At 36.5% G+C, this 57,671-nt stretch carries 46 protein-coding genes (1 of these 46 running past the window's edge); 11 read left to right on the top strand and 35 right to left on the bottom strand.

The features are described 5' to 3' along the window. The 4 genes from ACSSV9_RS09255 to ACSSV9_RS09240 form a co-directional block, all read right to left on the bottom strand. On the bottom strand, positions 1-668 hold the 5' portion of the coding sequence (locus ACSSV9_RS09255; protein ID WP_437346970.1) for a hypothetical protein. The gene continues 175 nt to the left of window position 1, outside the view; the window shows 668 of its 843 coding nt (coding positions 1-668); it begins with the start codon at positions 666-668; its stop codon lies off the left edge, out of view. 114 nt (positions 669-782) lie between these two features. After that, entirely contained in the window at positions 783-1,775 is a 993-nt protein-coding gene (locus ACSSV9_RS09250) for a site-2 protease family protein (protein WP_437346969.1), read from the bottom strand. A 1-nt stretch (position 1,776) separates the two neighbouring features. After that, entirely contained in the window at positions 1,777-2,604 is an 828-nt protein-coding gene (locus tag ACSSV9_RS09245) for a DUF1207 domain-containing protein (protein ID WP_437346968.1), read from the bottom strand. A gap of 20 nt (positions 2,605-2,624) precedes the next feature. Continuing rightward, positions 2,625-3,716 (bottom strand): glycosyltransferase, encoded by a 1,092-nt coding sequence (locus ACSSV9_RS09240; protein ID WP_437346967.1) that lies wholly within the window; start codon positions 3,714-3,716, stop codon positions 2,625-2,627. Between the two features lie 76 nt (positions 3,717-3,792). Here ACSSV9_RS09240 and rsmA point away from each other — a divergent pair, with 76 nt between their 5' ends. Beyond that, the gene (gene rsmA, locus ACSSV9_RS09235) at positions 3,793-4,590 is read left to right on the top strand and encodes a 16S rRNA (adenine(1518)-N(6)/adenine(1519)-N(6))-dimethyltransferase RsmA (protein ID WP_437346966.1); all 798 of its coding nucleotides are present in this window, start codon (positions 3,793-3,795) and stop codon (positions 4,588-4,590) included. On the opposite strand, the gene ACSSV9_RS09230 is transcribed toward rsmA, so the two are convergent. Then, positions 4,560-4,889 carry a hypothetical protein gene (locus ACSSV9_RS09230; RefSeq protein WP_437346965.1) on the bottom strand — a complete coding sequence of 110 codons (330 nt, stop codon included), beginning with the start codon at positions 4,887-4,889 and terminating at the stop codon, positions 4,560-4,562. The genes rsmA and ACSSV9_RS09230 overlap by 31 nt on opposite strands. 47 nt (positions 4,890-4,936) lie before the next feature. On the opposite strand from ACSSV9_RS09230, the gene ubiE reads away from it, so the two are divergent. Continuing rightward, the gene (gene ubiE / locus ACSSV9_RS09225) at positions 4,937-5,629 is read left to right on the top strand and encodes a bifunctional demethylmenaquinone methyltransferase/2-methoxy-6-polyprenyl-1,4-benzoquinol methylase UbiE (protein WP_437346964.1); all 693 of its coding nucleotides are present in this window, start codon (positions 4,937-4,939) and stop codon (positions 5,627-5,629) included. On the opposite strand, the gene rdgB is transcribed toward ubiE, so the two are convergent. The 9 genes from rdgB to ACSSV9_RS09180 all read right to left on the bottom strand — a co-directional run bounded on the left by rdgB (position 5,630) and on the right by ACSSV9_RS09180 (position 18,485). Further along, complete coding sequence (rdgB, locus tag ACSSV9_RS09220) at positions 5,630-6,217, bottom strand: RdgB/HAM1 family non-canonical purine NTP pyrophosphatase (protein ID WP_437346963.1); 588 nt, start codon at positions 6,215-6,217, stop codon at positions 5,630-5,632. Position 6,218: 1 nt separating this feature from the next. Beyond that, the gene (locus tag ACSSV9_RS09215; RefSeq protein ID WP_437346962.1) at positions 6,219-6,584 is read right to left on the bottom strand and encodes a carboxymuconolactone decarboxylase family protein; all 366 of its coding nucleotides are present in this window, start codon (positions 6,582-6,584) and stop codon (positions 6,219-6,221) included. A 69-nt stretch (positions 6,585-6,653) separates the two neighbouring features. Then, entirely contained in the window at positions 6,654-11,801 is a 5,148-nt protein-coding gene (locus tag ACSSV9_RS09210) for a C25 family cysteine peptidase (RefSeq protein ID WP_437346961.1), read from the bottom strand. Between the two features lie 14 nt (positions 11,802-11,815). Then, positions 11,816-12,526, bottom strand: coding sequence for a WecB/TagA/CpsF family glycosyltransferase (locus tag ACSSV9_RS09205; RefSeq protein ID WP_437346960.1), 711 nt, complete (start codon positions 12,524-12,526; stop codon positions 11,816-11,818). 18 nt (positions 12,527-12,544) lie between these two features. After that, the gene (locus ACSSV9_RS09200; protein WP_437346959.1) at positions 12,545-13,606 is read right to left on the bottom strand and encodes a glycosyltransferase family 4 protein; all 1,062 of its coding nucleotides are present in this window, start codon (positions 13,604-13,606) and stop codon (positions 12,545-12,547) included. Further along, entirely contained in the window at positions 13,603-14,676 is a 1,074-nt protein-coding gene (locus ACSSV9_RS09195; protein ID WP_437346958.1) for a glycosyltransferase family 4 protein, read from the bottom strand. Before ACSSV9_RS09195 ends, ACSSV9_RS09200 begins: the two co-directional genes overlap by 4 nt. Before the next feature lie 46 nt (positions 14,677-14,722). Further along, positions 14,723-15,931 carry a murein hydrolase activator EnvC family protein gene (locus tag ACSSV9_RS09190; protein ID WP_437346957.1) on the bottom strand — a complete coding sequence of 403 codons (1,209 nt, stop codon included), beginning with the start codon at positions 15,929-15,931 and terminating at the stop codon, positions 14,723-14,725. Continuing rightward, entirely contained in the window at positions 15,928-16,704 is a 777-nt protein-coding gene (lolB1, locus tag ACSSV9_RS09185) for a lipoprotein insertase outer membrane protein LolB1 (protein ID WP_437346956.1), read from the bottom strand. Before lolB1 ends, ACSSV9_RS09190 begins: the two co-directional genes overlap by 4 nt. Then, positions 16,701-18,485, bottom strand: coding sequence for a tetratricopeptide repeat protein (locus ACSSV9_RS09180; protein ID WP_437346955.1), 1,785 nt, complete (start codon positions 18,483-18,485; stop codon positions 16,701-16,703). The genes lolB1 and ACSSV9_RS09180 overlap by 4 nt, the downstream gene beginning before the upstream one ends. A gap of 99 nt (positions 18,486-18,584) precedes the next feature. Here ACSSV9_RS09180 and ACSSV9_RS09175 point away from each other — a divergent pair, with 99 nt between their 5' ends. Then, entirely contained in the window at positions 18,585-19,490 is a 906-nt protein-coding gene (locus ACSSV9_RS09175) for an ATP-grasp domain-containing protein (protein WP_437346954.1), read from the top strand. Here ACSSV9_RS09175 and rsgA read toward each other — a convergent pair. The 5 genes from rsgA to cysS all read right to left on the bottom strand — a co-directional run bounded on the left by rsgA (position 19,479) and on the right by cysS (position 25,312). After that, positions 19,479-20,387 carry a ribosome small subunit-dependent GTPase A gene (rsgA, locus tag ACSSV9_RS09170; RefSeq protein WP_437346953.1) on the bottom strand — a complete coding sequence of 303 codons (909 nt, stop codon included), beginning with the start codon at positions 20,385-20,387 and terminating at the stop codon, positions 19,479-19,481. The genes ACSSV9_RS09175 and rsgA overlap by 12 nt on opposite strands. A 155-nt stretch (positions 20,388-20,542) precedes the next feature. Next, positions 20,543-21,991: an OmpP1/FadL family transporter gene (locus ACSSV9_RS09165; RefSeq protein ID WP_437346952.1), complete on the bottom strand. Its 1,449-nt coding sequence runs from the start codon at positions 21,989-21,991 to the stop codon at positions 20,543-20,545. A 31-nt stretch (positions 21,992-22,022) separates the two neighbouring features. Further along, positions 22,023-22,952 carry a hypothetical protein gene (locus ACSSV9_RS09160; RefSeq protein WP_437346951.1) on the bottom strand — a complete coding sequence of 310 codons (930 nt, stop codon included), beginning with the start codon at positions 22,950-22,952 and terminating at the stop codon, positions 22,023-22,025. A gap of 127 nt (positions 22,953-23,079) precedes the next feature. After that, positions 23,080-23,847, bottom strand: a complete 768-nt coding sequence (locus tag ACSSV9_RS09155) for a hypothetical protein (protein WP_437346950.1) — start codon at positions 23,845-23,847, stop codon at positions 23,080-23,082. Positions 23,848-23,902: 55 nt separating this feature from the next. Further along, positions 23,903-25,312: a cysteine--tRNA ligase gene (gene cysS, locus ACSSV9_RS09150; protein WP_437346949.1), complete on the bottom strand. Its 1,410-nt coding sequence runs from the start codon at positions 25,310-25,312 to the stop codon at positions 23,903-23,905. 230 nt (positions 25,313-25,542) lie between these two features. Between cysS and ACSSV9_RS09145 the strand changes: the two genes are divergently transcribed. From ACSSV9_RS09145 to hydF, 3 genes are all read left to right on the top strand, one after another. Continuing rightward, on the top strand, positions 25,543-27,549 hold the full coding sequence (locus ACSSV9_RS09145; RefSeq protein WP_437346948.1) for a multiheme c-type cytochrome: 2,007 nt from the start codon (positions 25,543-25,545) through the stop codon (positions 27,547-27,549). A gap of 109 nt (positions 27,550-27,658) precedes the next feature. Beyond that, positions 27,659-29,068: an aspartate ammonia-lyase gene (locus ACSSV9_RS09140; RefSeq protein ID WP_437346947.1), complete on the top strand. Its 1,410-nt coding sequence runs from the start codon at positions 27,659-27,661 to the stop codon at positions 29,066-29,068. Further along, a complete protein-coding gene (hydF, locus tag ACSSV9_RS09135) occupies positions 29,061-30,290 on the top strand; it encodes a [FeFe] hydrogenase H-cluster maturation GTPase HydF (RefSeq protein WP_437346946.1) in 1,230 nt (409 codons plus the stop codon). The genes ACSSV9_RS09140 and hydF overlap by 8 nt, the downstream gene beginning before the upstream one ends. Here the strand turns inward: hydF and ACSSV9_RS09130 are convergent. The 8 genes from ACSSV9_RS09130 to ACSSV9_RS09095 all read right to left on the bottom strand — a co-directional run bounded on the left by ACSSV9_RS09130 (position 30,282) and on the right by ACSSV9_RS09095 (position 39,691). Continuing rightward, positions 30,282-30,980 (bottom strand): pirin family protein, encoded by a 699-nt coding sequence (locus tag ACSSV9_RS09130; RefSeq protein WP_437346945.1) that lies wholly within the window; start codon positions 30,978-30,980, stop codon positions 30,282-30,284. The genes hydF and ACSSV9_RS09130 overlap by 9 nt on opposite strands. 8 nt (positions 30,981-30,988) lie before the next feature. Then, positions 30,989-32,038 (bottom strand): peptide-methionine (R)-S-oxide reductase MsrB, encoded by a 1,050-nt coding sequence (gene msrB / locus ACSSV9_RS09125; RefSeq protein WP_437346944.1) that lies wholly within the window; start codon positions 32,036-32,038, stop codon positions 30,989-30,991. Between the two features lie 526 nt (positions 32,039-32,564). Next, a complete protein-coding gene (locus ACSSV9_RS09120; protein ID WP_437347126.1) occupies positions 32,565-33,236 on the bottom strand; it encodes a transporter in 672 nt (223 codons plus the stop codon). 258 nt (positions 33,237-33,494) lie between these two features. Next, the gene (locus ACSSV9_RS09115; RefSeq protein ID WP_437346943.1) at positions 33,495-35,033 is read right to left on the bottom strand and encodes a YifB family Mg chelatase-like AAA ATPase; all 1,539 of its coding nucleotides are present in this window, start codon (positions 35,031-35,033) and stop codon (positions 33,495-33,497) included. 126 nt (positions 35,034-35,159) lie between these two features. Continuing rightward, positions 35,160-35,654, bottom strand: coding sequence for an NADH-quinone oxidoreductase subunit NuoI (gene nuoI / locus ACSSV9_RS09110; protein WP_437346942.1), 495 nt, complete (start codon positions 35,652-35,654; stop codon positions 35,160-35,162). 14 nt (positions 35,655-35,668) lie between these two features. After that, positions 35,669-36,700, bottom strand: coding sequence for an NADH-quinone oxidoreductase subunit NuoH (gene nuoH / locus ACSSV9_RS09105; RefSeq protein ID WP_437346941.1), 1,032 nt, complete (start codon positions 36,698-36,700; stop codon positions 35,669-35,671). A gap of 56 nt (positions 36,701-36,756) precedes the next feature. Next, positions 36,757-38,409, bottom strand: coding sequence for an NADH-quinone oxidoreductase subunit G (locus ACSSV9_RS09100; protein ID WP_437346940.1), 1,653 nt, complete (start codon positions 38,407-38,409; stop codon positions 36,757-36,759). Between the two features lie 13 nt (positions 38,410-38,422). Beyond that, positions 38,423-39,691 (bottom strand): M16 family metallopeptidase, encoded by a 1,269-nt coding sequence (locus tag ACSSV9_RS09095; RefSeq protein ID WP_437346939.1) that lies wholly within the window; start codon positions 39,689-39,691, stop codon positions 38,423-38,425. 236 nt (positions 39,692-39,927) lie between these two features. On the opposite strand from ACSSV9_RS09095, the gene ACSSV9_RS09090 reads away from it, so the two are divergent. Continuing rightward, on the top strand, positions 39,928-40,098 hold the full coding sequence (locus ACSSV9_RS09090; protein ID WP_437346938.1) for a hypothetical protein: 171 nt from the start codon (positions 39,928-39,930) through the stop codon (positions 40,096-40,098). Between the two features lie 200 nt (positions 40,099-40,298). Here ACSSV9_RS09090 and ACSSV9_RS09085 read toward each other — a convergent pair whose 3' ends face one another. Beyond that, complete coding sequence (locus tag ACSSV9_RS09085) at positions 40,299-40,988, bottom strand: NUDIX hydrolase (RefSeq protein WP_437346937.1); 690 nt, start codon at positions 40,986-40,988, stop codon at positions 40,299-40,301. 174 nt (positions 40,989-41,162) lie between these two features. On the opposite strand from ACSSV9_RS09085, the gene ACSSV9_RS09080 reads away from it, so the two are divergent. Both ACSSV9_RS09080 and xylA read left to right on the top strand, forming a co-directional pair. After that, a complete protein-coding gene (locus ACSSV9_RS09080) occupies positions 41,163-42,644 on the top strand; it encodes a xylulokinase (protein ID WP_437346936.1) in 1,482 nt (493 codons plus the stop codon). 21 nt (positions 42,645-42,665) lie between these two features. Next, complete coding sequence (gene xylA / locus ACSSV9_RS09075) at positions 42,666-43,994, top strand: xylose isomerase (RefSeq protein WP_437346935.1); 1,329 nt, start codon at positions 42,666-42,668, stop codon at positions 43,992-43,994. A gap of 38 nt (positions 43,995-44,032) precedes the next feature. Here the strand turns inward: xylA and ACSSV9_RS09070 are convergent, their stop codons facing one another. The 6 genes from ACSSV9_RS09070 to ACSSV9_RS09045 form a co-directional block, all read right to left on the bottom strand. Further along, entirely contained in the window at positions 44,033-45,232 is a 1,200-nt protein-coding gene (locus ACSSV9_RS09070; protein ID WP_437346934.1) for an aminotransferase class I/II-fold pyridoxal phosphate-dependent enzyme, read from the bottom strand. A 57-nt stretch (positions 45,233-45,289) separates the two neighbouring features. Beyond that, positions 45,290-48,274, bottom strand: a complete 2,985-nt coding sequence (locus ACSSV9_RS09065) for a PEP/pyruvate-binding domain-containing protein (protein ID WP_437346933.1) — start codon at positions 48,272-48,274, stop codon at positions 45,290-45,292. Between the two features lie 27 nt (positions 48,275-48,301). Then, positions 48,302-49,663 carry an NADP-specific glutamate dehydrogenase gene (gene gdhA / locus ACSSV9_RS09060; protein WP_437346932.1) on the bottom strand — a complete coding sequence of 454 codons (1,362 nt, stop codon included), beginning with the start codon at positions 49,661-49,663 and terminating at the stop codon, positions 48,302-48,304. 211 nt (positions 49,664-49,874) lie between these two features. After that, positions 49,875-50,642 carry an MlaE family ABC transporter permease gene (locus ACSSV9_RS09055; RefSeq protein ID WP_437346931.1) on the bottom strand — a complete coding sequence of 256 codons (768 nt, stop codon included), beginning with the start codon at positions 50,640-50,642 and terminating at the stop codon, positions 49,875-49,877. Beyond that, positions 50,639-52,330 (bottom strand): cation:proton antiporter domain-containing protein, encoded by a 1,692-nt coding sequence (locus ACSSV9_RS09050; protein ID WP_437346930.1) that lies wholly within the window; start codon positions 52,328-52,330, stop codon positions 50,639-50,641. The genes ACSSV9_RS09055 and ACSSV9_RS09050 overlap by 4 nt, the downstream gene beginning before the upstream one ends. A gap of 22 nt (positions 52,331-52,352) precedes the next feature. Further along, positions 52,353-53,183, bottom strand: coding sequence for a universal stress protein (locus ACSSV9_RS09045; protein WP_437346929.1), 831 nt, complete (start codon positions 53,181-53,183; stop codon positions 52,353-52,355). 121 nt (positions 53,184-53,304) lie between these two features. Between ACSSV9_RS09045 and ACSSV9_RS09040 the strand changes: the two genes are divergently transcribed. Together ACSSV9_RS09040 and ACSSV9_RS09035 are read left to right on the top strand one after the other, a co-directional pair. Next, a complete protein-coding gene (locus ACSSV9_RS09040) occupies positions 53,305-54,375 on the top strand; it encodes a branched-chain amino acid aminotransferase (RefSeq protein WP_437346928.1) in 1,071 nt (356 codons plus the stop codon). A gap of 360 nt (positions 54,376-54,735) precedes the next feature. Beyond that, complete coding sequence (locus ACSSV9_RS09035; protein WP_437346927.1) at positions 54,736-56,982, top strand: methyl-accepting chemotaxis protein; 2,247 nt, start codon at positions 54,736-54,738, stop codon at positions 56,980-56,982. A 294-nt stretch (positions 56,983-57,276) separates the two neighbouring features. Here ACSSV9_RS09035 and ACSSV9_RS09030 read toward each other — a convergent pair. Next, positions 57,277-57,671, bottom strand: a 395-nt coding sequence (locus ACSSV9_RS09030) for a hypothetical protein (protein ID WP_437346926.1), incomplete at its 5' end; no start/stop codon positions are given.

Genomic DNA, 57,671 nt, shown 5'->3' with positions numbered 1-57,671 from the left:
AACATCGGAAATTTTGAAATACCCTGACTGTTTTTTACTTGAGTTTCATCCGGACGATACAACTCGTAGTAAACTTCAATAATATCATTCAATCCATTCGGATCGGAAACCTTTACAGATAAAGTGATACGTTGATTCACGCTTCCAGATGAAGGGACAATAACTTCGGTAATCTCAGGAGAATAATTTTCGCTTTCACTGTTATAGTCGAGGTAGAAGGCAAAGACTTTTTTTGCATCAAGAGACGCCTCGTTTTTCTCTAATACAAATCCTTCAATAACATATTTCCCTGAGGGAAACTGTTTACTCATGGGCAATAATACCGAAAAAATATTGTCACCCGCAGAAATATCTCCTGAACCTGTAAGGTCGCCATCGTCTTTTAAAGCCATATACTCAATTAAGGTTTCTGAACCGTCAGCCAACCTTAATTGCACCCAGAATTCTTTTATAAAATCCGAATTGTTAATTTCGACTTGAAATTTAAAAAGCGAATCGTTTGGCGAGTAGGCAAACCAGTCAGATACTATAATTTTTTTTATGACTAAACTATTACGGGATGATTCAATTACTCCAGTAGGTATTTCGTCTTCACAGGCAGTAAATAATGAAAGTACAAGAATAATTAAAAGAGGATACAACTTAATGTGAAAAAAAGAAAAGGTCATAGAAATTACCTCTTAAGTATCTATTTACGAAATTTAGAGTAACAGTTTTTCTATAACCTTTTCTCTCTTTTTTGAACCAAAAATAGAATACTTCTCTCTAATAGTCAAGTAGAGTTAAAAACTAATAATAAACGGAGTTGGTGAAAAAGAAAGTATGAATATCAAAATTGCGATATAGCCGAGTATCATCCTGCCCTTGCCAAGCCTGGTAAAATAAGGAACGGGAGGATGTTTAACTTTTATTATAAAATAAAGAATCAAGGCCCAAAAAAGCCAGCCTGACCAGCCAATCTTAAGATTCAGGGCAAGCGTCGAGTCCAATATTCCTAAGACACCTAAAATAATCAGTAACGACATCGAAATGCTGGCAATAGCTTCATGTATTCTGGTGCCAAACATTGAATAAATGATATGTCCCCCATCGAGTTGCCCGACAGGAATCAGATTCATTGCTGTTACGAATAAACCGAACCAACCTACGCACAGGTAAGGATAATGATAAATTTCGCTCATCGGTGGAATAAAATTTCCCGGTTTGGCAAAAATTGCTTTCAGTAACTCGAACAACAAAGTCGAACCGAATTCTAGATTGACTGCATCCTTCCCATAATCAGGCGAAAAATAGTCTGGGTGTATTGATAAAAGATATTCGACAGGAGGCAGGTGCGTATAACCATAGATCAGCACAATCAGACACGCCACAAAACCGGCAAGAGGTCCAGCCACGCCGATATCAAACATTGCTTTGTTATCGGGAATTGGCGACTTTGTTTTAATAACTGCACCCATTGTCCCGAAATTGAAGAAACCTGGGACCGGCGGAAATGGAATAAAAAACGGAAGGGTTGCTTTTACATTGTGATAGACAGAGGCAAAATAGTGCCCGAATTCATGTGACGCCAAAATGAAAAGAATCGAAGCCGCATAAGGAAGTCCCTTCGATATTTCGGTCATCTCATAAGGTCCCATTGAACCCGTTGTCCATTCCATACCAGCAATTAGAGTTGTAAGAAATGTAACAACAAATAATCCAATATGTACGATATAATTGTTCTTTTCTTTATTAATTTTGCGCGGTTCGTAAATGTCGTAAATTTCGTCTTCCATTTTATAAATCCAGATTAAATCCTAAAGAAAAATAATTTTCTCTGCTATCAAAGTATTCTCCGTGGAAATTATTACCCGAAAAATAATTGAGATATAAACTTATCCCTCTTCCGTTACTTTTTCCAAATTTTAATCCTGCCATTAAATTATGTGTAGCCGAATATTTATTGATATGTTGCAATCTGAAATCATACGCAATGAAAGGATATAAATTCGTTTTGAAAAAACCGTCATAAAAATAATCGAAACCGAATTGATAATTATCTTTCCCAATATAACTTGGGTCAACGTGAAAAAGATAAGTAAAACCTGCATATAGTCTCAGTGAATTAATATTATAGAACGGGATGAATTCAATAAATTCTCTACTGTATACACGAGGCCTCCTACCTTCGCGCCAATCATTCGTTTGCCAATCATAATGACCATCTACGAAATGGGCACTTATATGACTGAGTCGGAATCGGACTCCATATCCGTCGTATCCACTACGAACGTTCCACGCAGCATTTAAACCGAAGAGATAATCCACAGCATCAACTGGAAAATGGAAATCGGATTCACTTCTTAAAAGAGTAAAAGTAAAGAGGTCGGCTCCTACAGAAAAACTTTCCGTGCCGCTTCCCCATCTTACTAAATCGACTGAATTGCCAATATCAAGGCGTAGTTCGTTGTTTGTTGTATGAAAGAGAAATCCGAGTTTTGGTTCCAGGATATTTGCTGTAAAAGGTTGGACGTTCAGATCAGACGGAAACAGTTGAAAATTTCCTTGAGCTTTTAATGAAAGATTTATAAAAATTAATAGAAATGCGGTAATAATTTTCTTCATAATACTTTCATGAATAGTGATCAATAAGTTCTGCCTTTCCATTTGATTTTCCTGTTTGGTAATACCATCAAAGGGAGTAATACTACATATAAAGTTAGATAGATTTCAAAAGCGAGAAAGTGTGAAATTTTTAGCCTTAATTTGAGCTTTTTATAGACAGGGGAAATAAAAAAGTAATCGGTAATGACCTTGAACAAAATTAGATATAAAACGTTGGGGGTAAAGAAAAACGGAGAAAGTAGAATAGAAGCATGAGTTAAATACCCAAATACAAAAACAAGATAGCCGATAAGGTCGCTCTCCATGCCGCCGACGCCCCATCTCTTTTTCTGCCAGTAGATCGATCTCCAGTCAGGTAATGGTTTTGAAACAACCAGAGCCCCAGGGTCAAGAGGATATTTAATTTTGTACTTATTCAGCCGATCAATTGCTCGTAATAAATTGAAATCCTCAGTTATAGAAAAAGGAATTCCTTCGTATCCCCCGACATCGAGATATGCTTGCTTACGATACGACATATTATTACCGATACAACTCAAAGGTTTGCCCAGATTTTGTGCTCCTGAGGCTATTGTGAGAAGATATACAAAATCGATTGCCTGGATACCTTGAAAAATCGTATTATCCAATTGTGTAGTAATACCTCCGACAAAGCCAGTATCGGCGTCGTAATACCGTGCTATTGTTTCTGCCCACGTGGGCGAAACTATGCAATCGGCATCGGTTGTAAGGATTACTTCCCCTTTGGCAATTTTTACACCATTAGCCAGAGCATTTGTTTTACCCTTGAGATGCCCAATCTGCTTCTCGGGTACAATTAACTTGAATTTACTCTTCCCTTCAATAAACTCAGCAATCAGTTTTTCTGTGTTGTCTGTTGAATTATCGTTAACGAGAATAATTTCGATTTTATCTTCTGGATATTCCAATTTATCGAGCGCTTCCAGACATGGTATAATGTTATCTTCTTCATTTCTTGCCGCGACGATAATGCTTATCGAAGGAAGTTCACCTTTATTTATCTTATAATAAACTTTCCTTGCTCCTATAGCAAAGATTACCAATTCGGCAAAATAAAACGACAGCGATACTAAGAATATTATTTCGAACATATTTTGTTAAATTTTGATATCAAATATAAACCGAATATTTGTCTATTGAAAATTATTAAATAAATCGGAAGTTAGGATGGAACAAAATCCACGTCCTTTAAAAAGGTTTGGCCAGAACTACCTCAGGGATGAAAATATCATAGGAAAAATAATCGACGAGTTCGATATAAAAGAAGGCGATAATATCTTAGAAATAGGGCCAGGAAGAGGAGCTCTGACTGAAAAATTATACAATAAAACTAAAAGTCTAACTATAGTAGAAATTGATAAAAGAGTGATTGATGAGCTTAGAGAAAAATTCTCGCTGGCAAAAATAATCAACCGGGATTTTCTTACCCTTACTTTGCACGAATTAAAAGCGCCTGATAGCAAATTAAGAATAATAGGAAATATTCCTTACAATATTACCTCCCCAATTTTATTCAAATTAATTGAAGAAAGAGAATCGGTTTCCGACGCACTACTAATGGTTCAATATGAAGTTGCAAAACGGATTATTTCTTCTCCGGGTACTAAAGATTATGGCATTTTAAGCGTTATTATGAATTTTTTTTCAGAAGTAAAATTATGTTTCAAAATATCTCCGAATGTGTTCTATCCAAAACCGAAAGTATTTTCCGCAATCATCAAAATTATGTTCAATAAGAAAATACCAGAAAATTTTGACGATAGATTATTTATCGATATTGTTAAAGCAGCATTTGGAAAAAGAAGAAAGACACTGAAAAATTCACTTGGCAACAGTATGTTCAAAGATATTGACTTTAACAACCTCGATAGTCTTTTGCATAAAAGAGCCGAAGAGTTATCGACGGAAGAATTTTTGAAATTGTATAATTTTATTCAAAACATAAAACCTGCATCGACACGTTGAATGGTGTCAACTACCAGACTGAAATATCTATCCAATGAACAATTAGAATCTCTTCTCAAATAACAATTCCCGTTTTGTGTTCTGGCTTTACATTCTGAACACACTTTTTCTTGCAGTTCCTGGTAGAGCAAATTAATATTTTCTTTATTGTTTGATTGATGAATGATATTAACAATTTTTAGTAAAAATATTTCGATTGCACATTTTTCGTTATCAGTCAAAGTACAACGCCCATCTTCGTCTGAATCAGCACAAATTGAACAAACTCTTTTCTTTATGGCGTTTATATATTTATCCATATTTTATTCCTATTTTTGTTAATTAATTTAACGAGTAGCCAGTTGAAATGAAAGCAGATATTAAAAAGAAAGAAAAAGTAAAAAGAATATTCGATACGATTTCGCCGAAATATGATTTTTTGAATCATTTTTTGAGTGCGGGTACGGATTACTATTGGAGGCGAAAAGCTATAGAGTTGAGTTCGTTGAACAATGAAAGCATATTGCTGGATATGGCTTGTGGTACTGGCGATTTTGCAATAACTGCTTATAAAAAAGGCGTGCGCAATATTTTTGGCGGTGACTTATCTTTTAATATGCTTTCACATTTCAAAGAAAAGTCTGGATGGATTAAAGGACGTATAGTTCAGTGCATTGCTGAAGAACTTCCATTCAAAGACAATACTTTTACAAATATAACCGTGGCTTTCGGCGTACGAAATTTTTACGACATTCAAAAAGGATTTGATTCATTCAGACGGGTACTGAAAAACGGCGGGAAAGTAACCATACTCGAATTCCGCCTACCTGAAAACAAATTTATACGCAGCATCTATCTATTCTACTTTAACAAAATACTACCGACTATCGGCAAAATAATCTCGCGCGATTCTGAAGCTTACCATTATTTACCTGAATCAGTGGGTGAATTCGATAGAAATATCGACCTCGTTAAACTATTGAAGAATTCGGGCTTCGATAAAATATCAAAATACTCACTCACCTTCGGATTGGTACAGGTAGTAATAGCAGAAAAATAATTAATCGTTCAGTTTAAGGATTTTTTCTTTCAGTAACTTAAACGCCATAGAGCGATGGCTTATTTTATTTTTTTCATCTAATTCGAATTCTGCCAATGTCTTATTGTATCCATCGGGAATAAAGATGGGGTCGTATCCGAATCCGTGTTCACCAGCAGGAGTTTTTGTTATTATGCCTTTCAGTTCACCAATTGCTTCGATTGTATTTTTACCGTCGTAATAAATAGCATGGCAAATAAACCGCGCAATGTGAGGTTCAGGTTTATCTTCCAGTTCCTTCAATACTTTTTTATTATTGTCGTCATAAGTGCAATTTTCACCGGCATATCTGGCAGAATAAACTCCCGGCCGTCCATCGAGTTGTTCTATTTCAATTCCAGAATCGTCTGCTATTACAGGCACTTTATAAATGTCGTATACTGTTTTTGCCTTTATAAGAGCATTCTCCTTAAATGTGGTTCCCGTTTCTTCAATATCAATGTCGTTTCCCAAATCATACAGTGAATAAATTTCCAGCTTATCACCATTTAAAATATTTTTAACTTCTTTACTTTTTCCTTGATTCTGAGTAGCGAAGATAATTTTCATATTACTTTGATTCCTCTTTTTTGTTAGCTGCAAAAATTTCATCCATCTTTTCGACGGCAAAACGGAGATGTGGTATGACGATCGAGCCGCCTACAATCAAAGCGATATTAAATGTTTCGTAAAGTTCCTGTTCAGTAGCACCTTCTTCAATCGACCTGTCGATATGGTAGAGAATGCAATCGTTACATCTCAACACCATTGAAGCCACCAATCCCATTAACTCTTTTGTTTTGGTATCGAGTGCACCTTTATAATATGCCTTATTGTCGAGAGTAAAAAATTTATTAAAGTCTCTAAATCCCGAATTAAGGATTCTTTCGTTCATCTTGCTTCGATATTTCTTAAAATCTTCTAAAGAAGAATTCATAGCTTCTCCATTTTTTTGTTGCAAAAATAAGAATAAATGGAGTTATTAGAGAAGATTTGAGATGTTAAATTATCTTAATATCGCAAGTTTATTCAACGCAGAAACTATTTTATCGCCGTAATTCAAAATCATTTTATAGAGATAAATCCCGTTAGCTGGAATGTTGCCGTCGTTGTCGCGGCCATCCCAAAGGACTCTGTTTAAGTCGTATTTTAATGAACTTCTATCAATAACTATCTCTTTAATCAAGCGCCCGGCAACTGTAAATATTTTAATCTTTAGCTCGTCGGGAATTTGTGTTAAACGAAAAGTAAAGAATGTCTCGCTCTCGAATGGATTTGGATAATTATAAACATCCAGCACTCGCGGTTTCCTATCAATTCTGAAACGCAAAGATTTTATAAGTTTCGTTGTATCACTATAAAAATCATAAACAAATACTTCGAGAATATATTCACCATCAAACAAACGGGGATTATAAGCCACTTTAATTTTAGGGTTATTATCGCTGAAACTATATTGAACGTTTTCCCACGAATAACTTACACGTTGGCCATTTAAGAATATTTTCATATATGAAGTATCGCTTAGCTTTCGGTGTGAATAATCAAATAACTCTATATCTATTAGCGGCGTTTGAGATATATAATCTCCATCATAAATTTCATACCCGTCTATACGTATATATAAATCCTGTCTTGCAATCTCCTGTTTAACATAAAATGTACCCTTTGCGATGTTATTATCTTCATAGAATTCTTTAATTTTATTTTCAGTGTCAATAATAATCTCATATTCAACTGCTCCGTCATAATTCTCGGTGCCAATTGAGATAATATATTTTTTCGCTTCATACGATTCAATGCTGTCGACATTTATTATATATTCGTCGCTGCCATTTACTAAAATCTTAATATCAAAATCAGATGCGGTTTCTCCTCCTGCATTTAATACTTCAAAAGAGAGAATTATATTTTCGCCGACATAAACAGTATCTTTGTTTATATTAATAGTTTCATAACTGGTTACCAATTCTGGTGGCAATACTACATCTGCAGCAACATATTGAAACGCCTGCGCATGATTATCTCCTACATCTGCTTTTATTAGAAAATTTATGCTTCGGTAGTATTTATTGGTTAAACGATTGCGATAGTCTGATGATGTATCTACAATCAGAGTATCTATTAAATTATTATAATTTTCGCAAAGCGCATACAAATTATTACCTAAATTCGAACTGTAATAAATTTTTCTTATGCATGAATATTTACCGATACCAGGAGTTAAAATATATCCTGACTTAGCAAGTACTTTTTTATTTAAAGCTATCGATGCCAGTCCGTTATACTGGCTTTTATATGCTTCATAAATCTGCTTTTGACCTTCGCCTTTTTTACCTAACAAACACCAGGAATCACGATAACCGACACTGTCGATCAATTCGCTGCCCAATTTTTTTATTGCATCCCTTACGGGCTTACCACCCTTATAGCTGATAACCGATTGATAACCATCGTCGCAAATTGCCATTGCGACATAATAATTATCACTTAGAGTATCGACGAATCTTATCAGCTCTTCGGCAGAGCTCGACGATGGATAAAGAAAATATTTTGTATCTATCACATCCAGATCTGTAGTGTCAATTACAGCTGCAGCGATACCCCAGAAATATGTAGTTGGGAAACATTCTAAATTATCAATCTGCAAAGATGCTATACTACCCACAGTTTGTCCGGCCGATACAAGTTTTAATGTTTTTTCTTTTTTAATAAATGACCAGCTTTTCGTTTCGGAATCATAGGTCAATCCATGAATTTTAGTTCCTGTTGTGTCGAGAGGCTCTGAAAATATCCAGTCGTACTGTTGAGGTGCTATTGAATAAATTTCTGACCAGATCGTATCTTTTTCATTTTTATATTTTAGCCATATCCTTTTATTCATAAAACTTTTCGGAATAGAGAACTTAGTAGTAACCTTGCTAAAAGGAATAATAAATTTTTCCGCCCCCTGAAACTTTTGATTATCTGATAGCTGGATTTCTAATTTGTCGTTTTCAATATAAGGTGGATTTAAAAATATAATTGTATCTCGCCAGCCTGTATATAAGTTGCTTCCTAAAAGCAAACGTATATCTGAGGGAATCACGTTAAACTTAATTATCGTTTCATTATTTGAGTCGTCGTATTCATCAATTTCATCATAACAATCGAGAGTACAAATCAAAATATGTTCGCCCGGCCGATTTTGAATATCGATTTTGAGACTGAAATCATTTTTGTATTTGTATTTTGAGCATCTTATAATTTTAGTTTCCGGAACATTATTGTATATATGTTCAACTCTTACAGAGTATGAATCCTCTACACTTTTTCCAAAATTATAATACACTAAGTTAACTGTTATATTCTTTTGATTATCTTTTATAACCTCTTCAGGTACTGAGAGTAATTCTGATTTAAAAACGAGGTCAGGTTTTTGGGGCAATTTTATTTTGATAATCGGGTCGCCGAATAAGTGACTGCAATAACAAAATACTTTCACCACATCATTCAATCCGCTATTTTCAACCAGCTTTTGTTTAGCGTTGTTGAAAAGCTTACCAACGGAAATAAGAGAATCGTCGAGAAAATAATTGTAGAAAAGCGGTGGAAAATTTAATGAAGTTGAAAGATATCCCCAGCTCGAATTAGCAAAGTACACAATCGCCTGTCCATCTGAATTATTATTAATGAATTCTTCTGCAAACGAAACGATATCGGGTTCGGCAAATTTACCTGTAGAACAGCCGAAATCCGTAATCAGCGGATACCGGTTTTCGTACTTATTCATCAGGTCATTCACACTTAAAATTCCGTTATCCCATGTCTGTGTACCGCTGTGACCAATGTAAGAAATCAAAATTGCACCTTCATCGATTATATTGCGAACCGAATCCAATGACATATTACTGAAATTGGAAAATGGATTTATTGTTTTATAAAAGTGAGCTCCTTTCCCTTCAACTGGAGGATTATTAATAAACATACGAAATACTTTATAGTTTGCACTTTTCAATGCCTTAAGTTGCTCGGGTTTTGACGGATCTCCTCCACTAAAAAACATAAAACTTTTATTCCAGCTGTCATACGTCTTTAACAAATATCGACGATGTTTTTCGAGATAGAATCGCACCTGTTCATTATTTACAGCTGGAATTCTACCAACTGCAATTTGTGGAATCGGGATAGAATCGTTCCAAATTACGAACCAGTTATCGCTCACAGGGAAACCGTATGAAGGAAATATATTTTTCTTCTTGAAAGACATAGAGGATTTGAATTTGTTTTTGTAGTCATAATTTGCATCTCCAATTATCAATAAATATTCAGGGGAGCTACTAATACGATTAGAACAAGATTCTCTAAGAAATTCTTTTATGGCTTCAGGGAAAGGATAGCCGTACGAATAATTATCATAAATTTCTTCTGATAGAACCACTTTTACATTTATTCCATAGTTCTCCTCTAAAAAGGACTTATATTCTTCTGCGGATTCGAGTAAATCTTTTTGCGTAAGAATGAGATAATCAGCTACCGTTTCTTCAGATAAATTTCTGAATTTTCTTACGCCGCAGAAAGTTGGCTTTTGTATATTTGATTCCGCTGTAATTAAATAGATATTTCCGGGGAAAACTGAATCTACAAAATAATAACTGCCTTCACCGTTTTTTAATATTTCCATTTTTGAAAATCCCGGATCTATTTTATATGCTATAAGATTCTCAATTTTTGATATGGAATTAACCTTTATTGCTTTAACACCTCGACTGACGTTTTCATCTATTATTATTTTTTCCTGCTCTCTGATATAATTTCGTGAGTAATATTCAATGTCAATCCAGTCAATCAATGACTGATGAAACGAAGCCTGTGTTGGTAAGGTGGAAATGGTAAGCTTATTGTCTGATGCATTAATTCTATCAAACTTTGCTTTTAAGTTAACGGTCTGTTTATAGTTGAATGTTAGAGTGTCGCTATGTTCTGAATCATTCAGCGAAATATATGCTTTATGTGCTCCGGTTTTCACATCGGAAGAATTACTTATCAAGCGAACTTCAGCTTTCATTCCTCTTTCTTGAATAATATTATCCAAATTGAGATTTAAACTGAATCTACTATTGCTACCGAGTGCTCTCCACGTCCAGACTTTATGCTCCTGCCACAATGGAAGTTGAGTCCGAGGTTCAACAGCATCGTAGTACCAGAGTAAATTATCTTCTTCGTAATGTATTTTTTTCAATGAATAATCGATTGTATCGGTATTGTCAATACTTTTGATATAAACTGGTTTAATTCTCACAAAGTCTTCTGATTCAAATGTCAGCCAGATAATTGTAGTATCCGTATATCTGTTCATATAATCGATATAGTCTTTGCCCTCAGCTACTATCTTTTTATAGTCGTCGCGATTCCTGTTAATATCCGAATAAAATTCAATATAATCCCCTTCATCAAATTTGCCGTCGTTATTATCGTAGACATAAATTGGAATAGGCAATCCATAATTATAAATTTGTATTTTATTGGACTGAATCGATGTCGAATTTACTCCTATATTGAGCAGATCATCGTAGTATATTCTGTAAATTCCTTCCTGTCCAATTTTGAATTTCAGGTAATTAACACCGAAATTGTACCATCTATTTCCACTTGAAGTATTTGCGTCTTTAACTGTTCCTTGTATTTTTGTTTTCATTGTAATTTTAATCTTATTGAATGTTTTGATGGTATTGCTTTTCCATTCATACTGCTGCAGGCAGACCTTAAGAGCTGCATAATATTGTCCTGACAGATATACATTACCAATAAATTTTGCTATTGTTGAGGGATAAAAGTCAGAGCCGGAAATATATTCGTCATAAACACGCTTTAAATTATCATATGTAATTATGCTATCGTTAACCTGTTTGATTGCTGGATTAATATTAAAAAGATTAGTCCTACTAGATTCTAAAACTTGTGTATTAACTTCAGACACTGATTCATTGGGACCCTTTAATTCAATAAAAACAGTAATATACTTTAATGAAGGAGCGCCTGGCCTGGATTCATCTAAAGTTGTCAATAAATCATTATCTGAGAAAGTAATTGTGGTGTCGTAATAATTATAATATGTTTGTGAAAATATACTGAATGGTAGCAGGAAGATAAGGATTAACGAATACCGCTTCATCGACATCCTTTTATTTACTTTTCAACAATTACGCCTTTAGCCCTAAAAATAAATTTTGGAATTCCAATCAAATATCTTTTCCAGTACAATTGTGGGTTGTCATAAATTCTATAGAGCCATTCCATACCACAATTACGCAGCAGCGAAGGTGCTCTTCTTGTTACTCCGGTATAGTAATCCATGAATGCACCACAACAGATTATATGTTTTTCATTTAATAGACTCTTTAATTCAATTGCCATAATTTCCTGTCGAGGCTGTCCCATACCGATCATTATTAAATCAGCTTTGTTTAATTCCTCCACAATCGACGACCAGTCATATTTATTAGAATATCCATTTAAGTATCCCGATAATTTCAGCGGGTAAATTTTTTTATGCAGCAATTCAACATTATAGTTTCCCCCAATAAAATATAATTTCATTTTTCTTTTACATATAATTTTGAAGAAGTTTAACAGCACATCTGTAAACAATACTCTTTTAGTGCGTACATTTTTACATAATAAAGAGAGCCACATACCAGTACCCTCCACCATACAGAGACATTCTTTCGACATAAACCGGAGGTATTCATTGTTTTCGTAAAGCAAGTTAATCGTATTCATATTTATGTACGTGATGATTTTATCTTTTTGGTTATTCAATTCCTCCGCGAATATTTCTATGAAGTCACTCTCTTTCGTTATCAGGTTAATCGATTCGTTACCAATTATTAATTTCATATTACTTACCTGCTTCGTTCAGATTGATTCATATATTTTCATCAGTTCATTAACATATTTATCTGGCGAGGTAATTTTCTTAATATCATTTTGAAGATTGATACCCATACTACGGCAATCTTCAAGATTATCTGTAATATACCGCAATAACTTATCCAATGCTGATGCATCGCCCGCTTTAAATACTAAACCGTTTTCGTTGTTTTTAATAATCTCAGGTATTCCACCTGTATCGGTGGCTAAAACAATCTTCCCCCAGTATCCTGCTTCGAGCACTGCATACGGCAATACGTCACAATAAGAAGGATGTACCAGTACATCTGCCAATTTATAAAAAGCGTTAGGGTGTTTTGTATAACCTATAAAAAGCACAGAGCCAGAACTATACTTTAACAAAGATCTATTTTTAATATCTCCCATTAAAATTAATTTAATATTCTTCTTTTTCTTACTGAACTCATTGAAAACTTTACATAGGTAGTCAATTCCTTTTTCTTTACAAATTCTACCGGAATAAAGAAATACAATATCATCGGGTTTAATATTCAACATAGACCTTTCAATTTGATGGACGGGTATAGGATTGTTATACAACTCCGGTTCAATGCAATTATAAAGGACGTGAATTCTTCCTGAATTAATGTTGAAGTTTCTCATTAGATAATCTGCCAGAAATTTGCAAGGCACTATAATACTATCCGAACGAAATGATATTTTCTTAAACCCGTCAACCTTACTATGAATAGTAGTAACGGTTTTTTTGCATTGTTTTTTCAGTATACTGGAAATCAGCTCGGGATATCTGTGATGTGTATGAATGACATCAACATCAAGACTGGTTAGCTTGTAATAGAGATCTATCAAATTTTTAGGTAGGTAAAAAATATTTCTTATCCCTGTTTCGAAATGAATAATTTCAGTATCAATATTTTGCAAAGTAATGTCACTTAATACTGAACGGTTGTTTGTCAGCAAAGTTACATTTGTACAGTATTTTTCTAAGGCGATGAGTAGATTCCGCAGATAGGTATTCGTGCCACTGGCATAAGTAAAATATGGTGTAAAATGAACTACTCTCATCTTAGTAACTCTTCGTAAATATCTTTTGTATGTTCTGCCATTTTTTCCCATGTAAATTCTTTAGCCGTATTAAATGCATTTTTCGATAGTGTAGTCAAATCATAACCACCATCGACTATTTTTTGAATTATCTCCCGCAGTGCCTCAGGTTTTGTTGCATGATATTTCAATCCGTTTTTTCCGTTAGTTATGAATCTCGATGCACCAATAAAATCCGGTACGACAGGTACTACTCCATAAGACATCGATTCTATAACGATGGTCGAGAATGTTTCAAAAGAGGGCATTTTAATTATAAGGTGGGACTGGTTAAATAATTCAGATAATTCATCACCACTAAGAAATCCCGCATACCTTATTTTAAGATTACCAAATTTATGATTAATACATCCATCCGAGCTGCCAAGTACTGTTAAATTTAACTGTGTCCCTTTTATGCACATAAGCAGTTCTATTAATTTATTTAATCCCCTGTCATTTTTTCCAAAGCCTTTATAGAATACAATCATGAGTTTATTTTTGAATTCTGGTTTAGAATTCTTTTTTTCAAAAATGTCGATTCCGTTGTAAGTATATTTTAATTTAGAATGTTTGATGAAATATTTTTTTATTATCATTTCTGCTTGATACTGAGAATAGATTAACAAGAAATCAGAATGTTTTATTGCGGTACGTTCAAGCAGCAAGTCTTTTATTCTATTTGTTATTTTGTTAAAATTTTCTGTTTCTTTATAGAACAATCCATGCAACGTAGAGATTATTTTTATACCTAAGATTTTGCATACAATAAAAAGAGGGATTTCGAATCTTTCGAGAGTAGTGAAGTGAACTAATGCTGGTTTGTATTTAAGCAACCTGAAGATGATAATTAAAATGCCGCATTTATAAACACCCGAAGCTATAGTTTTGCTGCCTAAGAGTTTCTTGAATTTGTTACTGGAATCGAAGAAATAGGTAATAAAAATAGTTTGTCTATAGTCGGCATGGATATACCTGTAGAGAACTTTTGAATATTTAATTGGAGCAGTAACAAACTCGTGATAATATCTGCCAATAAAGCATACCCTCATCTTATCGATGCTTTAGTGAACGGATAATTATACGAAGAGCGAAATCTTATTTTTTAGACAACCAGATTTCGGGATTTTGATAATTACGAGAATTCCATATTTCGAAATGAAGTATATGCCCTTCCAAACTTTCGTTGACTTTTCCGAGAGTGCCCCCTTTATTTATCAATTGTCCCTCTTCGACATATATTTCTTTAATGTGACCGTAAACGGTTCTAAATTCATCTCGATGAGTTACGATAACAACACTACCGTATCCTGGTATCCATTCGATAGCAGAAACAACCCCTTCAGCTACGGCATAAACCTCAGCATCTTCCAAAGTCAATATATCAACGCCATAATTCAATGTAACAGTATTTAATTTTCTGTTGAGATTTTCGCCGAACTTTCTGACAATTTTACCTTTCCGAATAGGCCATAAAAGTTTTCCCTTGAGAAGGGAAAATTTTTCCATATTATTATAGTTATAATTTCTACTTAATTCCAGCTTTTTTTCATCCTCTTTTAACATCATTTCAGTTCTCTGTCGCTCCTCCTCGACCAATCGGGCAATGATATTTTTAATTACGATTTCTGCTTTTCTTTTCGATTCTATTTCTTCAGTCAGATGTTTTTTATCTTTTCTCAATTCGGCTATAAGTCTTTTCCGTTCGCTTTCCTTCTTTACGAGATTTTTCTGTTCGGTGCTTTTATCGACTCTTAGTAAAGCAAGTGCTCTTCTTTCTTCTGATATTTTGTTTTTTAATTTAACCAGATAATCCTTGCTGTCCTTCAATAATTTCAAGTCTTTTTTGTTTTGTTCAGTTATGCTTTTAAAGTATCGATAACGCTTCAATACTCGTAATGGAGACGATGTGTTAAGTAGGTATTTGAGGTAAGATTTGCCTCTGTATTTATAAATCCAGACGATATACTTCGAATATTTTTCTTTCAATAACTGGATTTTATTTTCGGTGTAAGCTATCTCTTCTTCGAATTGAGCAATTTGTCTTTCTTTGTTTTTTTCTTCTTTAACAATATTGTTGATTATTTTTTGGAGCAGTGTGTTCTGTCGTGTAAGATTTTCTAATGCCTGCAGCGATGCTTTTTCTTTTTCCGATTTTTGATTTAATTCTCTTTCCAGTTTTATGATTTCACTTTTCAGATTTTCCAGTTGCTCATTGCGGTATTTTATACTGTCGGCTACCTGACCAAAAATCGGATTAAACAATACAGCTGCTATCAACAAACATATTTTAATATAACGATTCACAATTCAACATACTTTGTATCGGACGGCAATTCAAATAAAATATTGAGCGGGTTATTTATCGACACATTTTTATAGTTGATTATCAACGACTGGTTATTTTCGGAAAAGTTCATCGATATTACAAGTGGTACAAGAACATCGCCAAATTGCTTATAATTATCATACTTTGCTTCCACAAGGTTTCCTTTAACCAGATTTCCTGTTTTAATTTTCTTGACGGTAAAGTTTTTTGTATTGATTTCATACTCATTAATCGAACCTGCAGTTGAGTCGACATATTTTATGTACGTATAATTTTCATCATAAGTATATTCATCCGGTTTAATTCTTAATTTGTCGGATAAATTGATACCGCCAGTAAATGCGTCAATCAGCATATCAAACGGTAAATCGATTTTTAATGCTTTCTTAATTGCCGACTTATCTGTCAATCCTTTATATGCAGTTTTATTAATTGAATCGTAGAATAAAAATTTATTGCGTGTAATTAAAATTTGTGCCAGCTCAATACCGAAAGGTCCAAATACATCAACCTTAATCGAATCGGGCTTTTTGACATTAACTTCAAAATTGCTCTCTATTGTTGTACTTCCGTTTTTAATATTGATTGTACCGTTTGCTGAAAATGTCCTAACTTTAAGTCGATTAGCTTCGAGTTTTGTAATTAATCTTTCGGGGGAAAGAATTCTTTCACTGGAAATCTCTTTTGATGTGCTACAGCTGGCGATAATAGTTACCAGCAAAATTGCAGTGATAAATTTTATTACTTTCAAATTTCACCTTTCTCGATTTTTTCTTTTATTTTTTTGTTATTGCCGTTGATGTCATACGCCTTTTTCCAGTATTCCATGGCTTTTGTTTTATTACCCAGCATAAAATAAATGTCACCCAGATGATCTACAACAGTTTCGTTGTTTGGCTCCAAACTTAATGATTTTTCGATATAATCTTTTGCTTTTTGATAATCTCCCAGGCGGAAATAAATCCATCCGATTGTATCGAGGAAGGAAGAATTTTTGGGATCATTTTCAATTGCCTTCGAAGCCATTTTCAATGCCTCATTCAATCGGATGTTTCTTTCGGCAAGTGAATAAGCATAATTATTTAAAACGATAGCATTTGAAGAATCGAGTCCGAGAGCGTGCTGATAGAGTGAATCGGACATTTTATAATTCCCTTCAGATTCATAGATCATTGCCACAGTACCAATCAGGTCAACATTGTCGGGCTGAAGTAAAAGTGCTTTGTTCAAATATTGGAGTGCTTCGTTGTTCTCTTTAAGCTGGTTCAGTGTATATCCATAAGCAGATAGCGCTGTAACATCGTCGGAATTTATATTGATGGCTCTTTTCAAATAGATTTTTGCTTCCTGATGCCTGTTGGTTTGAGAAAGAGCAAGCCCATAAATTAGGTTGACTACGAAGTCATTGGGAAATTTTTCTGCTGCTTCCGACATGAATTCGATTGTCTCATCATATTTTCGCGAATCAAAAAGCAGTCCGCCCGCGCGAATCCAGATCTGCGCATTCCATTCCGCCAGTTTCGCAGCTTTTCGGAAATATTCAATAGCAACGGAATCGTTACCAAGCTTTAATTCTATTTCTCCCAGATATGCATTTACCTGCCAGTCGGAAGTGTCTTTGTCAATCTTTTTGAGAAAGTCACGAGCAATAAAAATATTGTTCGAATCCTTATCGGCTGCAGCATAAAATAAAGAAGCAAGCTGAAGCTTTTCTGTTAACTGAAGATCATTGAGATCAAAAATTTTTTGATAAATGAGCGCTGCTTCCTTCCAGTTATCTTGTTTTATGTAAATGTTTCCTTTCTGCTGTAGTAACCCGACATCGAAAGGATAGCTGAGCAGTAACTCGTCGCACAACTTAGATGCTTTATCGTACTGCTCGGATTTTGTATACGCATCAATTAATAATTTTTGTAAATCGAGGTTCGATGGATTCAAACGCGCAAGTTCTTCGAGTGTTTCAACCGTTTCTTTTTGATTTCCTATTTTTTCATTTAATTCTGTAAGTCTTACCAGAATATGCCACTCTGGCCCGATCGATGAAATGAGTTTTTTATAAATCTTAATGGCTTCAAGAGGTTTATTTGCTTCATAAAGCTGTGCCAGATTATAATATGCGTTAATATTGTTCGGTTCAATTTCAATGATTTTTTTGTATACCGCAGCCGACGAGTCATCCATATGAGAAACATCATAAATTGTAGCAAGAAGATAGAGATATTCGGTATTGCTGGAGTCAAGTTGTACAGCACTTTTGGCGTTCGTAAGTGCAGGTGCCAGACGATTTATTCTATAACAATTTTTTGCAATAGCATAATAAATGCCAGCAGATTTATCATACTGTAACGCTTCTTCATATTTAACAATAGCATCTCCAAAATTTCCTTTCATTTCGTAGATGTTGCCTTCGATAAATTTGCTCAAAGCCACAGAGGAGCTATCCAGACGAACTTCTTTTCTCGTTTCTTTTACTACTTTAGTAGTGCAGGAGAATGCCACCGCAACCAATAAAAGAAAGATAATTTTCTTCATTATATTCAATCTATACTTATTCAAAAAGCGTTTAATTTATTGACAACCAAATTAATTGTATTGTCAAATTTCTTTTCATATTTTAGTGTCAAAAACGTTATGACAAAATACGATTTAGCCATCTCGTATATATGGGAATACGATATCGAGTTCGTTCAATTGATTGAAAAAATATTTCATGAAAATAAATTAACAACATTTTTGATATCATACCATAACGTCGAGGAAATAATTGAAAAACTAAAAAACAAAGAACTCAATTTCACAGCATATCTCGACAGGGCTTCCGATGTCGATTCTGACTTTGAACCTATAGCACAAATCCTCAGAAAGCGCCATGCTTATTTAATAAATCCTCACAAAAGAGTACACAAATTTACAAATAAATCATATATGCACCGTTTGTTGAGCAAGAAAAATCTGAATATTCCAAAATCCTACATTTTGCCCGCCTATTATTTCGACCATTCGTTAAAAATCACAGAAGACGATCTGGATGAGATTGGAAAACCTTTTGTAATAAAACCGTCAATAGAAACCGGAGGTGGTCAAGGAGTTATTATCAACGCATACACATTAAAAAATATCCAGAAAATCAGGGAAGAGAATCCTAAAGAAGAATATATAGTACAGGAAAAAATAACTCCGTGTAATTTCGGTAGACATAGGGCATGGTTTCGCGTTTATTGGGCTTTTAATAAAGTAATTCCCGTATGGTGGAATGATTTAACTCATATATACGACATCATTACAAAGGAACAGATAAAAAAGTACAAATTGGAGCAGCTTTTTAAGATAGCACGAAAGTTAGCAAAGTATACGCGCATCGACTATTTCTCGACTGAAATTGCCGTCGATAAAAATCATAAATTTTATATAATCGATTATATCAACGACCAGTGCGACTTTAGATTGAAATCGAATCATCCCGATGGAGTTCCAGACGAAATTGTGATTCAATTTATAAACGAGATGAAGAAAAAAATCGATTCCTTAAAAAAATAGATCTTCTTCAATTGTTTCGAGCAATGCGAGATAACTTTCGTATCTTTCTTTCGATATTTTCCCGTCACGATAGGCTTCAATTACTCCACATCCGGGTTCGTGATAATGAGTACATGTATTAAAACGACATAACAGAATAAACTCTCTAAATTCAACAAAGAAATGTCCCAGGTCTTCTTTTTTAATGCCGTATGGATCTATTTCTCGAACGCCTGGTGTATCTATCACAAATGTATTTTCTCCTACTTTTTTCATTACTGCAGTAACCGTTGTATGCCTGCCACGTTTATTGTAATGACTTACTTTCCCCACCTTAAAATTTAATTCAGGGTAAAGGTTATTCAGTATACTCGACTTACCTACGCCTGAATGCCCCCAGAAAAGAGTGACCGAATTACCGATAAATTCTTTCAACTCGTTCATTCCTGTATTTTTGACCGTACTCGTTTCAAAAACTCTGTATCCAATAGATTTATATAGATTAACAAAATGACTACGTGAGTTAGATTCATCCAGATCAATTTTATTAATAACAATAGCAGGAATAACACCAGAGCTCTCCGCCACGACGAGCATTCTATCGACAAGACGATTATTAAACTTCGGTAGGTCCCAGCTGGTAACAATTATCATTTTGTCCACATTTGCAGCTATAATTTGCTCGAGTCTTTCGCCTCGGTATGAAGCTCCTTTCATTTTTGGAGCTTTCCTGGATATATGATTTTTCCTTTCAAGTATTTCTTCTATAACGCCTGTGCCGTCATCGTTTAAAGTGAATTCAACAATATCTCCTACAGCTACGATATCAAGAGTTATGAGTTTATCTTTTTTTAATTTGTACTCGTTAACTATTTTCCCCCTCAAAAAGCAACGGATTTCGTTGCCATTATTGTCCAATAGATAATAATCTTTACTCTCGATTCTACAGATTACACCTTTAATAAAGCCTCCTTCTATTAATTATACAGTGTTACAAACTTACAAAAATTACCGTTTTAAAATAAGAGCGCCCGCACATGCGGGCGCTCTTTGTAAGTAGAATAAATCCTATTTCAGAAATTATACTTTAAACCTAGAATAAAATTATTTCTTGAAATATCCTGATAAATTCTGGAAATATTTGAACCGTAATTATCGCCTATATCTTTCCACCATCCCATGGCATAAGCCAGATCAATCGATATATTTTTCGATTCGTAACCGATACCCATAGTTAGATATTTTTTGTCGTAATCCGAAGGGTCGTCCTTATATGGAGAAGGCATCAGAATAAATCCTCCACGTAAGGCCACATTTGTTTTTGGAATGTAATATTCTGCACCGAAATTTAGATTAAAAACGGTTCCCAAAAATTCTTGTATATCTCTGTTGTTACTTTCTATGTCAACTCTGTCGAGACCAGATACAAATTCCATCTGTGAATAATCAACCAGTGTCACATCGGCAGATAAAGTTAAGCCTTTGTTATTATAAGCGGCACCGGCAGAAAATTCATAAGGAGTAGTAATTTCGTATTCAAGCCTGTTTTCAATCGGCGGATCGAGATAAAAACTTGTCCCGCTGCCGAAATCACTGGAAGCGTCAACAAAATATGATTCTTTAATTGTATATTTTCTTGGCGTCTTAATGGCAAAGCCGATAGAAAGATTTTTATTTACTTTGCTCAATAAACCGAGATTCAGGTTCCACGCTGAGATATTCCATTTGATAATATCATTAAGATAAAATGCTTGAAAATCGCTCGTTGCAGGTTCAGCAGGATCAAGTAGAAATCCTGCAGGATAATTATCACGCAGGTCTTCTTCCCAGTACTGCCTGTCCCTTCGGAAATCACCACCGATTATATTCAGTGTAACACCAAGATATAAATCCCTCTGTATCTCTAAAGCAGCAGAAAGTGACCAATTATTAAGCTTTCCTTCCTGCAAAATTTTACCGCTTTGATTTAATCCTCCATTTATACGCGTTTCATCATAGAGATAGTCATCGTTATTGTCATACACGGGATAACTGAGTCCCAACAAGTAAGCGATATCGTCATTGAAATTTGTTAAATCCTGTATCATTGAATTATTTCCTGCGTTATATCCGTCGAAACAGACGGTATAGTTATATTCCTTAAATTGATTATATCCGAGTGCCAGCACAAAACTGCCACGATATGTAGGGAATGGAAGAACGATGCCAAATTGATTTAATCGAGTCGTTCCGTTTGAGTATGAATCGCTTTTATTAAAAAATTCGGATTTATTATCAAATAAATTATAGTTCAATGAACCGTTAAATTGACTTTTCTTTATCAACGCAAAACCAGCAGGATTAAATAAAGCCGCAGAAAAATCATTGCTCAATGCCGTATAGGCATTGCCCATTGATAGCGAACGCGCACCGCTTATTATATCTGCCTCCGATAACCTTAGAGCGTCGTTATAATTCTGAGCCCAATTAATGTTATAAGTAAACAGTGAGATAAATATCAAAATAAAGATTTTTTTAGACATGTTTCCTCCGAACTGAGAACTCTATAAAATTTTATCTACCACGTCTACTGCTGCCTCCACTTGACCTGGAAGAAGAACCGCTACTACTGGAACCAGTGCCTCTGGAGCTACTACCTGAGCTTGAAGGAGGACTGTACGAACGAGACGAATTTCCAGAACTTGCTGGCGGAGTATAGGATGGAGGAGGTGCATAGCTGGGACTACTATTCTTTTTCGAATCGCTCGAGCTGCCGCTTCGTCTCGAAGGGGTGCGACTCCTACTATCATTGTCTTTATTATTCGAAGGTCTTCTATAAGTTTCTGTACGAGTTTTTCTTGTGTTGTCAGAATCGACGCTTCGACCTGTTCCCTCCTTATTTAACGATGTACCATTTCCACTTCTTGAAACTTTCGAACGACTAAGATCAACATCTCTTTGGTTCGTATTTCCATTACTTGTACTTACCTTAGTTCTGTCTCTTAAATAATCACGTGTTCTGGTTCGGGTTATTGGATTGCGTTCGCCAGTATTGTCACGCAAATGTGTGTAAGTATTTCTATGTTTATAGTAATTACCTCCTACATACCAGTAATCGTGATAATCCCAATAGTATGGATAATTCCAATATCCGCCGTAAACCCAATAATTATGTGGATACGGATAATACCACCATGGATAAGGCGTGTAATAATACCAATCCCACCATGGGTCATAATAAAAACCTACCGAAACGCTCCATCCCGGATAATATCCCCAGAAATATCTTCTATAATTGGGATACCAGCCGTCGTCTATATAGTAATTATTGACAATTGTAGGCTCCTCTTCGTAATCGTAATTATTATCAAGGGTATCTGCCTGATCATATACATAGTCTTCTTCTTCATTATCGTAATTCGGGTAAGATTCACGAAGAGCTAACTGAGTATAACACCCGGTGAAACCGAAAGCCAAAATCAATATCATTAAATATCGTTTCATAACGCCACCTTTTTTCTTATTATAATACAAAATTAATGCCTCAAAAAGTATAGCATAAACTATATAATTGATGGTATGAAGGAATGTATGTTTATTTAAATAGACTCTCCGTACTAAAAGAGAGACACTAAAAGAGAGATTTAATGAATTCGACGTAAATTCCCCTGTCGGCTTTATTGCTTGTAAATTTTTTGTTGTCGAGCAAATCCCTCAAATTAATGCCAATTGTCAACCCGCCGTCAACAGACCAGCGAACACCCATATTAAGATAACCAGTACCATCACCCAATGAATTACCCGTGTTGTCATTAACAGCAAAATCGTATTCCCCGACCAACGAGAAATTTGCTCCAAATGTTTTCTCTATTCCGAATCCGAGATTCAAATCTTTGTCGTTGTCGTCCCTTTCAAGAGAATAGTTTACAATACCGTGAATACTCAAATATCCCATAAACTGATAGTTTTTCGAAACGGCGGCAAAGAATCCTGGAGATTTTAGTTGATACCGTTCAAGCGATTTATTATATAAACCTTTTCCCTGCGAGTCGAAACCGAAAGTGATGGCTGGCAAATTCTCAGTTTCTTCGACCAAACGGAGTCGAACGTTTACTGCAGGCAGCGAATACCAGTCAACCTTTCCTGCGCCTATAATATTTGATCCGCCGTATGAAATTCCGAAACTAAAATTATCGAACACTCCTACTTCAAGTTTAGAAATTACTACGCCGTCCGGCATTATATCGAACGAAATTCCGGCAAAACCTTTTTCGAGAATACCTGCACTGGGTAAATCAATAAGATTTCTGTACTCGTGTTTGGCTGCAGTACCTGAAGTACCTTGTGAAAAAAGTACACCAGTTAATAAAAAAGTAATAAGAACAACTAATTTTTTCATTTTTTTCTCGCAGGTTTATTTACAGCTTAAAATTAGAAAATATTTATCAGAACTTCTATTTCCTTATAAAGGTCGTTCCTTCTTTTTTGTCCTGGAGTACAATTCCGAGATCATTCAATCTGTTCCTAATCATATCAGCTAAACTATAATTTTTTTCTTTTTTGAGAGTTTGCCTGATTTCAATCAGTAGTTCAATCAATTTATCGTCGAGTGTTTCTTTCTTATTATCCGTTAATTTTTTGAAGTTTACGATTCCAAGAACATTCTGAGCTGTATCTACCATAAACTTTTTTACATCCTCAAGAAATTTCGTACTAAGATTTTTACCCTCGTCGAGCACTTTATTAACTTCGCGCATGAAATTGAAAATTGTAGCAACAGCTTGAGGGGTATTGAAGTCGTCGTCCATTGCATTGGTAAACTCATCATAAAACGAGTTTATTTTGAAATCGGGATAGTTGCCTTCTTGCAAGTCTTTTAATAAATCTTCATTAATTCTAAGGGCAAAATTTCTGATTTTATCGGCTCCTTTTTCGGCAGCGGCAAGCAATTCCTCGCTGAAATTAAGTGGTCCTCTGTAATGAGTTTGTGAAAAGAAAAGACGAATTGCTTCAGGAGAATATTTTGATAAGATTTCGCGAGTAGTAAAAAAATTACCGAGTGATTTCGACATCTTTTCATTTTGAAAGTTAAGAAAGCCGAAATGCATCCAGTATCTTACAAATTTTTTACCGTTAGCTGCTTCGCTCTGAGCAATTTCATTTTCATGATGCGGAAAAATCAGGTCGTTGCCCCCGGCGTGAATATCGATGGTCTGGCCAAGGTGTTTGCAACTCATTGCAGAGCATTCGATATGCCAGCCAGGTCTACCACGCCCCCATGGAGCTTCCCATGCCGGTTCGCCTTCTTTTGCTTTTTTCCAGAGTACAAAATCAAGGGGGTTTCGTTTATTTTCATTTATATCAATTCTGGAACCTGCTTCTAATTCTTCTAAATTTTTCCCGCTCAGTTTACCGTAATCCTTGAACTTTGATATATCAAAAAATATTGTTTCGTCTACTTCATAAGCATAGCCTTTTTCGAGTAGCTGGTTAATCATCAGCACAATATCTTCGATATGTTCTGTGGCTTTTGGGTGCAAAGTTGCAGGCTTAATATAAAGCCTCTCCATATCCTCCTTAAAGGCAGCAGCAAAAAAATCTGCAATATCATGCGTCGATTTTTTTTCGGCTAATGATTTTTTGATGATTTTATCGTCGATATCGGTTATATTCATTATGTACTTAACGACGAATCCTTTGAATTCAAGATATTTCCTGGCAATATCAGCCATTACAAAGGAGCGGGCATTGCCTATATGAAAGTAATCATAAACCGTAGGACCGCATACATAGAAGGATACATTCGGTGGATTAAGGGGAATAAAATCTTCTTTAGTTTTAGAAAAAGTATTATAAATTTTCATTAACATTCCAAATTTTAGGAAAAAATATACTAATTGTATCGACTTTTTTCCAATTTAAGGGATGGAACGGTTATTGATTTAAAAAAGATAATGAGATAAAAGTACATATAATATATTTTGGACTTTGAAATCTTGATTTCTCTCTTTATATTCCGATTAAAGAAAGGGAGAAGAAAGTTTTTTTATCTGATTATCTCAAATTATCCATTTTATAACCATAGGAGGAACATATGCAAAAAAAAGTTACCGTATTATTTCTGCTCTTATTTGTCGTTACGGGATTAGTATCTGCACAAACCATGCGGATAACGACCTATGGAGTATCGCCCCGTGAAGCCGGAATGAGTGAAAATGATATTTTTACATCAGCTTATAACGGCTTAACAAACGTCGGCGTAGGCACCAAAATGTATCTCAAAGCAACACTTGCTGGAGGTCGCCTGAACGATCCCAAATGGAGCACAACTGAACGCGCCCCTGGTTCAAACCCAATTTTTGGCGGAGTTCTCGACGTTGATACTTCTACACAAATTATTGTATTCACTCCAGACAAACCGGGTAAATATGTTGTTCAGGTTACCGATGGCCCATATACAGCTTCAATAGTTATAAATGCAGCTAAGTATATCGGCGTTTATAATGTAGTAAATAATGTAACATGTCAGACCTGCCATCCTTCAGTTGTAGAAAAATGGGAAGGCACCGGACATGCGTCGATGCTTTACCGTGGTGTTGAAGGAACACTCAGCAACCATTATAATGCTAATTGTATTTCCTGTCACACAACTGGTTATGACGTAAATGCAGATAACGACGGATTTGACGACTTTGATTTTGTGTTCCCCGAAACCTTAACACAAGGCACATATCAAACTCTGGTAGATAAATACCCCGACGCAATGCAAAGAGCTAACATTCAATGCGAGAGCTGTCACGGTCCAGCCAGCGGACATTTCGGCTCTACGAAAGATTCACGTATTGTTGTAAGTTATTCAAGTGATAACTGCGCTTATTGCCATGATGACGGCCATTACCATGTTTATCCCGAGCAATGGGATGTATCGAGGCATGCAGTAGCTACAAGCTATCCAAGCGGTCCTGGTCGCGAAAGTTGTGTACGCTGCCATACCGCCAAAGGGTTTGCTCAGTTCGTTAAAGGAATTGCAACAAATGATCCCTATTTTGATCCTTCCTATCAACCGATTTCATGTGCAGCTTGTCACGATCCTCACGATGCCTCAAATATGCACCAGGTTAGAACTGTTAATGCCACACTTGCTGACGGCACTGTAATCGAAAAAGGCGGACTTGGTAAACTTTGTATGAATTGCCATCAAAGTCGTAGAGTTGCAAACAGCAGTTATACTGAAATACCATCTAGACATTTCGGTCCTCACTATTCTACAGCAGCAGATGTTATTAATGCTACGAATGTTGTTACATTCGGTGATACACTATTCACACTTGCAAGCACAAATCATCTTGGTGCCACCGAAAATGGATGCGTTGATTGTCATATGGCTGAAGGCGAGACCGACGCCAGCGGTCACACTCAATTAGTCGGTAAACATACCTTCTCGATGAGTACCCCTTCAGGAGTAGACAACATGAAAGCATGCGCTAAATGTCACGGCAATTCACTCGGCGCTAGTTTTGAAGATGTGCCTTTCGTTATGTATGCAAACGGCGTCTACACGGGCGACCATGATGGAGATGGAATTTCAGAAGGTCTGCAAGCTGAAGTTCATGGACTACTCGACTACTTAGGTTCTCTATTACCCAATCCTGATCCTCATGCCGACCCAGATACAACATGGACAAAACAACAAATTCAAGCCGCATACAATATGAGAACTGTTTATTACGACGGAAGCTATGGCATTCACAATCCTAAATTCGTGGTTACTCTTCTTAAAGGTACAATAAAAGCTCTCGGCGGTGTTGTAAGTGTAGAAAAACCGAAAGAAGTTCCGAAAAACTATGCTCTCTATCAGAATTATCCTAATCCATTCAATCCAACTACAAATATCAAATTTTCACTGCCCAAAGAATCACATGTAAAACTTACTGTTTACGATGTACTGGGCAAAGAAATTCAAACCCTTGTTAATAACAGATTGTCGGCCGGAACGCATACATTTTCTTTCAATGCTTCACATCTTGCATCTGGTATCTATCTCTACAGAATCGAAGCAGGCGATTTTGTTCAAGTTAACAAGATGTTACTCGTAAAATAAATTCTTAAAACGGCGGTTTGAAATATAACCGCCGTTTTTCATCATTCCCCGTTTCCTATTTTTTATCCCCCTTCTTTGCTATTTTTGTATAAAATAAATAAAGATTATTATGAGAATAGAAAAAGATTCTTCGGGACAGCTGGAAATTCCATCTGATGCTCTGTATGGAATTCATACAGTGAGAAGTTACAATAATTTTCCAAGAAGCGGAGAAAAAGTAAATCTCCATCTAATTAAAGCTTATTTTCAAGTTAAACTTGCTGCTGCTGAAACTAATTATAAATGCGGTCTTCTACTAAAAGAAAAATACGACCCGATTTCAGAGGCAATTGAGGAACTGATTCATGAAACCGACTCATGCATAAAAGGTGACCTGTCGAGCATCTACGAGAAAATTATTGTCGACCCATATCAGGGGGGTGCTGGCACATCATTAAATATGAATATTAACGAAGTTATTGCTAACACTGCACTCAAAATTGCCGGTAAAAATTATGGCGAGTATGATTTTATTCATCCGATCGACGATGTCAATATGAGTCAATCAACAAACGATACATTTCCAACTGCACTTAAAATTGCATCCATTACACTTTTAAGGGAGCTTCAGGAATCGTTTGCTCAATTGCAAAATGCTTTGCAGAAAAAAGAAGATGAATTTAAGAACATATTAAAACTCGGTCGCACTCAATTTCAAGATGCTGTACCCATCACCTTAGGACAGGAGTTTGGAGCATATGCTCAGGCAATTGCTCGAGATCGCTGGCGTCTCTACAATGCCGAAGAAAGACTTCGTTCTGTAAATTTAGGTGGAACAGCTGTGGGAAATTCTGTTTCTACTACACGCGAATACGTACTGAATGTCAACTCAATACTTAAAAAGATCACAAAACTACCTGTGGCAAAAAGCGAAGATCTAATCGACGCCACTCAAAATATGGATGTATTTGTAGAAGTACATGGAATTGTCAAAGCAGGAGCGGTAAGTATAATTAAAATATGCAACGATTTAAGATTTCTGTCCAGCGGTCCAAACGGAGGAATTGGGGAAATAAATTTGCCTCCTAAACAGGCTGGTTCCAGTATCATGCCGGGGAAAGTTAATCCAGTAATACTCGAAAATGCAATTCAAATTTGCGAACTGGTAAAAGGACACGATGTTGTTATCTCAAATATTGCTGGTAATGGTAATCTTGAGCTCAATCCATTTGGACCACTGCTTGCTCACCTTTTCCTTAAATCTCTCGAATTGTTGCGTGAATCCAACTTCAATCTGGCAAAAAATTGTATCGAAGGAATTACAGCCAACGAAGAAAGATGCAAAATGAATTTAATCAACAGTTCGGCAGTTGCAGCGTCGCTTATTTCTACTTTCGGTTACGACACTATTCAGGAACTGGTAAAATATGCTTATAACAATAACATCCCTTTTGTAAAAGTATTGATGAAAAGCAAACTGCTGAGCGAAGAACAGATTTATGAAATTATTTCGAAAGATTTAGGATTAAACATTGAATAAAACACCATACTCCGAAAGGGTACATATTGCATTTGTCGGCAGACGGAATGCCGGCAAATCCTCTCTAATGAACAGATTTGTCGGGCAGGATCTGTCAATAGTTAGTGATATTCCTGGAACAACTACCGATCCAGTACGGAAGGCCATGGAATTATTGCCTTTTGGACCCGTCGTTTTAATAGACACGGCAGGAATCGATGATACTGGAGAACTCGGAGAAAAAAGAATTTCGAAGACCATAAAAATCATTTCTGAGGCAGATTTTGTCATTCTTGTACTCGATTCACAGAACAAACTTTCAGATTACGAAAGAGACCTGCTCGATCACTTTGATAAATTTGAAATTCCTTTTGCAGTTGTTATCAACAAATCTGATCTGGGAATTAATTACGAATTAATTGAAGAGCTGAAAAACCTGAAGATAAAATATCATACAGTCTCCTGCCTTAAAGACGAAGGCATCTATGATTTAAAAGAAAAACTCGCACGAGAAATACCTGGACAGGACGAAATACCTCTTATTGGCGATTTAATTAAGCGGCACGATATTATTATCCTTGTAGTTCCAATTGATCTGGGTGCACCGAAAGGTAGGCTCATTATGCCTCAAGTTCAAACTATAAGAGAATCACTTGACGAAGATGCGATCGTTATCGTTGTCAAAGATAAAGAATTAAGAGCTGCTCTATCGAATTTAAATACTCCTCCTAAATTGGTTGTAACTGACAGTCAGGCCATCATGCGCGTGGTTGCCGACGTACCAGATGAAATTCCGCTGACAACTTTCTCAATATTGATGGCAAGGTATAAAGGCGACTTGACAGAATATGTTAAAGGTTTACGAAGAATAGAAGAGCTTGAAAACGGCGATAAAGTCTTAATTGCCGAGGCCTGTACACATCATGCTCAGGAGGACGATATTGGTCGAGTTAAAATACCAAGATGGCTACGACTCCATACAAAAAAGAATCTCGAAATCGACGTCGTCAGCGGACACGATTTCCCGGATAATCTGGGCGATTATAAGCTGATTGTTCATTGTGCTGGATGCACTTTAACAAGGAAAATGATGTTGACACGTATCAAACAAGCCAAATACTTTAATGTACCGATTGTTAACTATGGAGTTGCCATTTCATATATGCATGGAGCAGTTCCGCGTGCTCTTGAACCTTTCCCCGAAGCTATAGCAGAATGGGAAAAAGTCTCGGGGCTACTTTAAGTCGAATAGAATAAAATCAGATTCTAAAATCGAACTTATATTAATTTCCGTTTCACTTTCAACTGAAAGCCCGTCACCACTGTTCATAGTAACGTCATTAATTTTAAGAGTACCAGAAATTAGCTGTACCCATACCTTTCTACCGGGAAGAATTTTAAAATTGACCTTATGATTTTCTTTTAATCTGGAGCGATAAAGTTTTACATCCTGATTTATATAAAGCGATTCCTCTTCACCTGAGGGTGATACCAATAATTGCAAACGGTTAATCCTTTTACTTTCAGGGAATTTTTTCTCAGCATAACGTGGCGTAAGAGATTTTTTATTCGGGAATATCCAAATTTGCAACAATTTAACCGGAAACTCGTTTGAATGATTGAACTCACTGTGAGTAATGCCGCTACCAGCACTCATTATCTGAACGTCGTCATTCTGAATTACAGAACCGTTACCCATACTATCCCGATGCTCCAGCTCACCTTCATAAACAATCGTAATAATCTCCATATCATTGTGTGGATGCATCGGAAATCCAGCAGAAGGCATTATAACATCTTCATTTATTACACGCAGGTCGCCAAAATTTATATATTCGGAATCGAAGTAGCTCCCGAATGAAAATGAATGGTGACTTAAGAGCCAATCCAATTTAGTTACCCCTCGTTCATAAGATTTTCTTAGTTGTAACATAACTCCCTTTAATTAAAATACTCGATATAATTTTCGTATCCTTCTTCTTTCAACTTTTCGAGTGGTATAAATTTCAAAGAAGCGGAATTGATACAGTATCTCAATCCAGTAGGTTTCGGCCCATCAGGAAATACATGTCCCAGATGACTTTTAGCAATACGGCTCTTTAATTCGATTCTTGTCATGCCGAATGAATTATCGACAAATTCGAGGATATTTTGCGGTTCAAGAGGTTTAGTAAAACTCGGCCAGCCCGTCCCGGAATCGAATTTATCAGTTGATATAAAGAGTGGCTCACCACTTACAATATCTACATAAATTCCTTTTTCTTTGTTATTCCAGTACTCGTTTTGAAATGGTGGTTCTGTACTGCATTGTTGTGTAACTTTATATTGCAACGGAGTTAAATTTGATTTATTCATTCTATCAACATACTTTTCGTCATACTTTAAACGAGTAGCCCAGATACGGTCGAGAAACTCATTCCTACCGGAGTAATTTTTATATCTTTTATAGTTCATAGAGCTTTTTATAAAATAGTCCTGGTGGTAATCCTCTGCAGGATAAAATTTCTTTGCTGGCAAAATCTTAGTTACAATTGGCTTTTGAAAAATACCTGATGCCTCGAATTTATCTCTGGAAAAATGGGCAATGATCTTTTGCTCTGAACTTGTATAAAAAATTGCAGATCTATATTGTGAGCCTTTATCTACAAAAGCCCCATAATCATCCGTAGGGTCAATCTGCAGCCAGAAATGATTCAGGAGTTCGCTGTAAGACACTTTATCGGGATTAAAAATAATTTTAACCGCTTCATAATGTCCTGTGCGACCTGTGGAAACTTCTTCGTAAGAAGGATTTTCCGTGTTACCGCCAGTGTACCCGGAAACAGCTTCGATAACGCCGGTATAATTTTCAAAGGCTGCTTCAATACACCAGAAACACCCACCTGCCAAAATTGCTACTTCAGTCTTATCATTCATCTTATGTTCATTTTTGTTTGTTGTTATTGCCATCAACAACAATAGTGCACCAAAAATTCCAATTAATTTGAACATATTTTACCCCCTTAACATTTGTACCCCGATAAAATACCAGAGCGAACAAATAACATCTTTATTTATTTTTATGCATCAACACGTACTATGTTCAAAAGGTTCTGTTAATTATACCTATCAATGACACATTTAGAGACTTCTTCGGTTGTGCTCAAATTCTAAAAGAATTATTCTTGTCCTCTCTGATTAATTCCAGTTTCCTGCTCTTTATCTGCCCTTCTACTTAAGTACTGAAAGATAATTAAATCCAAAAGGTGCTACGGGTATAATTTGTACTTTCGAATCAATTTCTTCCTCGACATTTGGGGATTTTTATTAGAAATAAGCGCTTGAAAAAACGTAAGAAAATCTCAGTCGATATTTTCGAATTTCGCTGTTGGAAGTAAGTTGCAATTGCTATGGAGTTTTACATGAATGTTAAATTCGCTTAAAACCGATATCGAGTAGTTGCCCGTTAAGAAAACTTTTTCATAAAGTAGTTTAGAAATAAAAGCAACTTTTGAAAAACAAAGTTTAACAATTGCAATTAGTATTTCATATTATAAGAAATGCCAAGTCCAGCAAATAAATCGGATGTAAAATTGTTAAGTCCAAATCCAGCGAATAAATCGAGTTGCAAGTTATTACCGATCAAGTATGTAAATCCACTGTCGATTGATGGTTGCCATTCGTGTTTATCCGGCATAAGTGAAAAAAATTCCAAAAACCATCCGGTATTATCTGTAATAGCAAAACCCATACTCAATGAAAACAAATAAAGCAATTCTCTTTGATCGTTCGATCCAACAACTGATATTGCGCCTAAATTCGAACTCAAAGTAAAGTAATTATTTATTGGATGGGAAGCGGCAAGTTTAATGCCGTATTCAGGATTTTCGACCGATATTTCTTCGCTCCCCGTGGGAAGTTTACTAACTAATAGGATAGCCGCCGGTAATTCAGGATTAATCGACAGTTGATACTTGGCTTCAAGTATTAAGTCATTTAGATATGTTTTCGATTTTTCTTCTGAGTATGTCCAGCCGGTAAAACCCAGTCTGACTTCTAAACTTCTATGCAAAGCTATCCTCGTAAGAAGCGAGGGGAATGTAATATTCTTTATGTTATTATTGATATCGAGCGAAATACCTCCTTCAAATTGGACTGAACTGAAAGGCAGGGTGAAGGCGCTTTCTGTAAAATCCGGCCTGTCAGTAATTATCTATTGTGCATTATTGTTCGAATAAATTATCAATAATATTAGAGCGACATAAAATAAATTTCTAAGCATAATTATCCTTTCAATTAATATTAATAGCTTTTTTTACAAATACTGGCCTCATTCTGGTTAGTTTTGCGACTGATAATTTTTTCCGAATGAAGAACAGTAAAGCCACACTGTGAAAAAATTCTAATTGACACTACAAAGATTGTAAATTAGATTATCATAAAAAAGATGGTATATATTTTTTACTAATCAATGTCCCCACAATTCCCTATCGAGTGCTCTATATTGGATTGCTTCACTGATATGCTGAGGTAAAATATTTTCGGAAGATTCGAGGTCGGCAATAGTGCGACTTACTTTGATAATTCTATCGTACGCCCTGGCAGAGAATCCGAGGCGGGTCATCGCCATTTTGAGTAAATCGTTGCACTGACTATCAAGGCGACAAAATCTCCTCAATTCGCGGCTTCCCATATCGGCATTGCAATAAATATTTTTCAATCCTTCGAATCTTTTCAATTGAATTTGTCTGGCTTTAACTACACGTTGCCTTATAATTTCTGATTTTTCACCCTGTATTTCCGAAGACAATTCTTTGTATTTAACTGCGGGCACTTCAATATGAATGTCAATTCTGTCGAGCAATGGACCGGAAATGCGAGCCATATATTTTTGAATTTGCGCAGGAGTACAGGTACATTCTTTTGTAGGGTCTGTATAATAGCCACAGGGACAGGGATTCATAGCCGCTGCAAGCATAAAATTTGCCGGAAATTCGACTGACATTTTTGAACGACTGATTGTAACTTTTGAATCCTCGAGAGGTTGACGCATTACTTCGAGAACGTTTTTCTTAAACTCAGGTAATTCATCTAAGAATAAAACTCCATGATGAGCATACGATACTTCTCCTGGACGTGGAATGCTTCCACCACCGATTAAAGCCGCATCGGATACAGTATGGTGTGGACTCCTGAACGGCCGCTCTGTTATTAAGGCTTTATCTTTAGGAAGTATTCCTGCGACGGAATGAATTTTTGTAGTTTCCAGTGCCTCTTCGAAAGTAAGCGGGGGTAAAATTGTAGGCAGGCGCTTGGCCAACATTGTCTTACCCGATCCAGGTGGTCCTATCATTATTATATTATGCCCGCCTGCAGCTGCTATTTCGAGTGCCCTTTTAGCATTTTGCTGCCCTTTTACGTCGGAAAAATCGAGATGATATTTATTGATTTGTGAAAACACTTCTTCCTTATCAGTATACGTCGGTTCGAACTCTTGGCTTCCATTCAAAAAATCGATTACTTCTTTTAAATTTTTCAGGCCATAAACTTTAATACCATCGACAATCGAAGCTTCTTTTACCGACTCCTCTGGCACAATTAAATTCTTCAGTTTAAGGCGCCGGGCTTCTACTGCTATGGGGAGAGCGCCTTTTATTTTACGGAGTGAACCGTCGAGTGACAATTCTCCAAGAATCATCGACTCGTCAAGTAAATTCAAACTGATGAGTTCGTTTGCAGCAAGAATACCGATTGCAATCGGCAAATCGAAAGCGCTCCCTTCCTTTTTGATATCAGCAGGAGCCAGATTGACTGTAATTTTTTTGTAAGAATAATCGATGCCGGAATTTTTTAATGCAGCGCTGACACGTTCCCTGCTTTCTTTAACTGCATTGTCTGGTAGCCCTACAATTGTAATCGAAGGAAGCTGTCTCTCGCTATGAGTTTCCACTTCCACTTTGTATGCGTCGATGCCGTATGTAGAAGCGGAGATTACCCTCGAAAACATCGTAATCTCCAATACATAATTAATATAAACTTATAAAATTTTATTTCGATTTCAAAATTTGAGGGGGATAACAAAAAAAGCACACTCAATAATTGAATGTGCTATAGTGATCCAAGCAATATTGCTCTATTTGAATTTCCTCAAGTATTCGATTCGGTCGCGAAGCTGTTCGACTGGCACCAGCAATTTATCTTTACCAAAGATCGCTTCGTCTCGATTTGTAAAGACTAACTCATAATCTTTGCTCATTACAATTGCTTCTTCAGGACAAACTTCCTCACAAAAGCCACAGAAGATACAACGAAGCATATTAATTTCGAATTTTTCGGGATATCTTTCTTTTTCAAGATTTGTTTCTGAAGCCTGTACTTCGATTGCCAGAGCGGGACAAACTCTCGAGCAGAGTCCACAAGCCACACACCTTTCAACGCCGTTTTCTTCCAGAACAAGCACTGGTCGCCCTCTATAAGAAGCTGGCGGTTCAAATTTTACTTCAGGATACTCCATCGTAAACTTCGGACGAAGCATATTTTTTAGTGTGAGAATCATACCTTTAATTATTTCTACTATATAGATTCTCTCCCAAAAGTTCAGGTCTTTTTTTCTTTTCTTCTGTGCCATTGCTTACCTAAATACTATAATTTGAAAATCATAATTAACATAGCAACCCAAAGAATGTTGAGTAACGCCAGTGGGAACATTACCTTCCATCCAAGATTCATCAACTGGTCATAACGAAATCGTGGAATACTCCATCTAACCCAGATAAAAACAAAAAGCATAAATGCAGTTTTCAATAAAAAGGAAGCAATCTGTAGTACAACTGTTAGTCCTTCACTAAGTCCTAACTTATCAATATAAGGTATTTGCCATCCTCCGAGATAAAGAGTTACAATTAGTAAGCTGGCAATTATCATATTGGCATACTCAGCTAAAAAGAAGCCAGCAAACTTAAATGAACTATATTCCGTATGATATCCTCCGACCAATTCAGGTTCGGCTTCTGGTAAATCGAATGGTAATCTATTTGTTTCGGCAAAAGCGGATACTACAAAAGTAATAAATCCAATCGGTTGAAGAATTGCATTCCACATCCATCCATACTGAGCATTAACGATATCAATCGGTCTGAGCGAACCTGCCATCAACAAGACACCACCTATCGAAAATCCCATCGAGACTTCATAAGAAATCATTTGAGCGGATGAACGAATTCCACCAAGAAGAGAATACTTACTACCTGAGGACCAGCCTGCCAGCGTAATTCCATAAACGCCCAGTGATGTGAGAGCAAGAACGTACAGAATCCCTACATTTACGTCTGCCACTACCAATTTAATCTGATATCCGAACAAGTTGACCTCGGGACCAAGCGGCACAACTGCATAAGTAGCAAATGCAACGAATAAGGAAATAAGCGGAGCCATTGTATGAAGTGTTTTGTTCGCTGCATCGGGCACAATATCTTCTTTAAAGAGAAGTTTAAATACATCTGCAAAAGGCTGTAGCAAACCTTTGTATCCCACGCGATTCGGTCCCAGTCGATTCTGAGCCCAGGCACTTATCTTTCTTTCGAAATAAACCATGTAAGCTACCGATAACAAAAGCGTTGTCAGTGCTATTGCTATCTTGATTACAGTAGCAATTATTATTTCCAAAATTGTCATTCGAAATAGCTCCGTCTTTTTGCTATCAACTTACAATTAATAAAATAGTTAATAACTTATACAACCTCGTAATTTATTTGTACTCCCATTTCGCCTATACTATCGTAATCGATTCCCTTGAAAGCATCTATGTTATTAGAAATTTCGTTGAATACTTCTTCAGCCATATTGTACTTGACTTTCCCGTTCAAAGCATATATTAAGCGGGACAGAATTTTCCATGATGGAAGAGCATCATATTTATACCCCTGTTTCCATCTGTCGAACTTGGTTCCAAACTTATCCCATCTACTCATGCTCATCCCATCGAGTGCTCTGTCGAGTTCAACAGTTTCAACGGCAGGTATTATTCTTTGTAATCTACCCATGAAATTCACAAAAGAGCCGTGCTTTTCAGCATATGTAGCAGCTGGAAATAGATAGTGTGCCAGATCTGAAGTTTCGTTTCTATTTGTTGCATGAACGACCAGTAATTTTAGATTGGATAGCACATCTTTCAATTCTTCATTCAAAGCAGCAGGATTGTCTTCAACAATGTAAGCCGCTTTGACTTTTCCGTTTTTAAACAATGCAATTAATTCTTCGTAGTCCATTAACTTCTTCAAACCGAGCAATTCAGCGCCAGTTGAATTAGGGGTTTTATCCTCACGGATTAAAATATCGTCCTGGTCGCCTGGTTTAATGTGAGTGAGAAAATAAGGAATAGAGTTAAATTGTGCTGCAAGTTTTTTCAGAAGATAATTATCTTCGATAGTTGCATAAGGGGAACCGACAAATATAATTTCATCCGAACGATATTTTTTCAATTCTGTTGAAATATTTTTATAAGCTGTCTCCCAATCGGATTTAATGAGAGTTCCGTCTTTACGCAAAAAAACACCATCTATTCGTGTTTCCGAATTGACATGTTTAAAGGTGTTCAATCTACCGTTATCACACATCCAGTAACTATTTACTTCGGGATTGAAACGAGGCGTAAGTCTGAGTATCTGATTATTTCTAACCCAGATATCAATATTGCAGCCTCGTGAGCAGCCGATACAAATGGATTCAGTATGCGACATTTCCCATACGCGTGATTTAAATCTGAAATCCTGATTTGTCAAAGCGCCGACGGGACAGATGTCGACAACATTCAAAGAATAAGGATTGTCGAACGATTCGCCCGGGAAAGTAGTTATTGTTACGCTATCGCCTCTTTTGACAAAAGTTAGTTGGTTTGCTTTTGCAATTTCGTCGGAAAATCGAATACAGCGCGAGCACGATATGCACCGTTCGGCATCAAATTTAACGTAGGGACCCAGTTGAACTCGTTTTTCTTTTCTGTTTTTAATTTCCTCGAAGCGGCTTTCGCCTTTCCCATGGGCATACGCATATTCTTGAAGTTTACATTCACCAGCTTCGTCGCAGATAGGACAATCGAGCGGATGATTAATTAATATAAATTCCATCACTGCATTTCTCGCTTCCAGAGCTTTTTCGGATCTGGTATGGACGACCATTCCATCCGATGCAATAGTGGCACAAGATATAACAAGCTTTGGCATTTTTTCTACTTCAACAAGACAAACCCGGCAATTGCCAGAGACTGATAACTCGGGATGCCAGCAGAAATGCGGAATTTCAATGCCAGCACTGCGCGCCGCCTGTATAATTGTTTGTCCAGGTTTAAATTCTATCTGCTTTCCGTCGATTGTAATTTGTGGCATAACTTTCCCTTTTTTATGCTACACGCTGCATTAGAAAATTTTTTGAACTCAATATAATGCGTATTAATTTGTTGCTTCCGAAAATTTCATTTGCCATTTCCATTATGTCGTCTTCCTTGATTTTATTGATTTCTCTTATAGTTTCGGAAGGCGATTTAATTTCGTCAAAATAAATTATCGATTGTCCCATCCTCGTCATTCTGTTAGTAGTACTTTCCAGACTCATCATCAAATTACCAATCATATATTTTTTTGCTCTTTCGAGTTCTTTAAGGCTAATTTTTCTACTGCGGATTTTATTTATTTCTTCATTAATCAGTTTTTGAGCTTTGTGTACCGATTTCTCATTTGTCGAAAGATATATGCCAAATGTAGATACATCAAAAAAAGAATTCAAGAATGAATTTATTTGATATGCAATTCCATTTTCTTCTCTAAGACGCTGAAATAATCGTGAACTGCTGCCTTCACCCAAAATATACGACAATAACCGAGCAGCATAACGTTTCTTACTATTATATCCATAAGTCGTTGTTCCAGCAATGTAATGCACCTGTTGAGTATCCTTTTCTATAAACAGGTCGCCCGAAGGATAAAGTTCTAATTTCCTTTCAGGAATACTATAACGTTCGAGAGAATTATCGATATACTTCTCTATCAATTTAATCAGGCGAGAATGGCTTACGCTACCTGAAGCAATTATAAACAATCTATTGAATGTGTAATTTTTACGAACATAATCGATAAGGTCTTTTCTTGTAAATTTTCTGATATTTTTTTCCGTTCCTATAATTGGAAAGCCGAGTGTAGTGCCATTAAATATGGTGCTTTCGAAGCGGTCAAAAATTAACTCTTCGGGCGAGTCTTCAATATCACGAAGTTCATCAATAACCACCTGCGCTTCTTTGCGGATTTCGTTTACTGAAAAAACTGAGTTTTGAAGCATATCAGCAAGAACTTCAAAAGTAGGTTCAATACTATCTTTTAATCCTCTTCCATAATAACAAGTGTGTTCTTTAGATGTAAAGGCGTTCAGGTAGCCGCCAAGCGATTCGATTTCTTCAGCAATTTTTCTGGCACTTCTTTTCCGCGTGCCTTTAAAAAACATATGTTCGAGGAAATGGCTAATTCCATTATTTATTTCGTTTTCATCCCGTGACCCAACATTAAACCAAAAACCGAGAGAAAACGAGTCAACCTGGTCAATTTTTTCCGAGACTACGGTTATACCGTTATCGAGTCGAGAAATTTTTATATTTTTTAAATAATTATGTGTAGCCAAAAAAGATTTAACCGCATTTTATCTTAAAAATAATAAACAAATATAGACAATGCCCTGCACCTTTTCAAAGCTGAAAAAAAATTTATCTCATTCCTAAATTGGAGGGTAAAAACATATAAATTCTTATTTGCAAACAACATCATTTTTAGTTTTTGTAACTCATTTATTCAGCAAAAATAGCTCTTCATTGTGCTCCTTTTTGACATTTTCATTAATCATCATTTCGTGGTTAAGGAATGTACTTTATTTATTTTTTCGGTTATCTATTAATACTGCCTGTTCTTCTACAAATCAGGTATAAAAATTCCATAGTGCTCGAAATTTTATCCGTGGATCAATTGCAGGTGGAAACCAGAGCAATAATAATTATTAATCCTTTCAGACAGATAATTACCATCTCTGCGTAGAATTAATTTTTGTTGCCGTTGAGTAAACAAAATAGTTCCACTCTTTCAGGAATCAGTGAATGAATTATTTTCATTAGTACCTTCCACACTTATGATTTTTTATGAGATAGTTTACCATATAAGTGGAAATTATTTGCTCGTGGATTTGTTATTTTAAGGGGCATTTAAATTACAAACCACACTGGATTTGAAAGATTAATTTAGAGCTCGAAATTGAAACCGTCCATTTTTAACCTCTCATAAGTCCGTTTATCGAAGCGGTAAAGATAGGCGGGACGTCTTGTGCTATTTTTATCTTTTTCTTTCAGTTTGATGACAAGGTTCATTTTCATCAATTTTTTTCGGAAATTACGTTTGTCGAGTTTTTTGCCGATTATTACTTCGTAGAGTGTTTGAAGTTGTGGCAAAGTAAACTTTTCTGGCAGCAATTCAAATCCGATCGGTCGATAACGAATTCGAGCCCGCAATTTTTCCATAGCTTCCTGAATAATTTCAAGATGGTCAAACGGTAATTCGGGTAATTCATCGAGCTTGAACCACTTAGCTTCCGAAGTATCCACTCCCGTAGAAAGCACATATTGTTCCGGTTTAACCAGTGCATAATGTCCCAGAGTAAAAACTCTCCTTAGCGGGTATCTATCAACTTTATCGAAAATTTTAAATTCTTCCAGATAAATATTATCCAGTCCTGTAGTTTCTTTTAAGATTCGTTGTGCTGCCGTTTCAATCAATTCGTCTTTTTTTATAAAACCCCCTGGCAGTGCCCACCTTTCTTTAGCTGGTTTAATGGCACGTTTGACGAGCAAAACTTCTAATACCGAATTCTCGAACCCAAAAATCACACAATCGATAGAAATATTTTTTATTACGTCCTTGAGGATATGCGACATGATTTACCCAATGATTTATGTAAATTAGTATTGAAAACAAACGAAAAGTCATTACAAATTTAATAAACTTCCAGTTTATAAAGTCATAAATGCCAATTAAAAAATTCTGATGTTTTTTTAAAAATAAAAGTGTATTTTTTACACCTAATTAAAAAATCTTCGGGGAGTAACAATATGGTCTCAATCGGATATGACATCGGCAGCTCTTCCATCAAATGTTCTCTGTTCGACGTTAAGACAGGCAGAACAATCGACAGCGATTTTCATCCGAAAGAAGAGATGAAAATTTCCTCCCCAAAACCGGGTTGGGCAGAGCAAAATCCAGAAACCTGGTGGGAGTATGCAAAACTGCTTACAAAAAATTTAATTGCAAAGAACCAGGTCAGAGCAGAGGAAATTAAATCAATCGGTATTTCATATCAGATGCACGGTCTGGTTCTGGTCGACAGGAACATGAAAGTATTGCGTCCTTCGGTTATCTGGTGTGATAGCCGCGCCGTCGAAACTGGCAATAATGCTTTCGTCGAAATTGGTAAGGACTATTGTTTGAATCATTTATTGAATTCACCCGGAAATTTTACGGCGTCTAAACTGAAATGGGTAAAAGATAACGAACCAGACGTTTATGAAAAAATATTCAAAGCAATGTTGCCCGGCGATTTTATTGCAATGAAATTGACCGGGGAAATAGCAACAACAGTTTCTGGACTTTCGGAAGGTATTTTCTGGGATTTCAAGGAAAATGATCTTTCTGAAAAAATACTGGAATTTTACGGCATCGATAAAAAGTTGCTGCCAGAAATCGTACCTACATTTTCAATTCAGGGGAAGGTATTGCCGGAAGTTGCCGAAGAGCTCGGTTTGAATAAAGAGACTGTAGTTTCTTACCGTGCAGGCGACCAGCCTAACAATGCATTTTCTCTTAATGTTCTTAATCCTGGTGAGATTGCCGCAACTGCGGGCACATCCGGAGTTGTTTATGCTGTTATCGACAGACTTAACTATGACGATTTATCGCGTGTCAATCAATTTGCGCACGTTAACCATACTCCAGAAAAACCTCGAATCGGCGTGTTACTTTGTATTAACGGTACAGGTATTATGAATTCATATTTGCGTAAAAATATGGGCGAAGGTCTTTCGTATGAAATTATGAATCAGATGAGTTCCGAAATAAAAATCGGCAGCGAAGGACTCGTAATACTTCCCTTTGGTAATGGAGCCGAAAGAGTATTCGAGAATAAAAACATCGGTGCGCAATTTCTTAACATTGATCTAAATCGTCACACTAAAGCACACTTTTTCCGCGCAGCGCAGGAAGGAATTGCATTTACATTCAAATACGGCATCGACATAATTCGCCAGATGGGACTCGACATCAATGTAATCCGTGCAGGTAAAGCCAACATGTTCCTCAGCCCGATATTTAAATCAACATTTTCTAATATTATTGATGCAACTGTTGAATTGTACGATACAGATGGTTCAGTTGGAGCTGCCCGCGGAGCAGCATTAGGAGCAGGTCTGTTTAAAACACCCGAAGAGGCTTTCCGAAATTTAACCAAATTAGAGATAATTGAACCCAACAAATCCCAGAAAGAGGCAACAGAAGAGGCATACGGCAAATGGCTCGAGAACCTGAAAAAATTTATTTAACATAAAACAGGAGGAAGAAAAATGGATTATCTGACTGGTAAAAAAGAATATTTCACCGGTATCGGGAAGATTAAATACGAAGGTCCTGATTCCAAGAATCCACTTGCATTTAAATGGTACGACGAAAATAAAGTCGTATTCGGAAAAACAATGAAAGAATATTTCCGCTTTTCGGTAGCATACTGGCATACCTTCTGCTCTGAGTTATCTGATCCCTTCGGCAGAGGAACGCGTCGTCTGCCCTGGAACGAGGCCTCCGATCCAATCGAGAGAGCCAAAGATAAAATGGACGCTGCATTCGAATTTACAACTAAATTGGGTCTTCCCTTTTATTGTTTTCATGATTTCGATGTAGTGGAAGAAGGCAATTCAATTGTTGAATCCGATAAAAGGTTGCAAACTCTTATCGAATACGCCAAAGAAAAACAGGCAGCATCAAACGTTAAACTTCTATGGGGCACTGCAAATCTCTTTTCGCATCCGCGCTATATGAACGGAGCAGCGACAAATCCAGATTTTAATGTTGTCGCTTATGCAGCCACTCAGGTTAAACGCGCCCTCGATGCTACGATTGAACTCGGCGGCGAGAATTATGTATTCTGGGGCGGTCGCGAAGGCTATCTTACGCTGCTCAACACAAACATGAAGCGTGAAAAAGAACACATGGCAAAGTTTCTCGAACTCGCCCGCGACTATGCTCGCAAGCAAGGATTTAAAGGCACATTTTTGATTGAGCCCAAACCAATGGAACCCTCAAAACATCAGTACGATTATGATGTCGAAACGGTTATCGGATTTTTGAGATATTATGGACTTGACAAGGATTTCAAATTAAATATCGAAGTTAACCACGCAACCCTTGCAGGTCATACTTTCCAGCACGAAATTCAATGCGCAGTAGACGCAGGATTATTCGGTAGTATCGATGCTAACCGCGGCGACTATCAGAATGGATGGGACACAGATCAATTCCCAATTAACTTATACGAATTAGTCGAGGCAATGCTTGTAATTGCAGAAGCCGGTGGATTTGGAACAGGCGGCGTCAATTTCGATGCAAAAGTAAGAAGAAACTCGACCGACATCGAAGATCTGTTTATTGCCCATATCGCCGGTATGGATGCTTTCGCGCGAGCACTCATAGTTGCTGAAAAAATTCTGAACGAATCGGACTATAAGAAAATCAGACAGGAACGTTATGCTTCCTTCGATTCCGGCGACGGTGCCCGCTTTGAAAAAGGTGAGCTTACTTTAGAAGATTTAAGAGAAATTGCAATCAAAAACGGCGAACCAAAATTGATAAGTGGTAAGCAAGAATATCTTGAACAATTAATAAACATGTATATTTAATTTATGCTACTAAAAAAGGCTGCCTCGAGCAGCCTTTTTTATTCTTCATAAGTTTGCATGAAATGCCGTATTGCACTGTAAGCTTTATCGAGTTGATTTTCGGGCGGCAGAAATACAATTCTAAAATGACTTGTACCTGCTACCTGACCGAAACCGCTGCCAGGCACCGTAACAACTCCTTCTGCTTTGATCAATTCTTTTGCCCATTTAAAATCGTCTTTAACATATTTGAGTCTGGGAAAAGCATAAAAAGCGCCTTCTGGTGCAACGCAATTAATTCCATCAATCGAGTTGAGCATTTCTACCGTTATATCTCTACGACGTTTTAGTTTTTCCTTTGCTTCAATCAAATGCGACTGGTCGCCAAGTAAAGCTGGCGCAATTGCGTATTGTTCAGGATGATTGGCAGAGAGCCGTGCTCTTAGTAGCTTATTTATGGCTTCGATATAATCTTTTAGTAGAGTGCCATTGCCGCTTACAATTCCCCATCCAATTCGAAATCCGGGAACCATATAATTTTTCGACAACCCACCAAAAGTAATTACTGGCACTTCTGGATTAAGAGATGCAATCGAAATATGTTCTTTTTCGTCAATTATTAATTTGTCGTAGATCTCGTCTGAAAAGATTACAAGATTATGTTTAATTGCCAGTTCAATTATCTCTTCCAGTATTTCTTTTCTATAGAGAGCTCCTGTAGGATTATTCGGATTAATGATTATAATAGCACGAGTTTTATCGTTGATTTTACTTTTTATGTCATCAATATCGGGTTGCCAGTAATTATCTTCGTTTAGATAATAAGGATTTTCGTACATCTGCAATTTACTTTGAATCGCAGTATAAAGTGGATAGCCTGGAGTTGGAATAAGGATATTTTCACCTGAGTTAACAAGAGCCGTAAGACAAATATCGATGGCTTCGCTGGCGCCAGTCGTAATAAATATATTTTGAATATTTTTGATCCCTTTTCTTTCGGCTTCCTTTTCGATGGCTTCTAATGCAGGCTTAATTCCCGAAGAAGGCGCATAGCCGTTATAATTATTCAACATTGCTTTGTAAGTTTCTTCGATTAAAATACGGGGCGGCTGCCAGTCGAATAAATTTGGATCGCCTATGTTAAGGTAGAGCATTTCTTTCCCTGATTTAGCAACTTCGTTGGCAATTACCACAATATCTCTAACTGCATATTTGATATCATTTGTTCGTAGAGCGGGTTTAATAGTGATCTCAGACATAAATTACCATTAATTTTATGTAAGTGAAATATAATTTTTTTTGTCTGTTTCTCCAATTTATTCTGGTTTGACAATTATTCCGTAGTTTTTTTGACCGTTAATCTTGATGGTCAAAGGTTTTTCGAGTCTTATATGCTTCGTATAAATTTTTTCTTCAAGAGGTTCAAGACCATCAAGCCATTCCCAATCGACATAATTTTCCTCATCAATTTGATTTATAGAAAAGTAGCCCACTTTAAATGAAGTAAGATTCTGAAAGAAGTGAGAACCCTGCGAAGGAATAATATTTGTGTGTCCATAATTCGATTCGACTATTGCTCCAACGCCATTAATCTGTTCCCATATAACAGGGATTCCGAGCCATGGGTCAAGACTTCCCCATCTGCCGATTCCGATTAACAGGTATGGAGCACGCATTCCGATTAATTTATTGTTGAAATATTCAACTTCTTCGGCCATCATACTGGTAAATTTCGATTCGAATTTATGACGATTTACATAAACTATGTCCCTGATGTCATTCTTTATGCCGTTGCCCAGCACGTTATTCGATTTGCATAACAACGTATCGTGAGAATAATTCGAGACATCCAGTTCCTCCACCTCGCTGTTGATTACCATGGGGCGCATTTGCAAGAGCGCAAATTCAGCCGGCTTGCCGTGTCTGACACTCAAATTAACAGCAAACTCGATCTCTACCGGCGAAGCAGTACCCCAATTGCCCATTTCAAGTAGAAGATTCAAAATATCTGTCAGCGGGAATATTTTGTATTTTAGAATGGGAAGTAGTGTAAATAACTTTGGACCTGGTCGTTCAATGCCGTCATAAATTTTATTGTTGTCGTTTGAGTAAGTAGAACACGTAAATTTAAGAGTGTCATCTTTTAAAGCCTCATGAAGAGGATATTTCTTAATTATATTCTCTTCGTCAATGTTTTCCACATTAAATTCGGAATTAATATCCAGCGCATAAAAATGATTTGGCGTAAGATTTAACATTTCGTCGATGCTCGAAAACTGAATTAAACGGCCCGGGTGCTTGGGCGAAAATCGCAAAGGCATCTCACCGTCAACAATGTATTTACCAAGTCCTGGTGCTGCTGCAACAATGCCATCGCTACTTTTTAAAGGTGATATCGGATAATAATTGTATAACTTTGCGACACCTGAAAACTCGGGATAAAATCTACCATTATGATTTGAACCTACGAGCACCTGTATTATAACAGCCATCTTCTCTTCCTCAAGTCGATAGGAAGTCATCCTGATATAATCTTTCGATTTTTTTAAATAAATCGAAGCATAAATTCGTTTGATGGTCTTTAGCAGTTTATCGAGGCGCAAATCAAGAGAGTTCTCATTATTCGGTAGCATAAAAGTATCATATACACCTGCAAAAGGCTGATCTTGAGAATCTTCCAGAAGGCTCGAAGACCTTACCGCAATTGGACTTTTGACGATGGATAGAAAATCTTTTAATGAATCAACAACTTCCTTAGAAAATTTTCTGGCATTAAGAAACTTCTTTTTAATCTCGGAATCGTCATTTGATCGAAGAGCAAAATTGAGAAGATTATTATTGTTTACAAAATCATCAAATACCTCCGTCCCGATAACGACCGCAGAAGGCACAAAGATCTTAACGTCTTTGAAATGGTAACGTATGTCGAAATCGCTTAGCAATCGATTAACGAATCCCAAACCCCTGGCTTTACCGCCCAGTGAACCTCCACCTATGCGTGCAAAAGTAATTGATGGGTCGAACGATTCTTTATTAAAATCGGATATAATTCCTACCTGTCTTGATTTTCTGAATTCTCTTAATGAATTAATAAGACTCTTACGTAGCTCATCGGTTGTGATAAAATCGGTCACTTTTTGAGGCCTCAGTCGATGAGCCAGCCAGAACTCGGTTCTTGCTTTTAACCAGTTTGAGAAGTGATTTCGAGATGCATGGTACAGCAGGCTTTCGTCGGGAATTACTTTCAGCTGTGCCTCAAGCTCAATTAAATTTTTTGCACGCCCTACTTCTTTGCCATCGGGTGCCTTGAATTTGAACTCGCCAAAGCCAAAATTATCCAGCATAAATTTTTTCAAATCTTCTAACAAAGTGGGTGAATTCTTTATCAAGAAATCAGCTCCAATCTCCCTTGCTTTGATTTCGTTTTCTGCTAATGTCGATTGAAGTAAAATTGGAATATCCGAATGTCTCTCTTTGACTTTTCTTGCGAATTCAATGCCTGCATTGGGATTGTGTATCCCTTCTTTTTTAAAATCGATATCTGATATAATTCCGAGCACATATTCTTCATATTTTTCAAAATACTCCCATCCTTCTTCGAACGTAGTACAAAGCAAAATTTTCGGACGCGCCCTCATTCTCAAATACTTATGGGAAAGATTCAATCCTTCTGCCATAAGATTTTGAGATTGTTTTAGTATTTCCGTATAGATAATTGGTAAGTACGAAGAGTAGAACCGCACATTATCTTCAATTAATATAATCGACTGCACACCTACTTTTTTTGTGTCGTTTTCTACGTTGTTCCGATCTTCAAGGAATTTAATAATTGCCAGAACTATTCTATAGTCGCCCTGCCAGATAAACACTTTGTCGAAAATTAAAAAATCTTTGGTAGCCAGGAGTTCGTTCATTTCTCTATTGTCGTGGCCGAGGAGGACAACCGGAATATCGAGGCCGGCTTCTTTAACTCTTCTTGCAAATGTAATGGGCGACATATCTTCGATGTGAAGAGTGGTAATTATCAAATCAAATTTTCTTTCGTCGAGAGCCATTCTTATCGCCTCGGTGCCGCTGGATTTATGAACCAGTTCCGGCGCATGGCTTAGACTCAAACCTTCATATTCATGTCGAATATATTCATATAACCGTTTGTCTTCTTCGAGGATATAGAGGTCATAAAGACTCGATACGAGCAGAATATCCCGAATTCTGTAACGCATCAGATTATGGAAATCCTGAAACTTCGAGAAGCTGCTTTTTTCTATTAATTCTTTGTTAAACTTTATAACATTGTCCATAATCAACTACTTCATGTAGAAAAAAAATCATACAATACCCTGGTCGATCATAGCATCTGCCACTTTAATAAATCCGCCGATATTAGCACCATTAACGTAATTTCCAGGTGTGCCGTATTTTTCGGCAATGTCCACGCAGGTTTTATGAATGTTTTTCATTATTATTCTTAATCGATTGTCGACTTCTTCACGTGTCCACGAATATCTCATACTGTTTTGAGCCATTTCGAGTCCCGAAGTAGCTACACCACCGGCGTTAGCTGCTTTGCCAGGCCCATAGAGGATTTTTGCATCGAGGAATAAATCGATTGCTTCGGGTGTGCATGGCATGTTTGCACCTTCACTAATGAGGTAAACTCCATTCTTCAATAAATTCTGTGCATCTTTACCGTTAATTTCGTTTTGAGTTGCCGAGGGGAATGCGCAGTCGGCTTTGTGGTTCCATAATGGATTGTAATCGAGATTTGGGTCGACCGGGGTATAGAGAGCATTTTTATATTTTTCCGCATATTCTTTAATTCTGCCCCGTCTGTTATTTTTTAAATCCATTACGTATTTCAATTTTTCTGCATCAATTCCTTCTTCGTCATAAATATAGCCGTTCGAATCTGATAGTGTTAGTACTTTACCGCCGAGTTCAATTATTTTTTCGACTGTATACTGTGCAACGTTTCCGCTGCCTGAAACAAGGCATTTTTTCCCTTCAAGAGTTTCACCGCGCGTTGCCAGCATTTCGGATGCAAAATAAACCGAGCCATATCCTGTGGCCTCGGGTCTAATAAGTGAACCGCCCCAATTTAATCCTTTGCCGGTTAAAACACCTGTAAATTCATTCTTTAGCTTTTTATATTGTCCAAAGAGATAGCCAATTTCCCTGCCTCCTACTCCAATATCCCCGGCGGGTATGTCGGTGTTCGGACCGATGTGTCGATAAAGTTCGTTCATAAAACTCTGGCAAAATCTCATTACTTCCGCATCACTCTTTCCCTTCGGATCGAAATCCGAACCCCCTTTGCCCCCACCCATTGGTAGAGATGTAAGACTGTTTTTGAATACCTGTTCAAATGCCAGAAATTTCAGTATTCCAAGATTTACCGATGGATGGAAACGCAAACCTCCTTTGTAAGGTCCAATGGCGCTATTCATTTCGATTCGGTATCCCCTGTTGATTTGCACTTCCCCCTGATCGTCAACCCACGGTACGCGGAACATTATAACGCGTTCCGGTTCAACCATCCTTTCGAGAATCTTTTCTTTTCTGTATTCTGGATGCCTTTCCATTACAAGTGATAGTGATATTGCAACCTCGTAGACGGCTTGATGGAATTCTGGTTCGTTTGGATTTTTTGTTTTAACCAGATTCATTAGATAATTTACAAATTCTGACATGGCTACCTCTCATTGTTTTGATTGGTTTAATGAAAAAAATTTTGTTCTTTTCGGTTGGTACAAGGGTGTGTATTTTTATCGGAAGAAGAAAAATGATAATTAATATTAAGGGGTTTTGCCCCTTTAGTTGTATCATTGATATTTTTATTTAGATAATCTCAACTAAAAATTAAGATTAGTCGCATAATTAAGCAAGTAATGCTTTCCTCACCTAAAATACGAGCGTCCATAAAAAGTAATCGAGAATAAGAATCATTGCCGCGCTTAATACGAACGAGCGAATTGTAGCTTTTCCAACGCCTTCGGCACCTCCTTCTGTACGGAATCCGATATGACAACCCAATAACGAAGTAACTCCACCGAATATCATTCCTTTAAAGAGTCCAAAAGCAAAATCCCCAAAAAGGAAATATCTTCTAACCGATTCGAAGAAGACTGTAAACGAAACTCCGAGAAAAAAGTTGGAAATAAAATATGCACCAAAAGTTGCAATAATATTTGCAAAAATTACAAGTACAGGCATCATCAAAACAGCTGCAAAAAAACGTGGTGTGGCAAGAAAACGAACGGGGCTAATGCCCATCGTCTCGAGAGCATCGATTTGTTCTGTTACTTTCATCGAGCCTAATTCGGCTGCTATTGAAGCTCCAATTCTGCCAGCTATAACAATTGCAGTTAGAACTGGACCCAACTCAGTGATTATAGCGCGGCTCGTTGTTGCTCCAAGAAATGAGAGTGGCGCTATCCCTTTCAACTGATAAGCTGCCTGCCAGGCTGCAACTGCACCTGTAAAAACTGCTATAATAAAAACAAGCGGAATTGAATTTACCCCAATATGCTCCATTTGATAGAAAAAATTTTTCCTCCCTTTAAGTAACGAAGGAGCAAAACGAAAAATTTCACCGGTTAATCTGAATACCTGTCCACTTTCCTGAAAAAAATTTAAAGTTGCTCTTCCAATTTTTTGAAAAATTTTCATGACGTGAATAGCCGATTTATTGTTTTTGCTATTTCTTCCTTAGAATTTAGACTTGAAATATAATCGATAATCTCTTTTTTGCCTAATTTTTGGACAACTCCGGAAAGTAGTTCCAATTGTAATTCTGGTTTATCCACAGGTGTTACCAATAGAATTATCAAGTGAGCAGGTTTGCCGTCGAGCGAATCGAAGTTAATTCCTTTTTTATGAACTGCAACAACAGCTGCCGGATATTTAACATTGCAACGTGCATGCGGTAATGCTAAATGATTTTCCAATCCTGTTGAAAGAGTCTGTTCCCTTTTCCAGACCTCATTAAAGATTAAATTCTTATCTAATCCATTTACTTCAGCGAGTTTTTCGGATAGTTTTTCAATCAATATTTTTTTATCCATAATCGAATTATCCGAAATTAAAATTGCTTCTTTAGAAAGAATTCCGGCAAGAGTAAATCTAGTTTTTGTTTTGTCAATAAAATATTTCATTAAAGGCGCGCTTGTAAGCGTTGTGGTGAGCGCCATAATTATCAATGCCACAAAAACCCGTTCATTAATTAAACCAGCTTCGTAGGCAACAGTACCGAGCACCAATTCGATTGTGCCGTGTGCATTTAAACCAAATCCGATAGTCCATGAATCATACTTATCGAAACCGCCAAGTCGGGCGCCCAATGTTGAACCAAAAACTTTACCGACTACCGACAAAGTTAGCAATATTATTACGAGTAATGGATCGAAATTCTGTATGAAATTGATTCGCAAGCCAATTGATACAAAAAACAAGGGAGCAAAAATATTTGTTACAAATTGATTCATAATTTCACGGACATCTTCAGTCAAATGCACCGAATCTCCGATGGCAATGCCGATAATGAAGGCACCGAAAATTGCATGTATACCGATATATTCTGTAAAAGCTGCAGCACTAAATCCAATAATGAAAATGATATTGAGGATACCCCCCGGATTCGAAAGATATTTTTTTGCAAATCCAAACAAATAATCAAAAATTTTGCGGAAGAAGAAAAGTGAAACAACAATAAAAGCAAACAACAACAAGACTGTATTTCCCGCACTAATTCCGTGTCCTATATTTGAACCAATCATACCGAGAATAATCGAGAAGATAATCCATCCAACAAGGTCGTTAAACATTGCAGATGTAATAATTGAAAAACCAATTTCGGATTTGAAAATATTAAGATCCATCAATGTTCGAGCAACAACCGGCAGGGCAGTTATCGATAGCGCCGTACCGATAAACAAAGCATATATCAATCTGTCTTCGTCATTTATGATATCGAATTGATGAGGAAAAAAATATGCAAACGTAAAACCGAGTATAAAAGGAAATGCAACTCCCAGAATACTAATTAAAAGCGCTTTTTTGCTCTGTCTGATCAAGAGGGGTAAATCGATTTCAATACCGGATACAAGCAACAACATAACAATTCCTAAAAGTGTAATTGCGTGGAGCGCTATCGAAATCGTATCAGACTGCACGAAAAGTTTATTGAATGCTCCAGGGAAAATTGTTCCAAAAATAGTTGGTCCGAGCACAATCCCTGCAATAATCTCACCAATTACGATCGGTTGTTTTGCCAATCGAAGTAATTCCCCGAATCCTCTTGCAAAAAGAAGAATTATACTCAGTCCCACCAGAAACAAAGTTATTTCAGAAGCACTCATTGACATTGATGGCAAAAAATAATTAACGAATTATTAGTAATGAACATGGGAGTTGACTGAAAATAAATTCAATATCGTGTTTGAAAATACGATCGAAAAATTTTAGTTTATTTGACGGCAAAGCAACAACCAGTAAATCGCAACCAGCTTGTTGAGCGAATTGTTTTAATTCCCAGCCTTCTTTCCCGTAGCGACAAACAAGTTGAGGTTTGATTTCAGTAAGATTAAGCTCTTCGGCAAATAATTTCAGTTTCATTTCTTCTTCTTTTTGCCAAATTAATCTCTTAGATTCGGTCTCTTCTGTATTACCACCGTCGGAAATAGTTATCGCGAGCCCCGGTACTTGAAATTCTCTTACCAGGATGAATTCTTCTGCTTTTTCGAGTAGAGCCAATTTATAAGCTTTTTTAACGGCTATTTCGCTTAATGGCGTATAATCCACCCCTACACATATTTTATTGAATTTAATAATCTTATTTTCCGGATTAACCAGTACAAGCACAGAACATGGAGCTCCTCTCATAAGAGTTCGAGCTACCGAGCCGGTGTAATATTTTAAAAGCGGTTCTTTTTCAAGGGCGCCCGAAACTAATAAGTCGACCTTTTCTTTAATGCATACATCGATAATCGTATCCGCAGGTTCACCCATCTGCCAGATTAACAAATAATCGCCTTCTTTTAAGCCAGCTTCGCGAATCAATTCATTCATTTTAATTTCTTTATCGGAATTCTTTTCGCCTACATGGATTACCACCAGTTCTGCTCCAAACAATTGCGCCAGTTTATGAGCGTTTTTCAAAAGCGAAAGTCCGTTAGGCGAGAATGTAACTGCCAACCCGATTTTTTTAACCATTTCGCCCCTACATTTATTTTAAATGCAAGTTAATTAAATCCCTTAATATTGCCAATTAGAATTTATTTCGATTATTTTGTAACATAAATAACAAAAAATTAAATATAAAGCGGTACAAGCCATGAAAGAAATTAAAATAATCGACAGCGAAAAGAGAAAAGAAGTTAAACTTCCAGAGAATCTGATATTTGGGAAAATTTTTACCGAGCATATTTTCGAGATGGATTTCGATAGAGAAAAAGGGGGCTGGCAGACACCAACTATTAAAAGATATGAAAATCTAAATCTCAATCCGGCTGCGATGGTATTTCATTATGGACAGGCAATTTTCGAAGGAATGAAAGCTTATAAACAGGTTGATGGTAAAATTGCTTTGTTCAGACCTGAAAAAAATATTGAAAGGCTTAATCGTTCTGCAAGAAGATTATGCATTCCGGAAGTGGATTCCGAACTGGCATTAAAAGCCATAAAAGAATTAGTCAAGCTCGACTCTGAATGGATACCGCAGAAACCCGGGCATTCACTTTATATTCGTCCGTTTATATTTGCTACAGAACCCTGTTTCGGTGTACGTGCAGCTGACACATATAAGTTTATTATAATTTTGAGTCCCGTTGGACCTTATTATCCTCAAGGTTTTAAACCGGTACCGATCATGGCAACTGATAAATACATACGGGCAGTACGTAAAGGAACGGGTGAAGCGAAAGCTGCAGGCAATTATGCAGCTGGTTTAATTGCTCAGGAAGAAGCCAAAAAAGAAGGCTATTCTCAAATTTTATGGCTCGACGCAATCGAACAAAAATATATCGAAGAAGTCGGTGCAATGAATATTTTTATCCGCTTTAAAGATGAAATTGCCACACCTGCTCTAACTGGTTCAATTCTACCAGGAATAACAAGAATGTCTGTTATAGAGCTCTTAAAAGATTGGGGCTACAATATTAATGAAAGATTAATTGCTATCGATGAATTATTTTATGCTGCAGATAAAGGTGAACTTCTCGAAATTTTCGGTAGTGGTACTGCTGCGGTAATATCATCTGTAAGTAAACTTAAATACAACGATAAAGAGATTAAATTCAGTGACACCGAACCTGGTGAATTAGCATTAAAATTATACGACGAGCTAACCGGAATTCAATACGGAAAAATTGAAGACCGTTTCGGATGGATAACTTTTGTGGATTAAAAATTAAAAGGAGCGGAATTACTTCAAAGTGATGTCCGCTCCCTACTCATTTTATCCGGTATCTATAGATTCACAAGAAGTCTCTTTTCGCTGGTAATTCCTGTCTTCTTCCCAAAAAAATTTTTCTCCATATCTCAATTAAAACCTGTTTTTCTATATCAACTCAAATGAAATTTAATAATAACATTTCAGCTTCGTCTCGATTCCTTTTCATTCAAAGAATTTTTCGTGCCTGTTAAACTATCATTCCTGTCATTTTGAAAAATTCGGGAAAGTTTCAATTAAATTTAATTATTCTCTGAAAGAATCGATAATAAGGTAAGATTTGTCAAAATTTTTTTCTATAAGTAAGGGGAAGCTATGATCAAAAAATTTTATGATTTAAAAATTTTAACAAAGATTGTAGTCCTTTTTACTGCAATTGTAATAATGACTGGCATTAATGCATTTCTTGCTTACCAGAATTTAAACAAAGAAGAAAATGTAATTAATTATTTAGGGAAAAATGTTCTTCCATCTATTCAGTCATTAATTACACTTTATCAAGCCGAAACTTCGGCACTAAGTGCAGAAAGAGGTGTTCTTAACAGAGACCTAAAAGACAAAAGTATCAGAGAATCGATTTACAATTCGATTAATTCTGCTTTTGAAAGGGCTGATAAAGCCTGGAATATTTATGATAATCTTGATAAAACTGAAGAGCAGGCAAATATCTGGGCACAATTCAAAGAAGACTGGAAAGAATGGAAATCTATTCATCAGCAAGTAATTGAGAATCAGAGAAAAATCGACCAACTTATTCCTGAAGAAAACAATGAGCAAATTGAAGAATTAGTATTGCAAAACAATTTATTGTCTGTCAAAGCACTTGAAAAGTTCGATGCTGCTAAAGTCCATTTGAAAAAACTTGTTGAACTTTACGATTCGGAAGCAGAAAATTTCAACAACACAACATTAGCACAAGTAGAAGAGTCGAAATCGATAACAATTTTAATAATTATTATTACCGTTATTGTAATGCTCTTTTTTATACCGCTAATAACAAAAGTAATTGTAAAACCGATTAATAAACTTGCAAACAAAGCGTCCGAAATTCTGAAAGGTAATTTTAATATCGAATTCGAAAATACCGATTGGAAAGACGAAGTTGGGAATCTGAATCGTTCTTTCGCAGAAATGATAACAAAAATAAAGAATGAAATTGCACATTTTAAAAGTTTCCAGAACGGTGTCTCAAGTGCATTTTTTACAATCAATAATGATCTTACAATAACTTACATTAACCAAGCAGCACTCGACATAATAAATTCACCATACAAACCAGAAGAAATAATAAACAAAATGAGAGTAAAAGAAGTATTTGGAACTGATTCGATAAGTCGACGTGCAGTAGAAGGTAAATTTCTAAAGGGAGACAAAGCTTTCATTAAAAATAATAAAGGCGATGAAATTCCAATACTGGCTCAATCCGGACCGATTAAGAACTCGAAAGGTGAAATGGACGGAGCATTTGTATTCTTTACTGATATGAGAGAAATAGAAGAGAAAAACGAAGCTTACTTAAAAGAGCAGATTGCTCCGATAGCCAGTGTTATTCGGGAAATTGCAGACGGTAAACTAACACATAAACTTGATATTGATCCCAAGAGTGTGCTTTACGATCTCGGAAATGATATCAACCGCATGATTGAAGAATTAAAGGAAATCTTAATCAAAGTTCGGGAAGTGGTAAATGCCACAGCAAGCGCGGCAATACAAATTTCCTCGTCTACCGAAGAAATGGCGGCTGGTGCACAGGAGCAAAATCAACAGGTCAACGAAATTACATATTCAATTGAAAAGATGACAAAATCGATTCTCGATATGTCGGATAACCTCACTGAGGTAGCTGAGATGTCGAAACAATCGAGCCAGGCAGCTGAGTTAGGGACAAATAAAACTGCCAATACAAAAAAAGGAATGGATAAAATTGTAGAATCATCGGATAAAGCAGCCAGTATAATTGCAACGCTGGCAAATAAGACCGATCAGATAGGCGAAATTACGAGCGTAATTGATGAAATTGCCGACCAGACAAATCTTCTGGCACTCAATGCTGCTATCGAGGCAGCCCGTGCTGGTGAACAGGGTCGCGGTTTCGCAGTTGTTGCCGATGAAGTACGCAAATTAGCTGAAAGAACTACAAAAGCCACTAAGGAAATTGCCGATACCATTAAATCGATACAATTGGAAGTTCGAGAAGCCGATAAGTCGATGGCAAATGCAAAAATTTCAGTCGAAGAAGGAAAGAGACTTACCGATGAAATTGATAACGTCCTGAAAGAAATATATAAATCTGCAAGAAACGTCTCAGATCTAATTGATAGTATTGTCAGTGCCAGCCAGGAACAATCGATTTCAGCAGAAGAAATTAGTAAAAGCATCGAAAATATTACCACAGTAACACAACAAGCAGCTTCCAGTACATCTCAAATTGCACATTCCACGAATAATCTTACGCAATTAACTGAAAGCCTCCAAGAATTGATTGAAAGATTCCAGCTTGATTTAAACGATGGTAATAAAATTCTGTCAAAGAAGCGAATGGCACTTTCTGAAATGAATTGATTCATACATCCCCCCACAAGTCCGGTTAATGCGAAAATTCGTATTAGTATAACTTTTCACGAAAAATGAGAAATTTTTACAGTTAGCGTGAGAAATATAGACCCCCCGGTCTGTTATTCCTATATGCCATATTGTCAGCCTTCCGGGCTTCCTTTTCGTAGCGCCCTGCGAGCACGCCGCCTTTTGCGTACGCCTTTTAAGCTATCGCTTTCAAAAGCATTTAGATTATCTGCCAAATATGTCTTCGATTCTTTATAATCCTCTTTATAATCGTTCCTGATATTTCATTCTGCATCATAGATTTGTTATTACTGTTACGCCTTTTGAAATTAAAGTGGATACTGCAGCGCCACTTGCTGACGTGCGAGGAGCGTTGTTGCCTGCAATATCTATTTGTTTCTCATTAGTAAATGTATTCACATTCGCTAAATCTATAAGCAGATTGTCAACTTCGGTAGAAGATAAACCATAACCTGCAGCTGGACGTAAATATAAATGACGAAAATTATTTGCCCAAATTCTGCCTGCAGTATAATCAGCAAGGGTGTTTCTGCCACTGATACTTAAATATGTCACCACAGCAGGTGCATCTGCAATGTTGCCTGTGAGTGTGTTATAGCCACCGATATTTAATAACGTCAACCCAGCAGGTAGATCTGCAATGTTGCCTGTGAGTGTGTTAGAGCCAC

It is taken from the genome of Melioribacter sulfuriphilus (assembly GCF_051488685.1).
Taxonomy (GTDB): domain Bacteria; phylum Bacteroidota; class Ignavibacteria; order Ignavibacteriales; family Melioribacteraceae; genus Melioribacter.
Note: the sequence above shows the minus strand (reverse complement) of the source record. Positions and strands in the feature narration are given on the sequence as shown.

Coding starts and splice junctions, on each gene's coding strand:
- ACSSV9_RS09250 (WP_437346969.1), bottom strand. CDS start 1,775: ATGGAAGACGAAATTTACGACATTTACGAACCGCGCAAAATTAATAAA.
- ACSSV9_RS09245 (WP_437346968.1), bottom strand. CDS start 2,604: ATGAAGAAAATTATTACCGCATTTCTATTAATTTTTATAAATCTTTCA.
- ACSSV9_RS09240 (WP_437346967.1), bottom strand. CDS start 3,716: ATGTTCGAAATAATATTCTTAGTATCGCTGTCGTTTTATTTTGCCGAA.
- rsmA (WP_437346966.1), top strand. CDS start 3,793: ATGGAACAAAATCCACGTCCTTTAAAAAGGTTTGGCCAGAACTACCTC.
- ACSSV9_RS09230 (WP_437346965.1), bottom strand. CDS start 4,889: ATGGATAAATATATAAACGCCATAAAGAAAAGAGTTTGTTCAATTTGT.
- ubiE (WP_437346964.1), top strand. CDS start 4,937: ATGAAAGCAGATATTAAAAAGAAAGAAAAAGTAAAAAGAATATTCGAT.
- rdgB (WP_437346963.1), bottom strand. CDS start 6,217: ATGAAAATTATCTTCGCTACTCAGAATCAAGGAAAAAGTAAAGAAGTT.
- ACSSV9_RS09215 (WP_437346962.1), bottom strand. CDS start 6,584: ATGAATTCTTCTTTAGAAGATTTTAAGAAATATCGAAGCAAGATGAAC.
- ACSSV9_RS09210 (WP_437346961.1), bottom strand. CDS start 11,801: ATGAAGCGGTATTCGTTAATCCTTATCTTCCTGCTACCATTCAGTATA.
- ACSSV9_RS09205 (WP_437346960.1), bottom strand. CDS start 12,526: ATGAAATTAATAATTGGTAACGAATCGATTAACCTGATAACGAAAGAG.
- ACSSV9_RS09200 (WP_437346959.1), bottom strand. CDS start 13,606: ATGAGAGTAGTTCATTTTACACCATATTTTACTTATGCCAGTGGCACG.
- ACSSV9_RS09195 (WP_437346958.1), bottom strand. CDS start 14,676: ATGAGGGTATGCTTTATTGGCAGATATTATCACGAGTTTGTTACTGCT.
- ACSSV9_RS09180 (WP_437346955.1), bottom strand. CDS start 18,485: ATGAAGAAAATTATCTTTCTTTTATTGGTTGCGGTGGCATTCTCCTGC.
- ACSSV9_RS09175 (WP_437346954.1), top strand. CDS start 18,585: ATGACAAAATACGATTTAGCCATCTCGTATATATGGGAATACGATATC.
- ACSSV9_RS09165 (WP_437346952.1), bottom strand. CDS start 21,991: ATGTCTAAAAAAATCTTTATTTTGATATTTATCTCACTGTTTACTTAT.
- ACSSV9_RS09160 (WP_437346951.1), bottom strand. CDS start 22,952: ATGAAACGATATTTAATGATATTGATTTTGGCTTTCGGTTTCACCGGG.
- ACSSV9_RS09155 (WP_437346950.1), bottom strand. CDS start 23,847: ATGAAAAAATTAGTTGTTCTTATTACTTTTTTATTAACTGGTGTACTT.
- cysS (WP_437346949.1), bottom strand. CDS start 25,312: ATGAAAATTTATAATACTTTTTCTAAAACTAAAGAAGATTTTATTCCC.
- ACSSV9_RS09145 (WP_437346948.1), top strand. CDS start 25,543: ATGCAAAAAAAAGTTACCGTATTATTTCTGCTCTTATTTGTCGTTACG.
- ACSSV9_RS09140 (WP_437346947.1), top strand. CDS start 27,659: ATGAGAATAGAAAAAGATTCTTCGGGACAGCTGGAAATTCCATCTGAT.
- ACSSV9_RS09130 (WP_437346945.1), bottom strand. CDS start 30,980: ATGTTACAACTAAGAAAATCTTATGAACGAGGGGTAACTAAATTGGAT.
- msrB (WP_437346944.1), bottom strand. CDS start 32,038: ATGTTCAAATTAATTGGAATTTTTGGTGCACTATTGTTGTTGATGGCA.
- ACSSV9_RS09115 (WP_437346943.1), bottom strand. CDS start 35,033: ATGTTTTCGAGGGTAATCTCCGCTTCTACATACGGCATCGACGCATAC.
- nuoI (WP_437346942.1), bottom strand. CDS start 35,654: ATGGCACAGAAGAAAAGAAAAAAAGACCTGAACTTTTGGGAGAGAATC.
- nuoH (WP_437346941.1), bottom strand. CDS start 36,700: ATGACAATTTTGGAAATAATAATTGCTACTGTAATCAAGATAGCAATA.
- ACSSV9_RS09100 (WP_437346940.1), bottom strand. CDS start 38,409: ATGCCACAAATTACAATCGACGGAAAGCAGATAGAATTTAAACCTGGA.
- ACSSV9_RS09090 (WP_437346938.1), top strand. CDS start 39,928: ATGTACTTTATTTATTTTTTCGGTTATCTATTAATACTGCCTGTTCTT.
- ACSSV9_RS09085 (WP_437346937.1), bottom strand. CDS start 40,988: ATGTCGCATATCCTCAAGGACGTAATAAAAAATATTTCTATCGATTGT.
- ACSSV9_RS09080 (WP_437346936.1), top strand. CDS start 41,163: ATGGTCTCAATCGGATATGACATCGGCAGCTCTTCCATCAAATGTTCT.
- xylA (WP_437346935.1), top strand. CDS start 42,666: ATGGATTATCTGACTGGTAAAAAAGAATATTTCACCGGTATCGGGAAG.
- ACSSV9_RS09070 (WP_437346934.1), bottom strand. CDS start 45,232: ATGTCTGAGATCACTATTAAACCCGCTCTACGAACAAATGATATCAAA.
- ACSSV9_RS09065 (WP_437346933.1), bottom strand. CDS start 48,274: ATGGACAATGTTATAAAGTTTAACAAAGAATTAATAGAAAAAAGCAGC.
- gdhA (WP_437346932.1), bottom strand. CDS start 49,663: ATGTCAGAATTTGTAAATTATCTAATGAATCTGGTTAAAACAAAAAAT.
- ACSSV9_RS09055 (WP_437346931.1), bottom strand. CDS start 50,642: ATGAAAATTTTTCAAAAAATTGGAAGAGCAACTTTAAATTTTTTTCAG.
- ACSSV9_RS09050 (WP_437346930.1), bottom strand. CDS start 52,330: ATGAGTGCTTCTGAAATAACTTTGTTTCTGGTGGGACTGAGTATAATT.
- ACSSV9_RS09045 (WP_437346929.1), bottom strand. CDS start 53,183: ATGGTTAAAAAAATCGGGTTGGCAGTTACATTCTCGCCTAACGGACTT.
- ACSSV9_RS09040 (WP_437346928.1), top strand. CDS start 53,305: ATGAAAGAAATTAAAATAATCGACAGCGAAAAGAGAAAAGAAGTTAAA.
- ACSSV9_RS09035 (WP_437346927.1), top strand. CDS start 54,736: ATGATCAAAAAATTTTATGATTTAAAAATTTTAACAAAGATTGTAGTC.